The sequence below is a fragment of the Streptomyces sp. NPDC093598 genome, assembly GCF_044764825.1.
Taxonomy (GTDB): domain Bacteria; phylum Actinomycetota; class Actinomycetes; order Streptomycetales; family Streptomycetaceae; genus Streptomyces.
The window spans coordinates 1,075,381-1,131,615 of record NZ_JBIWIV010000001.1; the positions used below are offsets into that span (position 1 = coordinate 1,075,381).

Genomic DNA, 56,235 nt, shown 5'->3' on the forward strand with positions numbered 1-56,235 from the left:
GGTCCTCTTCGCCCTCTCCATGGCCTTCACGGCACTCCTGATGCGCCGCAGGGGCGGCCTGATCCAGGCAGGTGAACGATGACGCAGGTACTCGACCAGCCCCTGGAGCTGAAGACACCCCCTTCGCCGGCGGAACGCACGGCCCACCGCAGGGCCTTGCTGGAATGGATCGCGGTCCACTCGCTCGGCGTCGCGGCGGCCCTCTTCTTCGTCCTCCCGTTCGTCTTCGTCTTCCTCACCTCCCTCATGAGCGACAGCCAGGCGCTCAGCCGCGACCTGATCCCGCACACCTGGGAGTGGGGCAACTACGCGAAGGTCTTCGACACCCCCGGCTTCCTCACCTGGTGGAAGAACACCCTGATCTACGCGGGCCTGGGCACGGTCCTCACGGTCGTCTCCTCGATCCCCGTGGCCTACGCCCTGGCCAAGTTCCGCTTCCGCGGCCGCAACCTGGCCCTGATGCTGGTCATCTCGATGATGATGCTGCCGCCGCAGGTGGTCATCATCCCGATGTACCTGTTCTGGGCGAAGCAGCTGGACCTGTCCGGTTCGCTCTGGCCGCTGATCATCCCGATGGCGTTCGGCGACGCGTTCTCGATCTTCCTGCTCCGCCAGTTCCTCACCACGATCCCCGACGAGTACGTGGACGCGGCCAAGGTGGACGGCTGCGGCGACCTGCGCACCCTGATCAAGGTCGTCCTCCCGATGGCCAGACCGGGCGTGGCCGCGGTGGCCCTCTTCCAGTTCTTCTACGCGTGGAACGACTACTTCGGTCCCCAGATCTACGCCTCGGAGAACCCGGGCGCCTGGACGCTCTCCTACGGCCTGGAGTCGTTCAAGGGCGCCCATCACACCGACTGGAACCTCACCATGGCCGCCACGGTGCTGGTCATGGCCCCCGTGATCCTCGTGTTCTTCTTCGCCCAGAAGGCGTTCGTCGAGGGCGTCACGCTCACCGGAGTAAAGGGTTAGACACACATGAAACTCACCGTGGTCGGCGGAGGCTCGACCTACACCCCCGAACTCGTGGACGGCTTCGCCCGCCTGAGGGACACCCTGCCCGTCGAGGAACTGGTCCTGATGGACCCCGCCCAGGACCGCCTCGATCTGGTGGGCGGCCTGGCCCGCCGCATCTTCACCCGCCAGGACCACGCGGGCCGCATCACCACGACGAGCGACCTCGACGAGGCCGTGGACGGCGCGGACGCGGTCCTCCTCCAACTCCGCGTCGGCGGTCAGGCGGCCCGCGAGCAGGACGAGACGTGGCCCCTGGAGTGCGGCTGCGTGGGCCAGGAGACCACCGGCGCCGGCGGCCTCGCGAAGGCCCTGCGCACGGTCCCGGTCGTCCTGGACATCGCGGACCGCGTACGCCGCCGGAACCCGCACGCCTGGATCATCGACTTCACGAACCCGGTGGGGATCGTGACCCGCGCCCTGCTCCAGGCCGGCCACAAGGCGGTGGGCCTGTGCAACGTGGCGATCGGCCTCCAGCGCAAGTTCGCGGCCCTGCTGTCCGTGGAGCCTTCCGTCATCCACCTGGACCACGTGGGCCTGAACCACCTCACCTGGGAGACGGCCGTACGCCTGGGCGGGCCGGAGGGCGAGGACGTCCTGCCCAACCTGCTGGGCGAGTACGGCGACACGATCGCGGCCGACCTCCGCCTGCCCCGCCCCCTGCTCGACACCCTGGGCGTGGTCCCCTCCTACTACCTGCGCTACTACTACGCGCACGACGAGGCCGTACGGGAACTCGGGACCAAGCCGTCCCGCGCCGCCGAAGTGGCCGAGATGGAACGCCGGTTGCTGGCCCTGTACGCCGACCCGGCGCTGGACGAGAAGCCGGAGCTGCTCGCCGAGCGGGGCGGCGCCTTCTACTCGGAGGCGGCGGTGGACCTGGCGGCGGCCCTGCTGGGCGGCGGCGGTTCGCCGTACCAGGTGGTGAACACGTACAACCGGGGCACGCTCCCCTTCCTCCCCGACGACGCGGTGATCGAGGTCCAGGCCGCCGTGGGTGCCAAGGGCGCGTCCCCCCTGCCCGTACAGCCCGTGAACCCCCTCTACGCCGGTTTGATGACCAACGTCACCGCCTACGAGGACCTGGCCCTCCGGGCCGCCCTGCGCGGCGGAAGGGACCGCGTCTTCCGCGCCCTCCTCGCCCACCCCCTCATCGGCCAGTACGCGTACGCCGAGACGCTCACCGACCGGCTGATCGCTCACAACCGGGAGCACCTCGCGTGGGCCTGACCGCACGTGTCCTCGCCATCGACGCGGGCAACAGCAAGACGGACGTCGCGGTCGTCACGGCGGACGGGGACGTCCTCGCCACGGCTCGCGGGGGCGGCTTCCGCCCCCCGGCCGTGGGCGTGGACACGGCCATGGACGACTTGGCCGCGACGGTGGCGCAGGCTCTGGCCACCGCCGGGCTCACCTCGGTCACCCACGTCTCGGCGTGCCTGGCGAACGCCGACTTCCCCATCGAGGAGGAACAGTTGGCGGCGGCGCTGCGGGCACGCGCGTGGGGCACGACGGTGACGGTCCGCAACGACACCTTCGCGATCCTGCGGGCCGGTGCCGGCGAACCCCGCGGCGTGGCGGTCGTCTGCGGCGCGGGCATCAACTGCGTGGGCATGCGCCCCGACGGCCGCACCGCCCGCTTCCCGGCACTCGGCCGGGTCTCGGGCGACTGGGGCGGCGGCTGGGGCCTGTCCGAGGAGGCCCTCTGGCACGCCTCCCGCGCGGAGGACGGCCGCGGCGCCCCCACCGCCCTGTCCCGCACCCTCCCCGCCCACTTCGGCCTGCCCTCCGTGTACGCCCTCGTCGCGGCGCTGCACCTGGAGCGCATCCCGGCGCCCCGGCGCCACGAACTGACCCCGGTCCTCTTCGCCACGGCCGCCGACGGTGACGCGATCGCCAGGACGATCGTGGAACGCCAGGCCGAGGAGGTGGTCTCCATGGCCGTCGTCGCCCTGACCCGCCTGGACCTCCTGTCCGAGGAGACCCCCGTCCTCCTGGGCGGCGGCGTCCTGGCGGCCGGGCACCCCCAACTCAACGACCGCATCGAGCACTTGCTGATCGCCCGCGCACCGAAGGCCGTACCCCGAGTGGTGACGGCCAGCCCGGTCCTCGGCGCGGCACTGCTGGGACTGGACCACGTCGGAGCGAAGGAAGGGGCACAGGAGAAGCTGCGGACGTACTACGACGCCTAGGGTCTGTCGTTTGGATCAGGTCGCAGACGCGGGGCGCGCCACAAGTCCGGGAACCGAACCAACTCCCCGTACGTGTTCCTGGACGAGGGGTGCTGCAAGGGGTGGTGCATGGGGTGGTGCTCCACGCTGCGATCCGATCAAGATCCAGGCAAGGCCGGTGCGGATGTCAGTCCCGGCAGCGATACTTGCGGCGACGGATGACCATGGGGGAGGTCACAGTGACGTACACGCCGAAGAGCAGCCCGCCACCACCGGGCCGGGGCCTGCCCGTCCTGCCGGCGGTACCGGCACAGCCCGCGCCCCCGGCCCGACCCCCCGAAAACACCCCTGCGCCCTCGGCACCCCCGGCGGGCCCTCGCCGCACCGCCTTCGCCGAGGGCCTCGACCAGCTCCGCTCCGCCGCCACCACCGAACCCGGCCGCCTCCGCATCATCGGCGCCCTCCTGGCCCTCCTCGTCATCGCCTTCGGCGCTGTCGCCGCCTGGCAGATGACCGACCGCGCGGCCGCCGCCGACGACGTCCTCACGCGCAGCCAGCCGCTCAGCTCGGACGCCGCCGACATCTACCGCTCCCTCGCGGACGCCAACACCGCCGCCTCCAGCGGCTTCCTCGCCGGCGGCCAGGAGTCGGCGACCACCCGCGACCGCTACGAGCGGGACATCAGCACGGCCGCCGAGAAGCTGGTCAACGCCGCGGCCAACGCCGAACCGGGCTCCCCGTCCACGGCGACGATCGCCAAGCTCAACCGGCTCCTCCCGGAGTACAAGGGCCTGGTGGAGCGCGCCCGCACGTACAACCGCCAGGGCTTCCCCGTCGGCGGCGCCTACCTGCGCTACGCCAACGAGAAGATGCAGCAGCAGATGCTCCCGGCGGCGGAGGACCTGTACAAGAGGGAGAACCAGCGCCTCAGCGCGGACTACGCGGACGCCACGCCGTACCCCTGGGCGGCCATCGCCCTCGGCGTCGCCGCCCTGGCCGCCCTCGCCTGGGCCCAGCACCGCAACTACCAGCGGACGAACAGGGTTTTGAACCAGGGCCTGGTGGCCGCCACGGCCACGGCCACGGTCGTCCTCCTCTGGCTGGTCGTCGGCCACAGCTTCGCCCGCGCGGGCCTGAACGACTCCTACGACCACGGCGTCCGTTCCCTGAACGTCCTGCACGACGCGCGCATCGCCTCCCTCAAGGCCCGGGGCAACGAGAACCTGACTCTGGTGGCCCGCGGCGCGGAGACGAAGAAGGTCGGCGAAGACACCTACGACGCCTACGACTACGACTTCGGCACGGACATCAAGGCCCTCGCCGCCCACCTGGCGGCAGCGCAGAAGCTCGCCGACGACACCTCGGGCGAACGGCCCGTCAGCGCCGCCGTGGGCAACATGACGGAGTGGAAGAAGCGCCACACCGCGGCCCGCGAGCAGGACGAGAACGGCAACTACCAGCAGGCGCTGGACAGGGTCATCGGCGCCAAGGGCGCGACGGGCGAGTGCTTCGACAGCGTCGACGACAACCTGCGCACGGCACTGGCGCACGAGGAGACGGAGTTCAAGCGCGCGGCGGGCGACGGCCGCGACGCACTGACGGGCCTGCCGGCCGGCGCGGCCGTACTCGCGGTGCTGGGCGCCGCGGGCGCGGTCCTGGGCATCGGCCGCAGGCTGTCGGAGTACCGGTGAACGGGCCGGGGGCGAAGGGAGGAACGACCGTGCGAAACGCGCTCAGGGGCTGGGGCGGAGTGACCGCGATGGCCGTCGTGTGCGCCCTGGTGGCGCTGGTGGCCCTCTGCCTGCCGCTCACCACGGCCACGACGGCCACCCAGAACACCACCGCGACCACGCGAACCGCCGGAACGACCGCGGAGGAGGACTGCGAGGCCCCCGAGAAGCAGACCCTCTCCCCCTCCTCCGCCGACGGCGACACCATCCGGGCGATCAAGAACCGCAAGGGCGAGAAGCGCAAACTGATCGTCGGCGTCGACCAGAACAGCTACCGCTGGGGCTACCGCAACCCCAACAGCGGCAAGACCGCGGAGCTCGAGGGCTTCGACATCGACCTGGTCCACCGCATCGCCGAGGACATCCTGGGCGACCCGGAAGCCGTCCAGTTCAAGGCGATCCCCACCGACCAGCGCATTCCGGCGATCCAGGACGGCCGCGTGGACATGGTCGTCCGCACGATGACGATCAACTGCGCCCGCATCGCCGACGTCGCCTTCTCCGCGCCCTACTTCAAGACGGGCCAGCAGCTCCTGGCCCCGAAGTCCTCACCGGTCAAGGGCTACGACGACACCCTCGCCGACCGCAGGATCTGCACGGCGGCCGGCTCGACGGCGTACGCGAAACTGGAGGCGGACCAGAAGGCCGGCGAACTGCCCGCCAGCACCGACATCTCCACCACCGTCCCGAACCAACTCGACTGCCTGGTGCGGCTCCAGCTCGGCGAGGTCGACGCCGTGGTCACCGACGGCGCGCTCGCGGCGAGCCAGGCGGCACAGGATCCGACGGTCCAGCTCAAGGGTGACGCCTTCACTGCCGAGTACTACGGCGTGGCGATGAAGAAGGACGCGGACGATCTGGTACGCCGGGTCAACCAGATCCTGGTGGACTACCGCAAGGACACCGCGAACGGCTGGCAGGCGTCGTACGACCAATGGCTGTCGGCAACACTGGGCAAGGATGCGAAGAAGTCGGAGCCACCGGCACCGCAGTACCTCCGCACCACCTGACACCCTGCTGACCCGCGAACCCCCCACACCAGAAGACGACGACCCACACCAGAAGACGACAGCCGACACGCGACACACAACCGCAGCGAGAGGTGATCGATGGGCGTCACGGGATCCACCGGGCCGGTGATGGACCGGGACGAGGTGGACCGTGCGCTGGCGCGGCTCGGCGCGGAGCACGAGGCGATCGAGACCTCGCTCCTCGCCCTCCAGGACCACGCGGGCCGCAGACTCCTGGAGGGCGCCGAGCTCACCGGCGTCACCCAGGAGCGCTGGACGTCCACGGAGGCGTCGATCACGCTGCTGTGGACGTACTTCGACGCGTACACCGACGCGCTGCGCACCGCCCGCGACATCCGCGCCCGCCGCCGCTGGTCCAGCCGCGAGGACCTGGTGGAGCTGACGGAGCTGCTGAACGGCGACTCGGTCACCGTCGCGGGCAGCGCCGCGGCGACGGCCAATGCCCCGACCCTGCACGGCGGTCCGACCAAGCTCAGCGAACGCTACTCGCTCAGCACCCTCGTCGACCGGATGAACGAGCTGTACGCGACGAGCCTGGACATGGTCGTCGCCGCGGACGCGGTCTGGTCGGCCCTGCCGGCCCGGATCGATCTGCTCGCGGCGGAACTCCAGCGCACCCGCCGGCTCGCGCACTCGGTCGGTGTGCGCCCCGGCGAGCACCCGGCCGGCGACGACCTGGAACGCATCACGCGGATACTGACGAAGCTGCGCGAGCAGGTGATCTCGGACCCGCTGGCGTTCTGGCTGGCCGCGGAAGGCAGTTCGGCGCCGGGCGGCGGCAGGCCGGACACGACGGTGTACGACCGCGAGGCGCGCGCCCTGGAGGACGTCCGCCGCGAGATCGACGCCGTACTGACGGTTCGGCAGGACGCCGAGAAGCGGATCGTGAGGCTGCGGGACATCCTCAGCCGCGCGGACCGCACGCTCGCCGAGGCGCGCACCGCACGCGGAGAAGTCCTCGCGAAGATCGCGGCGACGGAGGTGCCGGTCGTCAGCGGCCCGCCGACCGTGCTCCAGGAGCAGCTGGCGGCGGCCGCCGAGTACCGCAGGCAGGCGCAGTGGCACCGGTTGTCGCCGCTGCTGGAGTCGCTGGAGCAGAAGGCGGAGGACGAACTCCTGCGCGCCCGGGAGTCGTTGACGGCGGTCACCGCCCCGCTGGCGGTCCGCGCCGAGCTGCGCGGCCGGCTGGACGCGTACAAGGCGAAGGTCGCCCGGCACGGCTTCGCGGAGGACACGCTGCTGGTGGAGCGGTACGAGAAGGCACGCCGCATGCTGTGGAGCGCCCCCTGCGACCTGCGCGCCGCCGAGCAGGCGGTGCTGCGCTACCAGCACGCGGCCGCCGAGCTGCTGGGCGGCGGCCCGCGGGTGCCGGGGCAGGGCGTGCCCGAGGACGACCGGAGGGGGCCGGGGGCATGAGTGACGAGGGGGAGTCCATGAGTCAGGCACCGCAGGAGCCACCGGGCGTGTCCGGGCGCACCTGCCAGCGCCCCGCCTGCGGCGGCAGCTACGAGGACGTGGGCGGCGGGGAACTGTACTGCGACACCTGCGGTCTCGCCCCGGTCGTCGCGACTGGAGGTCCCCCCTCCGAGGGAGGCATGGTCGGTTCGCCTCCCACCGGCATCACCGCCGGGGGCAGGGGCGGCTCCCGCGGGTCCGCCGGCAGCGGCAGTTCCCGCTCCAGCCGCAGTGCGCGGACGTCGTCCCAGTCGTCGAAGTCCCGTCGCTCGGTGTCGGGGCGCCTCTCGCGGTCCCTGTCGGGCAAGTCGACGGGCCGCTCGGTGTCGGTGCGCAGCTCCGGCTCGACCGCCGGTTCCGCGTCCCGGGGCCGGCTGGGCGCCGGGCTGGTGCAGGTGCCGCCGATCCCGCGGCCCGACCCGCGCGAGATGGTCCTGGACAACCCCGAGGTGCCCGAGCGGAAGCGGTTCTGCTCGCGCTCCGACTGCGGCGCCCCGGTGGGCCGGGCGCGCGGCGACCGGCCGGGCCGTACGGAAGGCTTCTGCACGAAGTGCGGCCATCCGTACTCCTTCGTGCCGAAGCTGAAGGCCGGGGACGTGGTGCACGGCCAGTACGAGGTGGTCGGCTGTCTGGCGCACGGCGGCCTGGGCTGGATCTACCTCGCCGTCGACCGGGCGGTCTCGGACCGCTGGGTGGTCCTCAAGGGCCTGCTGGACACCGGCGACCAGGACGCGATGGCCGCGGCGATCTCCGAGCGGCGCTTCCTCGCGGAGATCGAGCACGCCAACATCGTGCGGATCTACAACTTCGTGGAGCATCTGGACCAGCGCACGGGTTCGCTCGACGGCTACATCGTCATGGAGTACGTCGGCGGCAAGTCCCTGAAGGAGATCGCCAACGCCCGCCGCACCGCGCAGGGCAGGCGCGACCCGCTGCCGGTGGAGCAGGCCTGCGCGTACGGCATCGAGGCGCTGGAGGCGCTCGGGCACCTCCACAGCCGGAACCTGCTGTACTGCGACTTCAAGGTCGACAACGCGATCCAGACCGAGGACCAGCTCAAGCTGATCGACATGGGCGCGGTGCGCCGGATGGACGACGAGGAGTCGGCCATCTACGGCACGGTCGGCTACCAGGCCCCGGAGGTGGCCGAGGCGGGCCCGTCGGTGGCGAGCGACCTGTACACGGTCGCCCGCACCCTCGCCGTCATGACCTTCGACTTCCAGGGCTACACGAACGTCTACGCCGACTCCCTGCCCGACCCGGACCACATCGAGGTGTTCCGGCAGTACGAGTCGTTCTACCGGCTCCTGGTCCGTGCCACGGATCCCGACCCGGCCCGCCGCTTCGCCTCCGCGCAGGAGATGACCGAGCAGCTGACCGGCGTCCTGCGGGAGGTCGTCTCCCTCCAGACGGGCCGCGCCCGCCCCGCCCTGTCCACGCTGTTCGGACCGGAACTGCGGGTGACGGACACGGAGTTGTTCCCGAGACTCGACGGCGAGGTGTCCCGCCTGGGGGCCCGGGTGGTGCGGGCCCGGGGTGGCGCCGGCGCTCGTGCCGCCCTGCCGCTCCCGCAGCGGCCCGAGGGCCCGCACAGCCTCGTCAAGCCCGTCGACACCCCCGCCGCCGCCTTCGCCCTGCCCGTCCCCCGCGTCGACCCGAGCGACCCCAACGCCGGTTTCCTGGCGGGCCTGATGACCTCGGCGCCCGCGGAACTGCTCGGTGCCCTGGCAGCCGCTCCGGCCCCGTCGATCGAGACGCGCCTCAGGCAGATCCGGGCCCGGCTGGAGACCGGCGACCCGGCCGCGGCACTCCAGACGCTGGTCACGCTGGAGGGCGAGCGGCCCGACGACTGGCGGGTGGTCTGGTACCGGGGTGTGGCCGCGCTGGTGACGGGCGACGATGAGGGCGCCGCGCTCGCCTTCGACGCCATCTACGACGCATTCCCGGGCGAGATCGCGCCGAAGCTCGCGCTGGGCCTGTGCGCGGAGGTGCTGGGGCAGCTCGACAACGCCGCCGAGTACTACCGGCTGGTGTGGTCCACCGACCCGAGCTATGTGAGCGCCGCGTTCGGCCTGGCCCGCGTACAACTGGCGACCGGCGACCGGCGCGGTGCCGTGCGGACGCTGGAGTCGGTACCGGAGTCCTCCATCCACTACACGGCCGCGCGGGTGGCGGCCGTCCGGGCGCGGCTGCGCCGGCGCACGGCGACCGCGTCCGACGCGGCGTTCCTGGAGGATCTGACGGCCGCCGCGGCGCAGGTGGAGGCGTTGGAGGCGTACGGTCTGGATCCGGCGCGGCGCGAGCAGTTGTCGGCCGAAGTCCTCGGTTGCGCGCTGGACTGGGTACTCTCCGGGGGCCAGGGTTCCGCCCCTCCCGCCGCCGGGGGACGGACGCTGCTCGGCAGCGGCCTGGACGAGCGGGGCCTGCGCTTCGGTCTGGAACGCTCGTACCGCACGCTGGCCCGGCTGGCGCGGGGCGGCGAGGAGAGGATCGACCTGGTGGAACGTGCCAATCGTTACCGCCCCCGGACGTGGGTGTAGTTGATGTCGCAGATGCCCCAGTTGTCCGCCTGCCCGAGTTGCGAGGAACCCCTCGAGTCGGGTGACCGTTTCTGCGGCGCGTGCGGATACGACCTGTCCGCCGTGCCGGCACGGCCTCAGGACAACCCGACCATCACCATGAACGGCTCGGTGCCCGCCCAGGGCGCTCCGGCCGGGGTGTATCCCGGTCCCCCGTCGGCGCCACCCGCCGGGGCGGCCTGGCCCGCCCCCGGGCCGGACGGCGCGGGTGGTGCCCCGCAGGCGGTGCACCTGCCGACGGACCTGCCGGGCACGGACTCGGGCGGCTCCCCCCTGCCGCCGGAGACACCCCCGCCCCCGAGCGCCCCGTCGGCCCCGGCCGCGGGCGTGCGGTTCGACCGGCCGCCGCAGCCCGACGGGCCCGCCGCGTCACCGGAGATCTACCAGACACAGCCCGACGAGTACCTCCTCCAGGCGCCGGACCCACGGGTGTCCGCCGAGCCGGCGGCCCAGGCCGCGGGCGCCGGCGGCAAGGTCTGCGTCGCCTGCCGGGCCGGCCGCGTGGACGACGACGGCTACTGCGAGAACTGCGGCCACGCCCAGCCGCGCGAACGGGACCACATGGAGCAGGAGTCCGGCCCGGTGGCCGCGGTCAGCGACCGCGGTCTGCGCCACCACCGCAACGAGGACGCGTTCGCCATCGGCACCACCGCGCTGCCCGACGGCTCCCCCGCCTGCGTCGCGATCGTCTGCGACGGCGTCTCCTCGGCGACCCGCCCCGACGACGCCTCCGCTGCGGCCTCGAAGGCGGCGGGCGAGACGCTGCTGGCGGCCCTGCCGCGCGGCACGCACCCGCAGCAGGCGATGCACGACGCGATCCTTGCCGCGTCGCGCGCCGTCAACTCGCTCGCCGGGGAACCCGCCACGACCCGCGAGCAGGCTCCCCACCAGAACGCCCCCGCGTGCACCATCGTCGGTGCCGTGGTGACGTCGGGCCTGCTGATCGTCGGCTGGGTCGGCGACAGCCGCGCCTACTGGGTCCCGGTCGACCGCAGCGCTCCCCCCGCCCGGCTCACCGAGGACGACTCGTGGGCCGCGCAGATGGTCGCCGCGGGCCTGATGAACGAGGCCGAGGCCTACGCCGACGAGCGCGCCCACGCGATCACCGGCTGGCTCGGCGCGGACGCCTACGAGCTGGAACCGCACACCGCCGCGTTCAAGCCGGACCGGCCCGGCGTGGTGGTGGTCTGCACGGACGGCCTGTGGAACTACGCCGAGGCCGCCGACGACATGGCCCGGGTCGTCCCGCTCGACGCCGCCGCGCATCCGCTGCACAGCGCCCGGGTGCTCGTCGGCCACGCCCTGGACGGCGGGGGCCACGACAACGTAACAGTGGCGCTCGTGCCGTTCCCGGCCGTGCCCCACGGGGCAGGATCGGCCTGAGGCCACGTACGGGGACGCCTCGGCGGGCCGGAGGGGACCGGTCCGCCTACCGTCATCACCCCGCCGCGGCGGGGGCTTTGGAGGGGGATCGAAGCAGGCATGGCCAATTTCTCGAAGTCGAACGTGCCCCAGTTCTCGGTGGACGTGTACCAGAACGAGTACCTGCCGGAGGGCGCCGGCGAGGTCAACGCCATCGTCACGGTGACGGCGACCGGCGGCGGCACGATCGGCAGCGCGGTCGCGGCGCCCCACCTCTACTCGCCCGGCCAGGGCCCGTCCGCGGCCGTGGCGATCATGGTCGACTGTTCCGGGTCGATGGACTACCCGCCGACCAAGATGCGCAACGCCCGCGACGCCACGGCCGCGGCGATCGACACCCTGCGCGACGGCGTGCACTTCGCGGTGATCGGCGGGACGCACGTGGCGAAGGAGGTCTACCCGGGCGGCGGGCGCGTCGCGGTCGCCGACGCCACCACCCGCGAGCAGGCCAAGCAGGCGCTGCGCTCGCTCAGCGCGGGCGGCGGCACCGCCATCGGCACCTGGCTGAAGCTGGCCGACCGCCTGCTGTCCTCCGCGGACGTCGCGATCCGGCACGGCATCCTGCTCACCGACGGCCGCAACGAGCACGAGTCGCCCCAGGACCTGCAGGCCGCGCTCGACGCGTGCGCCGGGCGCTTCACGTGTGACGCGCGCGGTGTGGGCACCGACTGGGAAGTGAAAGAAGTCACAGGGATCGCCTCCGCCCTGCTCGGCACCGCCGACATCGTCGCCGATCCGGCCGGGCTCGCCGCCGACTTCACGCGGATGATGGAGACGGCGATGGGCAAGGAGGTCGCGGACGTCTCGCTGCGGCTGTGGACCCCGGTCGGCACGACCGTGAAGTTCGTCAAGCAGGTCGCGCCGACGGTCGAGGAGCTGACCGGCCGGCGCACCGAGGCGGGCCCGCGCGCCGGCGACTATCCCCTTGGTTCCTGGGGGGACGAGTCCCGCGACTACCACGTCTGCGTGGAGGTCCCGGCCGCGAACATCGGGCAGGAGATGCTGGCGGCCCGGATCTCGCTGGTCATTCCGCAGCCCGACGGCAGCGCCCAGAACCTCGGCGCGCAGGGTCTGGTGCGGGCGGTGTGGACGGACGACATGGCCGCCTCGACGTCGATCAACCCTCAGGTCGCCCACTACACCGGCCAGGCCGAACTGGCGCAAGTCATCCAGCAAGGGCTGGATCTTCGTAAGTCGGGAGATATGGACGGAGCAACGGCCAAACTGGGCCGGGCCGTTCAGCTCGCGAGCGCCTCCGGGAACGCCGATACTGCGAAACTGCTTGCGAAGGTGGTGGACGTGGTCGACGCCGCGACCGGTACTGTGCGACTGAAGGCGAAGGTCGCGGAGGCTGACGAGATGACGCTCGAAACCCGGTCCACCAAGACTGTTCGCGTGAAGAAGTGACCTGGAAGAGATCGAAGGAGGGACGCGCCGACATGCCGACCTGCCCGAACGGACACCAGTCGGGTTCCGACGACTGGTGCGAGGTCTGCGGTCACCGCATGGCGGGTGCCGTGCCTCCGCCTCCTCCCCCGCCGCCCCCGCCCGGCGGCTACGGCTTCCCGCCCCCCGTCGGCCAGGGTGGCCCCCAGGGCCCCGGCGGCCAGCCCGGTGGGCGCCCGCCGCACCTGTCCGCCGTACCGAACGCCGAGCCGGAGCTCTGCCCGCAGTGCCGTACGCCCCGTGAGGGCGGCGCCCCGTTCTGCGAGGAGTGCCGGTGGAACTTCCTGACCAACACGGCGACGTCGTACACCCCCGCGGCCCCGCCGCCCGGCCCGGGTGCGCGTTTCCAGCCACCGGGCCGGCAGGGCCCGCCCGCACCGTCGTACGGCGGCGGTGACTCCTACGAGTACCAGGGCTCCCGTCCCTCGCAGATGAACCGTCCGGCCGAGCCGATCCCGCCGTTCGGCGGCGACCCGTCCGGCCGCCCCGGCCCGGGCGGTCCCGGCGGCTACCCCGGCCCCGGCGGTCCTGGTGGCCCCGGCGGTCCTGGTGGCCATGGGGGCCCCGGTGGCCATGGGGGCCCTCCCGGCCCGCCCGGATTCGGTGCCGACCCCTCCCGGCCGGTCCCGCCCCCGCCCGGACCCGGCGGCCCCGGTGGTCCCGGAGGCCCGGGTGGAGCTCCGCAGGCCTTCCACCAGCCCGGCCCGCCGGCCCCGCCCGGCTTCCCGCAGGAGACCCAGCGGCCTCCGCAGCAGGGCGGTCCGTCCTTCGGCGGCGGTGACGACGACTGGGTGATCTCCCCGCCGTCGTCCACCGGCCCGGGCGGCCACGGCGGCCCCGGCCAGGGCGGTGGCTACGGCTACCCGCAGCCCGGCGCGACCCAGGCCCCGCCCGGCCCCGGTGGCTTCCCGCAGCAGCCCCAGGCGCCGCAGGGACCCGCGACGTGGACCGCGACCATCGGCCCGGACCGCGACTACTTCATGGCGATGATGCAGCGCTCCGGCCCCGAGGCCGCGGGCCTGAACCTGCCCGCGTACTCGCCCGAGCAGCAGCGCCGGCTCACCGGCAACCAGCTCACGATCGGCCGCCGCCGGCACTCCACCGGCGACACCCCCGACATCGACCTGTCGACGCCGCCGGAGGACCCGGGCGTCTCGCACCAGCACGCGGTGCTGGTCCAGCAGCCGGACGGCAGCTGGGCGGTCGTCGACCAGAACTCGACGAACGGCACGACGGTCAACGGCTCGGAGGAGCCGATCCAGCCGTTCGTCCCCGTACCGCTCCAGGACGGCGACCGGGTGCACGTGGGCGCCTGGACGACGATCACGATCCGGCGCGGCTGAGCCCTGTCAGGACGGGAGGGGCCAGGCGTACGGCCCCTCCGGGTCGTCCAGCCAGGCCCACTCCCTCTCCCCCCTGACCGTGATGCCGTAGCGCTCGCGCTGCGGCCTGCCCTCCTGCTCCCACAGCGCGTGCGCTTCCTGCGGATCGAGGCTGCCGCGGGTCAGGGCCAGCAGGAAGCGGAACAGGTCGTCCTCCCGGGCCCGGCGCGGCACCCCGCCCAGCGGGACCGGCTCGCCCCAGGGCCGGCCGGCGCCGCGCAACGGCACGAAGTAGGCGGGCGTGTGCAGGAAGCGTCCCTCGGCGTGCCCGGCGCCGGTCACCGTGAGCAGGATCAGGCCGGTGGCCAGCGGCATGAGGATCCGGCCGCCGGGGCGGCTCTGGGCGGTCCAGGCCCGTGGGACGGTGCTCAGCGCGCAGGTGGCGATGATCCGGTCGAACGGCGCGCGCTCCGGCACGCCCCGGGTGCCGTCGCCGGTGACGACGACGGGGTGGTACCCGGCCGCGGCCAGGTGCCTGCGGGCGGACTCAGTGATCTCCGGGTCGAGGTCGACGGTCGTGACGTTGTCGTCGCCCAGCCGGTGGGCCAGCAGCGCCGCGTTGTAGCCGGTGCCGGCGCCGATCTCCAGGACCGTGTGGCCCTCCGCGACGCCCAGCGCGGTCAGCATGTCCGCCATCAGGGACGGCTGGCTGCTGGAGGACAGCAGCTCACCGTCGCGCAGCCGGGTGGCCAGCGGGGTGTCCTCGTAGGCGCCCCGCAGCCACCGCTCCCGCGCCTCCGGGGTGGCGCTCTCGCCCCAGCGGCGTTCGTAGCCGCCGGCGACACCGACGTAGTAGTACGGCACGAAGAGGTGCCGCGGGACCGCCGCGAACGCCTCCCGCCAGCCCGGATCGGCCGCCCAGGCCCCGCTCGCCTCGATCCGCCGCACCAGCGCCGCCCGCGCGGCGGCGGCGAGACCGTCGAGTTCCCTGCCGGGTGCGTAGCCGCCCATGTCTCCACAGTAGGGGCAGGGTCCTAGGGGGTGTCCGCAAAGTCGCGTCGTTCGCCCGGAGGGCGGGCCCCGCAGCGTTCGGTGCGTGCTCTCGGCGTGCCGGGCGGGCACCCGCGTACTGGTTGTACTCGGGTGTTCGCCCGGTGCGGCGAGAGTGCGTGCCGGGCGTCGCGGGGCAGGCGGGACTTTGCGGACACCCCCTAGGTCTTGAGTCCTATGCCGGGGCGTCTGAGACCATGGATCGCGTGAATGAGATTCGGCGCGGCACGCTTCAGGAGCAGACCTTCTACGAGCAGGTCGGCGGGGAGGAGACCTTCCGTCGGCTCGTCCACCGTTTCTACGAGGGAGTCGCCGAGGACCCGCTGCTGCGGCCCATGTACCCCGAGGAGGACCTGGGCCCCGCCGAGGAGCGGCTCGTGCTGTTCCTCATCCAGTACTGGGGCGGCCCCACGACGTACAGCGAGAACCGCGGCCACCCGCGGCTGCGGATGCGGCACGCGCCCTTCGCGGTCGACCGTGCGGCGCACGACGCGTGGCTGAAGCACATGCGGGTCGCCGTCGAGGAGCTCGGCCTGTCCGAGGAGCACGAGCACACGCTGTGGAACTACCTGACGTACGCGGCGGCCTCGATGGTCAACACCGCGGGCTGACGCCCGCCGGAGAGGCGGTCAGCGGACGCTGACGTCCAGCGCCCCGAGCCCGGCACGCCGTACGGCGATGGACCCGTACGGCGTGCGCAGCCTCAGCCACGCACCCGACGAGAACAGCGCCGGCGGCACTCCGGGCCGCAGGAACCCCAGGGACTGCGCCGCGTGCACGGCCCGGACGGGGAGCGGGGTGTCCCCGACCGTACGGGACCAGACGTCCCGCCCGATCCGGTCCAGCTCGGCCCGCGTCCGCCGCTCGGCGGGCAACTCCTGCGTACGGGACCGGAACTCGGCGACCACCCCGGCGACCAGGGACCGCAGGGCGTCCGGCGCCGGCAGCCCCGGCTCGGCCCGCCAGCCCCCGCGGGGCGGCAGCACACCGGCCCACGGCGGCCCGGTCACCGCAGCCGGCACGACGACGGTCCCGGCCTTCTCGTCCACCGTCTCCAGGAACTCTCCGGCGGAGACGGTCACGTCCAGCGTGACCTCGAGCCCCTTCTCGTACGGCTTCGCCAGCCGCACCGCCCGCACGGCCAGCACCTCGAAGGACGGCGGCCGTCCGAACACGGCCAGCGCGGTGCCCGCGCCCTGCAGCCGCACCGCGGCCCCGCGGTCGTAGTGGAGCAGCCGGGAGAGGAAGGCCGCGAGATCCGCCGCCTCCCCCTCGTCGGCGAGGTGGAGGACCGTCATGCCGCGACGGCCTCCTCCCCGGCGTCATCCATGTACTCGCGCAGGAACTCCCGTTCCTCCGCGGTGATCCGGCGCGGGCGCTGCGCCTCGAAGTCGAACGGCACGATCACCGTCGAGGCCCGCACGTAGACCTGGTCGTCGTCCTTCACCTCGTAGGTGAGGGTGAAGGACGCGGCCCTGATCTCGGTGACCCACAGCTCGATGTCCACCGGGTGGTGCCGGTGGACGAGCTGCCGCTTGTAGTCGATCTCATGGCGAGCCACCACGGACCCCTGCTTGAAGTCCTTCTCCGGGCGGAACAGGAAGTCGATACGGGCTTCCTCCAGGTAGCGGAGGAAGACCACGTTGTTGACGTGGCCGTACGCGTCCATGTCCGCCCAGCGCAGCGGGCAGCGGTAGATGTGCCGCAAGATCGATCAGCCCCGGGTCAGCTTCTTGTAGGTGGCGCGGTGCGGACGCGCGGCGTCCGCACCGAGCCGCTCGATCTTGTTCTTCTCGTACGACTCGAAGTTGCCCTCGAACCAGAACCACTTGGACTCGCCCTCGTAGGCGAGGATGTGCGTGGCCACCCGGTCGAGGAACCAGCGGTCGTGGGAGACGACCACGGCCGCACCCGGGAACTCCAGCAGCGCGTTCTCCAGGCTGCTGAGGGTCTCGACGTCGAGGTCGTTGGTCGGCTCGTCGAGGAGCAGCAGGTTGCCGCCCTGCTTGAGGGTGAGCGCGAGGTTCAGCCGGTTGCGCTCACCGCCGGAGAGGACGCCGGCCGGCTTCTGCTGGTCCGGCCCCTTGAACCCGAACGCGGAGACGTAGGCCCGCGACGGCATCTCGACCTGGCCCACGTTGATGTAGTCCAGCTCGTCCGAGACGACGGCCCACAGCGACTTCTTCGGGTCGATGTTCTCGCGGCTCTGGTCGACGTAGGAGATCTTGACGGTGTCGCCGACCTTGATGGCGCCGGAGTCCGGCTCCTCGATGCCCTGGATCATCTTGAACAGGGTGGTCTTGCCGGCACCGTTCGGGCCGATGATCCCGACGATCCCGTTACGCGGCAGCGTGAAGCTGAGGTCGTCGATGAGCAGCTTCTCGCCGAAGCCCTTGCTGAGGTTGCTGACCTCGACGACGACGTTGCCCAGGCGCGGGCCCGGCGGGATCTGGATCTCCTCGAAGTCCAGCTTCCGCATCTTGTCGGCCTCGGCGGCCATCTCCTCGTAGCGGGCCAGACGCGCCTTGGACTTGGCCTGGCGCCCCTTGGCGTTGGAGCGCACCCACTCCAGCTCTTCCTTGAGCCGCTTCTGCCGCTTGGCGTCCTTCTGGCCCTCGACCTTGAGGCGGGCGGCCTTGGTCTCCAGGTACTTGGAGTAGTTGCCCTCGTAGGGGTAGAGGCGACCGCGGTCGACCTCGCAGATCCACTGGGCGACGTTGTCGAGGAAGTACCGGTCGTGGGTGACCGCGACGACGGTGCCCGGGTACTTGGCCAGGTGCTGCTCCAGCCAGTTCACCGACTCGGCGTCGAGGTGGTTGGTGGGCTCGTCGAGCAGCAGCAGGTCGGGCTGCTCCAGCAGCAGCTTGCACAGCGCGACGCGGCGGCGCTCACCACCGGACAGGTTGGTGACGGGCCAGTCGCCGGGCGGGCAGCCCAGTGCGTCCATGGCCTGCTCCAGCTGGGCGTCCAGGTCCCACGCGTTGGCGTGGTCGAGGTCCTCCTGGAGCTTGCCCATCTCCTCCATGAGCTCGTCGGTGTAGTCGGTCGCCATCTGCTCGGCGATCTCGTTGAACCGGTCGAGCTTGCCCTTGATCCCGGCGACACCCTCCTGGACGTTCTCCAGGACGGTCTTGTCCTCGGTCAGCGGGGGCTCCTGCAGCAGGATGCCGACCGTGTAACCGGGAGTGAGGAAGGCGTCACCATTGGACGGCTGCTCGATGCCGGCCATGATCTTCAGGATCGTCGACTTGCCGGCGCCGTTCGGGCCGACGACGCCGATCTTCGCCCCCGGCAGGAAGCTGGTCGTCACGTCGTCGAGGATCACCTTGTCGCCGTGCGCTTTGCGCGCCTTGCGCATGGTGTAAATGAACTCAGCCAAGAGAAACCGTCCGGCAGCTTGAATCTGACAGTGGGCAGATACACCCCATCTTGCCGTACCGCTACCCCTGGGCGGAAACGCGTCTGGGCGGGGGGCTGTGACCTGGGGTTTCGCGGTTGGCAGCGGGGACTCGCCTGTCAGCGCCGGCCGCCGCGCCGGGTTATCGTGCCGCCGTGATCGGCGCAGCGGGGCGTCCCGTCCTCTTCCTCGACGTCGACGGCCCACTCATCCCGTTCGGGCCGGCGTCCGGTCACCCCGCGGTCCGCTGCTGCCGACGCCGCGGCGACCGTCGATCAGGGGAACCCAAGACGAGATCAGTGCCATGGACCGCCTTTGGGTTGCTGCCGACCATCCCGGGCCGTCGCTGCTTCATCACGTTGACCCGGCCAAAGGCCTCGATGAGGCCGACTTCTGCGCACTCACCGCTTGGCTTCGTGCCGTCGTGGTCACGTGAGGCTCAGCAGCCGTGAGAGGGCCCTGAACCTCACCACGCGCGCGTGGCGACTGGTCGTGATGCACTGGATTCATGGGAGGTGCGTCATGTCAGGTCGCGCTGGAAAAACCCGCAACATATTCCTTGTGTGGCTGATCTGGCCGCTGATCACGCTGGGCATTTACCACCTCGTCTGGTACTACAAAGTGAATCGCGAAGCTCGGGACTTCGATCAGCGGATCGAGGTCAATCCGGTGATGGCTCTCCTGGCTCTCACTGTCGGCTGGCTGCTGATCGTTCCCCCCTTCGTCTCGGTCTACAACACCGGTCTTCGCATCGCCCGCATGCAGCGGGCGGCCGGGATGCAGCGGAGCTGCAACCCCTGGATCGGCCTCATCCTCTTCATCGTGGCTGCCCTGTACCCGCTCTACTACCAGCACGAGTTGAACCAGATCTGGGACCACTACCAGGTCGCGGAAGAGGGCGAGCAGGTACCGCTTGCGGCCTGACCGAATCGCCCGAGCGGCCAGTGCACGCCGCCGAGACGGACGCGGCATGACCGCGCACCCGGACGAGGACAACTGCGCATGCCACTGGTCTCAGCGACCGACGTCTGGCCGAGTCGGACGCCATGGCGAAGGAAGACGCCCAGGCACACGGGCGGGGCGGCGCCTGCCCGCAGGCCAGGGCATGACCGGCGGATCTGCCGGGCTCTTCCCGAGTACAGCCGGCGCTGTGGCACTTGACGGTGCTTCCGATCAATTGGGTCGACACCCTGCCGAGCTGCGGGAAACTCCTCGCGATGATTCGACGAACCGACACGCCTCCTACATGGGACGAGCGTACGCAGCTGGTCACCTTCCTGGACTACGCCCGTGACACCGCGCGCGCCAAGTGTGAGGGCGTGTCCGCCGAAGACGCTCGCAAGGCCCCGCTCCCGAGTTCACCCCTGATGACGTTGTGCGGGCTGATCAACCATCTGCGGTGGGTCGAGTACTACTGGTTCCAGGTGATGTTCCTTGGCGAGGAGCTCGCGGGGCCGCTCACCGAGGCGACCGACGATGACCCCGATCCTGAGATGCGGACAGCAGTCGACATCCCGTTGCCCCAGCTTCTTGCCGAGTACGAGGAGCAGAGTGCCCGCTACCGTCGCCTGGTGTCCGACCACGACCTGAACTCGACGGCCAAGCGTCCCATCGGCGACGGCCGACACGTCGACCTCCGTTGGGTGATCCTCCACCTGATTGAGGAGACGTCCCGCCACAACGGCCACCTCGATGTCGTGCGTGAGCTCGTCGACGGACAGACCGGCGCCTGAGACCTGTCAGGCGGATTGCGCGCGGAGCCACAGTCGGATCGCTGCCGCCTTGTCACCGCCGCAACGTTCCGGCCGGGTGCGAGGGCGGCCTCCGCCGAGCCGACCGACACGGACGCATGCCATGACCGGGATGAGCTGCGGGGCGTCGCCCCACTGGCCCGGAGTCACAAGTCCCCGGCACCGCGGAGGTCTTCTCGGGGTCCGGGGCCGAAGCGGCGTTTGCCGGGCTGCGACTCAGTCCCCCGCCGTCGCCTCCTTGCGACGCAGCACGATCAGTGTCGCCCCGCCGATCAGGACCAGGCCGATGGCGACGCCCGCGATCAGGGGTGTGATGTCCGAGCCGCCCGTCTCGGCGAGGTTGGTGTCGGAGGCCGTGCCGCCTATCGTCGCCGGGCTCGGTTCGCTGAGGGTCTGGGTGGTGGTGCCGGTGTCGCTGCCACGGGTCTGGCAGTCAAGCATGCCGGTGAAGCGCTTCTCGAAGCCGCCGGGGCCGTGGATCGTGAAGTCGTAGGCCTGGTCCTCCTGGAGCGGGACCGTCACCGTGCGGGACTCGCCCGCGGCGATGGTGTGCTCCAGACCGGCCAGTTCGAAGGTGAACGGCTCGTCGCCCTTGTTGGACGCGAGGATGTCGACCCCGCCCCCGGCACAGTTCTTCGCCGCCGACAGCGCCGGGACCGGCCCCTGCTTCGCCCACGTCGCCCCGGCCGTCGCGGACACCGTCGACTCGCTGGAGCCGGCCAGGATCTGCGTCTGGCTGCGGCTCTCGGAGGCGAAGGCCCGGCCGACCGGCACCGTGGTCGAGGCCTGCACGGTGAGTTCCGCCGTGCCCGCCGCCGCGTCCTCGGGGATGTCGAAGAACACCTGCCCGCCGTCGGACGTGGCGGTGACGGCCTTGCCCTGCTTGTCGACGATGCGCACCCCGCTCGTCGCCGCGTCCGCGGGCGGGGTGACCGTCGCGCTGCCGGCGTTGGTACGCACTGTCACCGGTCCCAGCCGCTCCCCCGGCCGCCCGGAGACCGCGGGCGGCTCCAGGGTGAGCGAGGCCCGGGGCTCGGGCAGATTGCGGGCGCTCTTCTCCAGGTAGTCCGCGAGCTGCTCGGCCTGCGGGTCCAGGGCGTCGACGGACACGTCGTCCGAGTAGCGCCAGATCGCCACCTGTGTGCCGGCCGCCGCGTCCTGCTCGGTCAGCGCACCGCGCACATCTGCCTTCCGCGCCAGCGCCGCGAGGTCGTTCACCTGCGGATAGGAGTTCTGCAGGATCCAACGGATCTTGCCGGCGTCCTTGTTGGCGCCCAGAGACGTGCCGCTCCAGGGCGTCTCGTGGTACTTGGCGTCCCGCTGGGTGGGGTTGTGGAGGTCGACGCAGTACGTCTGCAACATGCCGCCGCCGTCGACGGACATCTCGAACAGGCCCGCCGAGATCTCCTGGTCACCGGTGCCGGCGTGTATCACGGCCGCGCCGTACGTCTTGAGGCCGCCTATCGTCGCGGCCGCTCCGCCCTGACTCTGCGTCGTCTCGTCGGCGGCGGCCCGGCCGGCACCCGCCAGCCCGCCCGCGGCGACGAGCCCGGACACCACCGTCGCGGTGGCGAGGCGGGCCGCCCCTCGCCTGCGTACGAACAGTTCAGAGAACGAAGCAAACACCGAATTCCCCTTCGAGCAGGACCGTTGATGTGGGGGGACGGTCCCACCAGCAGAATCAGAAGCCTCACCGGACACAAGAGTCCCGAGAGCCATGTCCGGCATCCTAGGGACGCAGTGGACGCCGCCCGCCGGTCAGATGGTCGGACGAGTGATCCGACTCGGAATCGTTATCACCAAGACCCCAGGTGAACAGGGCCTATCGACAAATCCACCTCTGGCGTTCGGTGCGCACTTGTCGATAAGCCACAGTTCGGGCGGTCCGGGTCGGTGACTGACGTCACGTCAACGCGGCTGCCTCCGCGTGGCGTTGCGTCTGCGCCTCCGCAGGGCTTCCGGAATCCCCGGGCGTTGTCTCCCAGTTGGGCTCCGGTTGCGCCGGCCCCGGCGCGGCCTCCGTCTTGCCCGCACGCCTGAAGGCCGAGGTGCCCCAGGCCAGATCATGGCCGATCGCCACCGCGTCGATGTCCGCCGACGTCCAGCTCTGCCCCTCGCGCACGTCGGTCCGCACCTTCAGCCTGCCCTGCACGATCACGGGCTCGCCGACCGTCAGCGACGCGGCCGTGTTCGTGGCCAGCTGGCGGTTGGCCCACACCGTGAAGAAGTTGGTGTGCCCGTCCGTCCACGTGTTCTTCTCGCGGTCCCAGTAGCGCGCGGTCACCGCCAGCCGGAACCTCGCCGACGGGCCGGACGCCACCTCCCGGTACACCGGCTGCGTAGCCACCCTGCCGACCGCGCACACCATCGTCTCGTTCATCGCGAACCCCTCCCTCACCCGGACCACGGCACCCGCCCCGGGACGACACGCGTACGGGCCCGTCCCGTACGGCTGTGTCTGCCAGACTGCCGCCGCCGGGCCGAGCCCGCTGAGCGCTGTGGACCACCCCGACCCTGTGGACAACGCCGCCACCCACAGGGGTGACGCCGGGTGCACCGAGACCCTCGGGGGCGACGCCGGGTGGCCCGGAGCCGCGACAACGGCAACCCCTGCGGCCCGTCACAGCCGCCTCCTCCGAAGTCACCGCCCCACCCGGCACCTCACCGCCGTAGCCTCACCGCACCCGGACGCCTCACCGCCCCACCCCCACCACCCTCCCGTACTGCTCCCGAACCTCCCGGTACCGCAACAGCTCCGCCGCCACCGGATCCAGTACCCGGGCCCTCCCGCACCCGGCCGCCGCGTCCCGCAACCGGCGTTCCGCCTCCAGGCCGTAGCGCCGGGCCGGGCCGCGGGCCGCCATCCGGCAGCTCCACTCGATGAGCGGGCCGCCGACGATGCCGATCACCATCAGCAGCACCGGCACGCCCAGGTTCGGCGACATGACCCCCACGATCTGCCCCAGCAGCCACAGCCCGCCCAGGAACTGCAGGATCGTCATGGATGCCTGGATCAGTACGGCCACCGGCCACCACCCCGGCCGCGGCGGCCGCCCCGTCGGCACGCCCGCCCGCGCGGTCAGCTCGTCCAGCGCCTCCGGGAGCCCCTGGGACCCGCGGACGGCCGCCTCGCGCACCGCCTGCGCCCAGGGCGCGGGAAGCCCGGCCGAGGCCCGGTCGGCGACGGTCCGCACCGCCTGCTCGACCCGCTGACGGGCGGTGGCCTCCTCGTCGGCCTGCGTGCGTGAGGGGAGCCGGCCCGTGGTGGGCTCGCCGCGGTCCTGGTACCAGCGCCACAGCCGCAGCCAGGGCGTACCGCAGGCGCGGTTGGCGTTGCGCAGCCACGCGCGCTCGGCCGCCTCCCCCGCCGCCGTGGCGCCCACCGCGTCCGCGAGCCGGTCGGAGAACTCCTCCCGGGCCTGTTCGCTCAGCCCGGTCCGCCGCTGGGTGGCGTAGACGGGCCACAGCCGCGCCGCCGCGATGTCGACGTCGGCCGAGATGCGCCGGGCAGGCGCCCCCCGCTCCGACACGAACTGGCCGAGCGCCTCGCGCAGTTCTCCGACGCCGTCTCCGGTGAGCGCGGACAACGCGAGCACGGTCGTGCCCGGTTCGCCGTACTCGCCGAGGGCGATGCCGTCCTCGTCGAGGAGCCGCCGCAGATCGTCGAGGACCTGCTCGGCGGCCTCCCCGGGCAGCCGGTCGATCTGGTTGAGGACCACGAACATGACCTCGGCGTGGGCCGCCATCGGCCGCAGATAGCGCTCGTGGAGGACGGCGTCGGCGTACTTCTCCGGATCGACGACCCAGATGACCGCGTCGACGAGCGCCAGGATGCGGTCCACGTGTTCGCGGTGCTGTACGGCCGCGGAGTCGTGGTCGGGCAGGTCGATCAGGACGAGTCCGCGCAGCGGTGACTCCCCGTCCCCGGTCGGCAGCGGCCGGCGGCGCAGCCGGGGCGGAATCCCGAGCCGTTCGATGAGACCGGCCGCCCCGTCGCTCCAACTGCACGCGATGGGCGCGGCGGTGGTGGGACGGCGTACGCCCGTCTCCGAGATCGTCACCCCCGCGAGGGCGTTGAACAGCTGCGACTTGCCGCTGCCGGTGGCGCCCGCGATGGCGACGACGGTGTGCTGCCCGGACAGCCTGCGCCGCGCGGACGCCTCGTCGAGCACCCGGCCGGCCTCCGACAACGTCCGGCTGTCGAGCCGGGTGCGGGACAGCCCCACCAGTTCGCGCAGCGACTCGAGCCGGGAGCGCAACGACCCCTCGTACACCAGGGGGGTCACCGTCGGCGGGGCGGCAGAGCGGTTGTCCGTCATGGGGAACCGGTCTCCTTCGGCTGTCTCGTTGACCCGGCGCGCGATGAGCCCGTCGTCCCAGGCCTCCGCGGAGTCGCTGCGCGCCGCGCGCTCGCCGTCCGAGGCACCCCGGGAGGGGCCCCCGGCGGTCCCCGCCTTGCCGGTGCGGTCGTCCGGCTGATCGGCGTGCTCGGTGGGGTCCTGGTCAGTGACGGCGGTCACCGGTCACCTCTCCTTCTGCAGTACGGACAGCGCGGCGATGAGTTCGGCCTGGGGCTCGGGGTGGACGTCGAGCGCGTCGAGCGGGGCGAGGCGGCGCTCGCGTTCGGCGTGCAGGACCCGGTCCACGTGCCGGGTGAGCAGCCGTCCGGCTCGGTCGCGCAGCCGCAGCGCGCCGTGGGCGCCGATCCGCTCGGCGAGCCCCTCCCCGGCCATCCGGCCTCGGCGGCCGCCCAGCAGGGAGGTGGCGACCAGGGCGGCGACCACCTCGGAATCCGGTGCGAGGTTGCGGTCGAGTTCGCGCACCTCCTCCTCGGCGTGCTCCTCGAGCTCCCGCCGCCAGCGCCGTACGGCGAGCCCGATGCGGTGCTCCGCGCTGTCCGCACCCCAATCGCGTGCGGCGAGTTCCGGGGCGGCGGACGCCGGTTCGCGCCGCCAGGCGTCCTCGACGCGCTCGTCGGCGGCGGTGACGGCGCACAGCAGCAGCGCGCTGAGGCTCTCCACGAGCGCGTCCAGGAGTTCACCGGCGGTGCAGTCCAGAGGGAAGGCGCGCCACCGCTTGAGAGCGTCCCCGGCGAGGACCGCCCCGTTCTGCAACCGGCCCCGCACGCGCGTGTACTCGCTGTCGTACGCTCCCTCGACGGCTGAGGTGAGCCGCAGCGCGGCGGCGTACTGCGCGGCGGCGGCACCGGCCAGCTCGGGCATCCGGGACTTGAGGGAGTCGAGGACGCCGTACGCCGTGCGGGCGAGGACGTGCTGGCGGGCCGCGGGGTCCTGGGCCTGGTGGATCAGCCAGGTGCGCAGTTGCGCTACGGCGGAGGCGGGCAGGAGTCCGCCGCCCCAGGCGGACTCGGGCAGTTCGGGCACGGTGAAGCGCGGCACTTCGCCGAGTCCGGCCTTGGTGAGCAGGGCCCCGTACTGCCGCGAGACCTCGTTGACGACCTGGTGGGGCACGCGGTCGAGGACCGTCACGAGGGTGACGTCGTACTCCTTGGCGGTGCGCAGCATGTGCCAGGGGACGGCGTCGGCGTAGCGGGCGGCCGTGGTGACCATGACCCAGATGTCGGCGGCGCAGATGAGTTCGGCGGCCAGGACGCGGTTGTCGGAGACCAGGGAGTCGATGTCGGGCGCGTCGAGGAGGGCGAGGCCGGGTGGGAGCGTCTCGGTGGTCTCGACGCGCAGCACGCGCGCAGGGTCCTCGCCGGGGAGCAGCAGGTCGTCCGTGGAGTCCTGCTGGGCCACCCAGATGCGGGTGAGATCGGGCAGCACCCTCATCCCGCTGAACCAGTGGTGGTCCTCCGGATGGCAGACCAGCACGGGGGTGCGTGTCGTCGGCCGCAGCACACCCGCCTCGCTGACCCGCCGTCCCACGAGGGAGTTCACCAGCGTCGATTTCCCCGCTCCGGTCGACCCGCCCACGACGGCCAGAAGCGGTGCTTCGGGATCCCGCAACCGGGGCACCAAGTAGTCGTCGAGCTGCGCGAGGAGTTCGTCGCGGTTGGCACGCGCGCGTGGGGCCCCCGCCAGGGGCAGCGGGAAGCGTGCGGCGGCGACACGGTCGCGCAGGGCGGAGAGTGCGTCGAGCAGCTGAGGCCGTACGTCCAAGGTCACCACATGTGAAGAATGCCCAATTTTAGGGGAATTCTGAAGCATATGAGCATGTCTGCGCGCCGACGGAACACAGGGACGGAAGGGACTACTGGGACACGGTCACACTCCAGGCATAACGAGTGCACAACACCCGATGCCTCTGACGCCAAAAGCGATGCACGATTCGTACCTGCCTGCGATTATCAGGACCGCTTCACTGAACCTCCACATCGAGCCACGGAGGCGAAGCAACAGGGACAAGGACGCGGGAGCCCTATCCTTGTCCCCGGCAACGTCACGGATCGGCCCACACCAGGGCACCACGACAGAGGCCACCACACCCGGCCCCCGTAGCTCAGTGGATAGAGCAGGCGCCTTCTAAGCGCTTGGCCGCAGGTTCGAGTCCTGCCGGGGGCGCAAGTCTCCGCCCTCCCTTTGGGGAGGGCTTTTTGCTGGTCAGGGTGGGTGCGGGGCGGCGCGGCGAAGCCCCGGGCGTCCCCTTGATGATCAAGGGCGTGCTCCGGGGCTGTCCGGCTGTTACCGGGTTTTTGCGGGTGGCCGTGTCGAATACGTGTCGAAGTTCCTGCGGGCCGCGAGGTCAGTCGGCGGACGGCCGCTCAGGAAGATCTCCGGCAGCTTCGAGCCGCCTCTTCAGGTCGGGCAGCTGGCCCTCGACGCAGCGGGCGTAGGTCGCCAGGAGCACGGCAACACTGTTTCCGGCCCACTCGGCCACCTGGGCGGGTGGAATCCCGTCGTTCAGCCACTTCGTCAGGCGGGTGTTCCGGTTGTCGTAGACACGCCGTCCGGTGGGTGACTCGAAGACGTGCGGGGGCAGTACGGCCTTTCGGGCGGTGCGCCACGCTCGACGGATGACGGAACCGGCGAGGATGCCGCCCGACTCGCCTTGAAACAGCAGATCACCGGGCTTGAGCTCTTCGTCCTCGATGTGCTGCCGAAGGATGCGCGTGAGGGCGGGATGCCCCGGGACAGTGCGGGTCTCACCCTCCGCACGGCCTTTCAGGTCGCGTTGTTCGTGGATCTCCCCCGTGTCTGTCCACTGCTTTCCGACCTCGGGGGTCGCGGTGTGGATCAGCAGCTCACACCACTGGTCGGCAGCGTCTGGCTCGGGCAGGGTCACGTCCTCCACTCGCATCGCTACGGCTTCCTCGGGCCGGGGACCGCAGTAGTACAGCGTGGCGAAGAAGGCGTGAAGTCGCTCGCCACCGCGTGGCCGGCGCCGTATCCAGTCGAGGATTGCCGCCGCCTGCTCCGGGTTCAGCAGGGACCGTTTGTCCACGGCGTTCGTGGTCTTTACGGCGGCCGTCGACTCCTTGCCCTTGGGAAGCGGGTTGGTCCGCAGGATGCGCCGCCGGATCGCGTACTTCATGGCGACGTTGAGGATGCGACGGTTGCGCTTGCGGGACCAGGCTGCCGCTTGCCTGCCGTCGAGGCGCGTGTCGATGGCGCGCAGGACTTGGTCGACCTTCTCCGGGTCCTCCCAGGCCGAGACGGGCAGGGAGTTCCGCTCGACCCATCGGAGGATGGCCACGACGTCTCGGGGTGCGTCGGGGCGTCGGTTGGTGTTGAACGCCCACTCACGCAGGGCGGTGCGCACAGCCGCAGGTGCGAACTGGGTGGGCTTGGCCCGCAGCAGTGCGATGGTGGTCGCCGTCAGGGTCTTGGCGATGTTCTTGCGGCTGTTGCCGCCGAGTTGTGCCCAGCGGGCATCCACGTACTCGACGGCGAACTTGTACCAGGTCATGGCAGCCGACTTGGAACGATGCGACACCGGGAGTCCGGTGGCGATGACGAACGCCTCGCCCTTGCCAGTGGCCCGGATGAGTTCGGAGCGGAAGCCCTCGGCGAGGGCGACGGTGTCGAAGGGCTCACGCCAGCGCTTCCCCGCGACCACCCAGCGCACGGTGTAGGTGGTCTTCCGGGCGCCCTTGTAGGTGAGGATCTTGTAGACCTTCACGTCGTACGTCGTCTCCATCAGGCGGCGTCCTCACGGTCGTCGAGCCAGTGTTCGAGGTCGCTCCGCCGGATTCTGAGGTCGCCGTTCGGGAGCTTGATGCAGCGCGGTGCGCGACGCTTGGCGCGCCAGTCGTAGAAGGTCGAGCGCGAGACGGCCAGCTCCTCGCAGACCTCCGCGAGGGTGAGCATGGTGCGCGATCTGGTGGCCGTGGTCATGTACTGCTCCCTTCGCTGAGCAAGGCTTCGCGGGCGGTTTCGCGGTTGAGCTGGAGGTCGCGGGCGATGGTGGTCGCGAGGGCGGATTCGCCGGGGGTGTGGCCGTGTCCGGCGTATTGCCAGTCGGCCAGGACCAGGACGGTGTCCGGCTCGCGGTCGTCCAGGCCGAGGGCGGCGTGTTCCTGGGCGGCTCGGTAGTCGGCGCGGGCCTGGCGGAGGGCGCCGAGGGTGGTGGAGTAGCGGCGGGACTTGGAGGAGAAGTGGCCGCGGAAGCCGAGCATGTGTGCCCAGGCCCATAGGCGCCGGTCGGGGTAAAGCGGGTCGAGCTGCTTGCAGGCCTGGATGAGGCGGCGGGTGTGGTCGGGGACCTGGTGGCGGTCGAGTTCGGCGAGTTCGCCGATGCGGCGGTCCAGGGTGCCGGTGGTCTCGGCGGCTTTGGTGGCGTACTTGGCGACGTAGGAGGCGACGGCCTGTTCGGTGATGTCGGAGCCGTCACCGAAGGCCTTCACCGGCCGGACGTCGAGCTGGGTGCCCCAGCGGAAGGTGCGGGAGGGCTGGTCCTCGGCGGCCGGTACCGAGACCGAGGTGTAGGAGTGCGCGGCAGCTGCTCGGATTGCGTCGGCGAGGAGGTCGACGGTGGCCCAGGACGGCGGGGCGGTCTCGGGTCCGTCGGGGCCGTCGATGCGGATGACGGCGTGGAAGTGCAGGGCACCGCGTTTCTGGAACTCGGCGACCTTGCCGTACGAAAGGCGGACGCACTCCTTCAGGTCCCGCTGGGTGATGCCGGCGCGGGCGGCGATCTCGCGGCGGAGCCGGTTGGTGAAGCGCTGCCAGAGCTGTCCGGCGTGGTTGTTGAACAGCACGGCGCCCGCGTAGTCGTACGTCGCCGGGTCCAGGGCGGTGCCCAGTTCCGGGGCGTTCGGGGCGTGGCGGGTGCCGCAGCGGCATGCGCCGTGGTCGGGCCGGTTGTGCACGCGACCGAACGAGGGGGCGGTGAGCGTGGCGAAGACGCGCGCGTGGTCGCGGACGGTGGCGGGGATGTCGCGTCGGTCGTCTCCGGCCAGGCCCGCGCGGATGAGGTGGTAGGTGTCGCCCGCGTAGGTCCAGGCGCAGGAGGGGCAGCGCGAAGCGCGTCGGTTGCCGCAGGCGACGCGAAGGCGTCCGCCCGGCTCGTTGGCGCTGGTGTAGTGGTGCAGGGTTTCGCCGGTGGTCTTGTCCTTAGTGAGGGTCCAGCCGGTGAGGTGGATGGGGTCGGCGCAGCCGCCGGTGCGGCGGATCTGCTCGTGCCAGCGGTGGTAGTCAGGGGCCGAAGCCACCCTCAGCAGGTCCCGGAGGGTGGTCGGGTCGAGCAGCTCAGACACGTGCACCCTCCTGGACGCGGCGGGCGGGGACGGTGCCCTGGCCGTTGCAGGCCCGGCAGGCGATGGTGAGCGTGGGCAGGTGGCCGCGCTGGTCGCGGCTGCCGGTGGTGATGGCGGCGATGGCGAAGCCGTCGCAGTTCGGGCAGATGCGGGGCGTCGGTGTGGTGGGGTGCGTCATGCTGGGTGTTCCTTCCGGTTGCGAGATCGGACAGGGACGGCGCCCGGAGCGGACGAGACTTGGCGGTTGAGGCCGCTCCGGGGGCCGGTCAGCGTCGCTTCGTCTCCGAGGCGAGGAGCGAGCGCAGGACGACGGCGCAGACGGCGACCGCGGCGCCGGTGATGGCGACGGCGAGCAGCATGGAGACCAGGACGGCGCCGAGGACCAGGACCACGGCGGTGCCGCCGCCGACCAGGGCGAGCGCGGTCCCGGGGGTGAGCTGGACCGTCGACCGGGACGGCGCGGGCGCCGGAGCCGCCGGGGAGGGCTGCGAGACCTGAGCGGCCGGGACGATGGTGGTCGGCTCGACCACAGCGGGCGGCGTGACGTGGCCAGTCGGCGTGGGCATGGTCGGGATCTTCGGGCGGAACATCAGCGGTCTCCTTTGGCTACTTGACGACGGTGTCGATGGCGGGGGCCAGGACGCTGTCGGCGAGAAGGAAGCCGCCGAGCAGCAGGACGGCGATGAGCCAGGCGGGCGGGCGGATGAGCTTGACGCCGAGGTAGCCGACGACGAGCAGCGCGAGCCAGAGCGGAACCTGCATGGCGGCCTCCTAGCGGACGCGGCAGCGGTGGGTGCGGGCGGCGAGCTGGGCGGCGGACTGGCTGGAGTAGTCGGCGGACCAGCCGCAGCGGTCGGCGGTGCACACGGCGGCGTACTTGGTCTGGCCGTTGCGGTCGCGGTGGGTGCCAATCTGCACGGGTCCGATCCGCATCACGGAGTGGAAGTGGTCGCGGGCGGGCATGTCAGTCGGTCTCCTCTCGGGTCAGGGCCGGGTCGGGGAAGGCGGCGCGGATGCCGGCGGCGGTGGCTGGGTCGGTGGTGCGGCGGGCGGCTTCCTCGGCGAGCAGGTGCGCGAGGTAGGGCCGGTTCGCGGCGGCCACGTCGCGGGCGGCGTCGAGGTGGTCGGCGGCCGTCAGGTCGGCCGGGTCACTGGTCATGGCGTGTCTCCCGTCGGTGTCAGGCGAGTTGGGCGGCGATGGCTTCGGCCAGCTGGGGCGGGACGCCGAGTCGCGCGCGCAGGGTGTCGGTGTCGATCGGCGTACCTGTACGGGCGTGGTGGTCGTCGGCGACCTTGCGGGCGTGGTCGACCAGCGCGGCCGGGACCGGCACAGCAGTAGCGGGCACGGGCGGGGCGGGCTCGGCAGCCGGAAGTGCCGGAGTGCCGTCGACCGCCGGGGCCAGCTCGGGCTCACGCTCTGGTTCGGTCTCGGTAACCGGCTCAGGGTGCGGCTCGGTGACCGGGCCTGCGGGTGCCGGCGGATCCGGCACCGGGTCTGTGGCGGAGTGGGCCAGCAGGGTGCCGCCCATGAAGGCCAGGGCGGGCCAGGCGGCGACGAGGATGCGCAGCCAGGCCGGGACGTGGTCGAGGTCGAGGAGTCCGGCGGTGGCGACGTTGGCGCCGAGCGAGGCGACCAGGGCGATCACGAACCAGCACCAGGCCAGCCGGGACGGCCCGTCGGAGCGCAGCCGCCGCCAGGCAGCGACCAGGAGCAGGTCCACCGAGATCGGGTAGGCCCAGGCCTTCCAGCCGTCCTGTCCGGCAGCGGCGGCAAGGTCGTGGAGGTGGGCGAAGGACAGCGCCCCGGCGATGACGGCCTGGACCAGGACGGCGTCGACGCGGAGAGCGGGGCGAGTCATCACGGCTCCTTCCTGTCGTGAGGCATGGGAGGGGTAGGGACCTGGCGCGAAGCGGTCGCGCCGACCGGTGGAGCAGGGGGGGTCAGGCGGTGGCGGGGGCTGTCTTGGACAGCGGCACCCGGGCCGAGGGCAGCGCGGCGGCCGCGGGCCGGAACGGCGCCAGGGCGGGCACGTCGGGGGTGCGGTCGGCGTACTTGTTGCAGAGGTTCACGGCGTGGCGCAGCGAGGTGTGCGGGGCGCGGATGCGGTGCCAGCCGCCGGTGGAGTCACCGGCGATCGCGATGCCGCGTGTCTCGGCGGGGATCTGGATGGCGGCCAGGACGGCGTCCGGGGAGATGTCGCCGAAGGCCATGTTGGCGGAGGTCTCGTCGTTGACGCGGTGGGCGGTGCGGCCGGTGAGCTGGGCGCGGAGCATGGTGATGCCCTTGCCGAGTTCGGAGCCGAAGCGCTGCCCGCAGATCTCCAGGTAGATGCCGGCCGCGCGGCCGAGCTGGGCGAGACGGACCAGGGCGGTGATGATCCGGTCCCGGCGCTTCTCCTCCTCCTTGCTGGCGAACAGGGCGAGTTCGGCGACCTCGTCGACCAGGACCACGACCGGGACGGGGCGAATGTCGTCGGGCAGGTCCCAGATGTCGGCGGCGATCTCCGCATCCGGCACCGTGACACTGATGCGCTGCTCGGCCCGGATCAGTTGATAGACCTCCTCCATGTGGGACACCAGGGCTTCCAGCAATTCCAGGGCAGTGTCGGGGTTGTCGGCGAGGGCAGAGAACCGGTGCGCGAGCGGGAACAGCTCGACGCCTTGCTTGCAGTCGATGCCGACCAGGGCGACGTCCATCGGGGCGAGCCCGGCGACCAGGTTGCGCTGGTAGACGGACTTGCCGGACTCCGTCGCCCCGAGGGTCAGGCCGTGGGGGACGGCGCGGTAGTCGCGGTAGTGCACCGAGCCATCCTCCCGCAGCGCGACCGGAACCCGCATCGGGCGTGTGTCGGTCTTCGCGGGCATCTGCACCTGCTTGAGCACGTCGTAGCCGGTCATCCGCACCTCAACGACACCGGAGCGCACCTCACGGGAGGTCACGCCGTACATCCCGAAGGAATGCCGCAACCGGTCCGTCGCGGCAGAGACGTCGAAGGCGTCCTGTCCCGGTCGGAGCTTGAGACGCAGGACCAAGCCGGTGCGGGTGGGCCGCAGCCGCAGGATGCGCGGGATACGGGAGTCCGGTACCGGCCGGTTGGCCACCCGGGCCAGAGCCAGCCGCCAGCGCGAGGGCGGAACCGTCAGGCCGCAGGCGTCCATGACCGAGGCGTAGCGGACCAGGACCCGCACCGTGGCGACGAAGACCCCGAAGGTCAGCCAGTACCAGGCGGGGCGCCGCCACCGCAGGAGACCCGCAGCGGCGACGACCACAACCACAGCGACCATGAACCAGGTCATGATCATGCCGCCTCAGAGGCCGAGCCGGTGGCGGCCAGGGAGGTGACGGCGACCGCGCGGAAGGCGATCCCGTGGCGCTTCTGGCCGTTGAACTCGTTCTCCCACGGCCGGGCGATCAGACCCGTCAGGGCCACCGGCGTGCCCATGGCCAGGTCGCTGGAGATACCGGGCTCCGGGACGGTGACGGACAGGATCTCGACTTCGTCGTTGGCCGCGAACATCACGTCCACGGTCATCAGCTTGACGCCGTCGGCGTCGAGCGCGATCTCGCCGGTCCGGCGGTCACGGACCTTGGGCTGCGGGGCCTTGGCGACCATCACGGTGGCGCCGGACGTCTCAACGGGAATCTGACGCATGATGGAACTCCCTTGCGAGGGGCGGGAGCGGCGTACTTGCTTGGCGGTGGGTCGCCGCTCTCGTGCATTGACAGATGGATGCAGCAAAGCTGCGGGGAGTGCGCCCCAACTGGTGCGCACCAGCAGGCTGCATCTGGTGCGCACCAGATGTCAAGCGCTGTCGCTGCTTCGGCATCTCAACTCGCCTTGCTGCGATGGTTCTAGGGAACCGTCTCCGCCAACGCCCCGGTAGCCAACAGGGGTTAACACCTGACGCGTTAACCCCTGCCGACCTGCGGTGATCTCAGGCATGCTGCAATGAGGTCTCTGTAACCCAGGCAGGGCGGCGCCACGTGACGAACGGACTCAAGACAGCAAGGAGCGCACGGGAGTGGTCGCAAGAGCGGCTTGTTCGGGAGATCGAGCGCTATGCGCGACAACACATGCTCGACGTCGCATCAACAGCCAGCCTGCGCGTGTACGTCTCGGAGTGGGAGAACGGCCGGCGCTCCATCTCAGCCCGCTACGCGAAGATACTGCGAGCGCTGCTCGGCATCACGGACGACGAGCTGGCGGGCAGGACAGAGTTGCTGGTGCCTGCCGCCACGACCGACGGGTACGACGAACTGATGGGCCGTATCGACGCGGCTCGCAGCATCAGCGTGACCATGGTGAGCACGTTCATGGATCAAACGGAACTGCTCAGGACCGTAGACCGGCAGATGGGTGCAGCAAGCCTGGTCGACCAGATGACGGCCCACCTTGCGACGCTTGAGGACGCTCTCACCTTCGCCGTCCTGCCCGAGACACGGCGTCCCGTCGCACGCGCCTTGGCTGGAGCAGCGACGCTGGCCGCCTGGCAAGCACTTGACGTCGGAGCCATCGAGCGAGCCTGGCAGCACTACGAGTTGGGCAAGCGAGCCGCCCAAGAAGCCGAAGAGCCGATGTACCTGGCACACGCCACAGCCGAGCAGGCCTACGTCCTCTGCGACGCCGGACGCGCACCCATGGCAGTGCAGCTCATCCACGAGGCCCAGCGACTCGGCGGAAAGGCCATGTCCCCCCGCCTTACAGCCTGGCTGTACGCCGCAGAAGCCGAGATATGCGCCCGAGCGGGTATGCCCGACGACTGCAAGCGCGCACTGAAGAGCGCGGCGCGCTCCCTGCCCTCGGGTGACGAAGCCCGTGACCCCGACATGCTGAGCATCTTTCTCAACGGCGGGCACCTCGCCAGATGGCGGGGTAACGCGCTGGCCCTGATCGGGGACGAAGAAGCGGTAGAAAGCCTCTACACCGCTCTGGACACCGCCGACCCGACGTTCATACGGGCCTCCGCAGGTATGCGCTGCGACCTGGCCCAGGCACACATAGCCCGCGGCGAGTACGACCAGGCGCACAAGCACCTTCGCCAGGCCCGCCTGATAGCGAACCGCACCGGGTCCGTGCGCCAACGGCGTCGAGTCGAACAGCTCACGCAGCGTTTGTAGGCGGAGCTCCAGCACCTCGTGCGGAGAGGACATGGAGCAGGGCCACGAGCGTGCCGGAGCCCATTAGTTCACCCCGCGCCATGAGACCAGGAATGTCGGCGAGCGGCACCCAGGCGATGTGCCCGGCCTCCTCCAAATCGGACGGCTCACCAACGAGCTTGGCGCCCTTGCCCACAAATATGTCGTGCGGTGAGTCGACCATGCCCACCATGGGTTGATACGTGACCACGTGCTCCAAGGAGCCCGGCCGCCAACCAGTCTCCTCCTCGACCTCACGCAGCGCCGTCTGCAACGAGTCTTCCCCCTCGCCGACGATGCCGCCCGGGAGCTCCCACCCGAACGAGTCGGGCACGAAGCGGTAGCGCCACATCATCAGGACACGGTCTTGGTCGTCGATGACGGCCGCGATGGCCACGTGATGAAGTTTCACAACGTGATGCTCGAAGCGCTCGACCCCTGGCGGTTCGACGTCGACGAGGCTGAGCTTCACCCAGCGGTTGTCATACAGAGTCCGCTCGCCATGGATCTGCCACGGTTCGACATCAGCCGGCGCCTGCGTCGTCACAGACCGATCGGGCACCCGGTAGGAGCTGCGGCCGTGCACCTCGATCACACTCTCCGCAACGAGCTTGGCGAGCACCTGCCGTAGTGCAGTCCGGCCGATGGCCAGCTCTTCCGACAAGGTCCGCTCAGAGGGAAGCTTGGAACCTGGCGGGTACTGTCCCGTCGCGATCCACTCGCGAATCGTGCGGTAGACCCGCTCCGACTTGGGTCCCATCCGGTCAGCACGCTCCCTGTCGTCCTCTTATGTCGGCCGGCACAAGCGTAGCCCGGAGCCCACTCTCAAGAGTAGGCACTGACCACGTCGACGATCAGCAGCCAAGCCGAGGCAAGCGGCGTCAAGCATCTCCCGGGACCGGACAAGATCAGCAGCCAAGAGTGCGGTAGAACTTTCCCTACTTCATCAAGGCGGCTCGCTTCGCTCACCGCGCGCGGCCCGGCCCCCGGCCGGGCCTGCGCTCCTGTCTCCGCCCCGCTCCAGCCCGGCCGGCGCCCGTGCCGCGCGCACAGCAATCAGCCGCCTGATGCCAGAGAAGGGGTACGTCGTGGCTGGGGCGGTCGGCTCCACGGCTTTACGGAGCCACTTTGGCGCGAGCCTCGAAGATCATGGCCCCAACGTCGTGCTTAACCGGGCAGGTCCACAGACTGCCCGACGCGCCGGAAGCTTACGGGGCCATGATCACTCGCGCCAAAGCAGCGCCACCCCAAAGCCGCTCCACCGACCTCGCGCTCGTGTCGCAGAACCCTCTCGCTAGAGGCAGGATGGCAGCTAGATTACTGACGTCACGTCAGGGGTCCATGGAGAGCAGAAGCGCAAATGAGAATATCGCACCACACTTTGAGCCAGCTAAATTTCGAGCAGGCACTCAAGGAAGAAATCGAATGGCAGCCCGATCTCACCCCCAAGCAAGTAATTGATCTGGCCCTGTCAAGCGAGGGCACAGATCTGGCGAAGTATGCGGATTACCTAGAGGGGCTGACGAAATCTGGGACGATAACACCCCGCGCAGACCTGATCACCGCCATTAAGTGGCGAAATGGGCGTCGCCCTGTACACATCATGCCGATTCATGAGCGCACGTTCTACCGGTCCGTCGTTAATCTGCTCAAGGAGGACCTACCACCTACGGACAGATCACCAGAAGCGTATGAGGAATTCGAACTGGGCCCCACGGAAGACACTTCAGCCAGATTCGTGATCAAAACGGATATAGCAAACTACTATTCTTCCATCGATCACGAGTTGATGAGAGATGAAATTGTGGCACGCACTGGGCGTAGCGAAATTGCGTCCATTCTTTGTGACTTCTGGCGTGCAATTCAGAATCGCAGCGTCGGGATTCCGCAGATGAGCGAGCCCAGTAAGGTTCTGTCTGAGATTCTCGTCGATAACCTGCATCGCAGTCTAAACAGAAAGGGCCTCAAAGTATGGAGGTATGCGGATGACTTCCGCATAACTGCCAGATCAAGACAGGAAAGCATCGCGGCACTCGACATCATCCACGAGGAGTCGCGGCATATGGGCCTTTGCCTCAACGACTGGAAGACTCACCTCCTCTCGATCGAACGCTATAAGCAGCTGGCAAACGAAGACAAAGAGAAGGAGGAAGAAGCAAGAACATCGGCCCAGAATAGCCTTATGTACTGGAGTCCTTATGAGGAATATCAGCGTGAGCCAGGAATTGACGAGGTCTACGTAGAAGCTGCCGAGACCCTGCTCCGTGAGTGGCGGGATGAAATCCCGGATGCGGTGATTGAGCACAGCGGCCTCCTGCAGCGCCATAAGCTCATTCGCACTTCGCTCAACGTGTTGGAGACTTTCGAAGAAGCCTCCGGCCTCCCATATCTGTATGACGTCCTGCTTCGCGAACCCCAGCTAACACCTGCAGTATTTCGATATATCCACAACCTAGGGGTGGCCTCGCCAGATGCTGCGGCGAGTGCCTGTGTGCAGATCTTGGAATCCGGCATACTAAATCGATGGCAACAGCTCTGGTTGGCTTGGTCTCTGCAGTCGACGGAATGGTCCATTAGCCGAGTCGTAGCTGACTCGATCGAGTTGCGCAACTTCCTCAAAGGCCTTCTGCACGATCGCTCAGAGGTAGTCCGAGGTCAAGCGTGCCTCTCCCTTGCCGTGAACACCTCCCTTAGCCAATCCGAATGGGCATCAGTACAGGAGTCGAGCGGGTATCTAGCAGCGCCCTACGCTGCGGCTGCGTTGGCCGGCGTGCAGGGTATTGACGAAAAGCAGCGAGCCCGACTCAGGCCCACCTCAAAACTAGACAAGCTCGCAGGGGAATGGGGTGCCACGTGTATTCCCTCGAAATAAGCGAATCCGCCGAAAGGGCCTGTCGGTCCGTAATGCACGTTTGTGCCGATTGGGAATCAGTAGCTCGCGCTATAGATGAGAGGGATCGCGTTTCCTCGGCGAACATAAGTGCTGAAGACCACCTCTCCACGCCTGAAAGCTCACAGTGTCTCTCGTATCTGGCCAGGATGGTCACACAAGCGGAGAGCTTTACCTTCGGCAGGATTCGAGAGAGAGTGGAATCCCACGTCAAGAGCACTGATAGCCCAATGCTGTCCCAGCTCTATGAGAAAAACAAGAATGCGTTGGACTCAACTTGGGAGAACGCATTGAATGCATTTCGAGATTGGTGCTCTATTGATTTGCGCGAGGCGGCCGGCTGGCCGCGAATGCAAACACTGATTGAGGTAAGGAACGCCTCTGCGCACGGTGGAGGTTACTTCACTGAGCGCCAGAAAAAGAATAGGCAGCAATTCGACAAAACTAGGAGGGTGCTGCAAGAGATAGGGTACGGGGTAGAGGGCAATCAGATTGTGGCTGCTCGAGGAGCAGTCAGAAAGGAGGCGCGATCGATATGCGCCTTCATTCAGGAAATAGATGCGCTTACCCGAGTGTAGGGTCATGCGGGACAGTGATAATTTGACGGCCCTGCGTGGGCGACAGCCGCCGAGGTATGCGGCTCTGAGGAGCCCTTCCTCTGCCCAGTGCATACATACGCGCGGGTAGTCGCTCAAACACCCGGCATCTTGGCTTACTAGATCCCACGCCGCGAAATACCATCATGCTGGCCTTGCCGCTCTTCTTCCTGCGGTAAACCCACCGCTTCGCGACATGTGTTGCGGCGAGGGCGATAGCGCCAGGACGGTATCCAGGCGACGCCGGCACTCGGGGGTGCAGGGGAGCGACACCCCCGCCGCGAGGGTCACCCGCCCTACCCTGCTTCCGACCGTGGCGCGCCAGTCGACCCGTTGTTGGCGATCCAGTAAACCCAACCCCTGGTTACGTACTGGCCCACGTTCAGGGCAGACGAAGCGGTCGCAATTGGGTGCTGCGGCACAGCAGCGAGGTACAGCAACCACCGTGACCGCAGGCGACCATCAGCGGCCTTCAACGGCTGACTGACGGACGTAGAGGTCATGCCATTTCAATTCTAGTTGATTAGGAAATCATGCGAAGCGCCAGGGTGACTGAGCCGAAGCGCGATAGTTGTCACATAGGCGCGCTATCTGTCGCCAGACTTTCCATAGCTGCCCCGGCTCATGCTGACCTTCGAGACCTGACGCACACTGTGGAATGACGGCCGATGGGAGGAGCAGGATGACGCTGAACATCACCGTCGCCGCTCGCTGGCTCATGACGCAGAGCTCGGACTTCCGCCTCACGAGCTCGGGGACCGCGGTGAGCGAGACGACGCAGAAGCAAGTCGTGTTGCAGTACATGGGCTGGTCGGGGCTGGTCTGTTACACGGGCGTGGCGCGATACGGCCCCCACGACACGGCTGCGTGGTTGGCAGACGTCTTGACACACAACCCCGGTCAGCGCAGTCCAGACCAGGTTGTCGATCGGCTGGTTGAGGAAGCGACCGTTTGGCTGCGTCAAGTTCCCATACGGCATAGGTGTCACACCTTCACCATGATCACCTACGAGAGGGGAAAGCCCAACGTCTATGTGATCTCGAATTTTGAACGCCCAAACGGACCACAGTTGGCAAGCCCAGCTGACAGGCTCTTCTGGACCCGCGTGCGGCCCCGAGGACCGCGGTGCATTGTGACGGGGTACAGCCCGGCAGTTCTGGATTCTCAACGCGAGGCATTGAGGGCCTGCTGGCGTCGGTTCCGTCGCCAGAGCGTCTCCGGGAGGCAGTTGCCACGACCAGCCGCGAGTCATCGGCCAGGGCAGAAGGGACCGTCGGTGAATCGTGTGTGGTAGCCCATCTCTGCCCAGACGGCTCGGGGGAGGCGCAGGTCTTCGGGAACCTGAGCGAGGAATTTCTGCCGACCATGATTACGAATGGCCACAACGTCGCCTCTCTCGTTCCGACCGTGATGGACCAGGCCGGCCGAGCGGGTCCTCATCGCCTCGTCGGTGCAACCTGGTCGGCCAATGGCGCAGCCACCGCGATGGTGGGTGCCTATCGGGCGCTCTCACAGCAGGCGGGAAGCGGGTGGCCTTCGGGTGCCCCTTCTGTCAGTGGTGACAAGTAGGCCGCCTCTCAAGTGACAACCCGCCTGCTTCACTCAACGAAAGTGGCCAGGTCAATCGGCTGTACCGGTGACAACTATCGTGCTTCGGCACAGTGACCATGAGTACCATCACAGCATGGGGACAGCAGCAAACGAAGATCTCAAAGTCTTTTGCCGCCAGATTCGGGAGCGTTCGCGCGAACACCAGGAAGCTATGGCAGTAGCCGCAGAGCGAGGCTGGGCGTCAATCGCAATCGGCATCTTGCGGCAAGAACTCGACTCAATGGTCCGAGTCATCTATCTACTCAGGCAGCCGAGCGCACTCCGTGCTGACCTTATAGCTTCATCCATCTCTGGCAACCGTTGGAGAATCCCGACCGACAACGGAAAGATGAAGCCGGTCACAGACCGCGACATGGTTGACCTAGCTCAATCCCTCAGCGGTTGGACCCGAAACGTCTACGAGTTCGGCTGTAGATTCATCCACCTGTCAAGCGCTCACGACTATCTAGCTCGTGACCCGTTTCGGGCCCTCCCTAATGAAGAGCGAGAGATCGTCGCCAAGTACATCAATCATTATCACGGTGGCCTAGGCGAGAGGATCTCCACCGACTCCGCGTTCAGTGAAATCGTCGCCTATTCACCTTCCATCCTAAAGAAGATTTCTTCGAACCTCGAGCGCGAGTTAGCGGCCCTTGAAGGAGATGGCTGCGCCTAGGGAACTTCTTGCAACTCGCGGTACTGGTTCAGATCATAAAGAAACGCACTCGCCCTGACCGTTCTGCGCCCTTGCCGTCGCGCCTGACCACCCCGACCGCATCTAGGTCCCTGGTCTTAAAAAGGTGCAGACCAAGGGTCGTCAGAATTTCTCCTCTCGAGAAATGGCAGAGTGCGCTGAACCCCTTCGAAACTGACATGACTGGCGCACTGCGTCCAGTCGCCTGGCAATCGACCCTGTTTTATATCAATACCGTACACCATTGCAGGGACAGGCCCCATTGAGCTAGACCAAAACTCTTCAAACTCATCCGACAAAAGCGCATTCAAATGCCAAATCGACGCCTCAGGGCCGGTCGCAGCCGGATCGCTGGAGGCGACAAATCTCAGTTTCGTCGAGCCCGCAGAGTGAGCTGGAGTCGCAAATCGCAAGTATTCCATTTCAGTGTCCAGAGCAGACAAGAAGGTGCTGACTGTTAGATTCGGACTTTCGATCAGGCTCTTCAAGATGATCGTTGAGCCGGCACTGTCATTCCTTCGATGCTCTCCGGTACTGGGCCATCCGATATCGTCGAGCGCCTTGCCAACCCACGCTCGCAGCTTCCTCCGTGTCTCGACTTCTAGAGCAGCTGGGTCTGTCCACTCAACTCGCATGGCAAGGATGGAGATCCTGGATTGTTCTGCTGAAACCAGGGAAGTCTCGCGAGAATCACGCGTAGGCTGCTTTCCGGACTCCTGAGAGGTTGTGGAACCCGACGCAGCCAGCCAAAACTGATAAATGCGACCCTCTTCAGCAGCCGCGTCCGAACCAGGGACCGTCTGCGCTAGCGCCAACACCAGCACTTGCAGCAGCCCCCAGGCGGGTAGGCGGCCGCTCGAAAATGCGTCATGGATCCGGCTCCTACCAGCGATGCCTCGGCCGCCGATCCGAACCTCTAGGTCGCGCACCGACGGTAGCCCTGCTCGCAAGTGGAGGTCATGCAGCGCAGCGTTGAGATCCTTCTTCGGTCCCTCTGGCAGATCTGGCCGCTTCAAGATCGCCAAGGCTGCCCGCCCCCAGTCCTATTCCGTCCGATGTTGTCCGACGATACCGCCTCCCGTCCACCCGTGTCCGTGCTGTCCAGGGCCAACGCAGGCTGAAGGTCATGGACTTGGCTTCGGAAGGACGGCAGGAATGTGGGTAAACACGCTTCCCTGGGAAACCATCGGCCAGAGCGCTGCGAGTGAAGCGGTTGGGTCACTCGTAGCTACCGGCCTTGTGGCTGCTGGAGGTTGGGTGCGCCGCCGCAGTCGTCAGCGCCGACAGACCAGGCAGTCCGAACACGCCGCTGGCGGTCTGCCGCGGCCCTCGGAGGGTAGTGACCAGGTCGGTACTTGAGCTGCGACCGTTGGCCCATGCCTAGGTGCACGGGTGACCAGCCTGCGTAAGGTGCGGCCTGCTCGTCACCGTCCTCGTAGGTCATTGCTGTACAGCGATGAAGTACTGCAGCCACAGCGGCCACTCCACTCGTGGCTTCTAGCGCAACCCGTACGGCCCTCGCTGATCAACCCTGCATCTGACATCCACGGCTGACATCAACGAGGCCGGACGGAGGTGTACACCAGCAGCCCCGTCCGGCCGTCCCAGTAGTCGACAGCAGCAGTGGGATCAGACGCGGATCGAACTCCTAGTGCGGTGGTCAGGACTTGCGCGAACTGGACCTCGGCCGTTGCTCCGCAGGGAGTTGGAGCTAAAGTCCGCGTCATCTGACGCCCGTCGGCAGTAGGGTCAAGCATGCTTGAGACATCAGAAGAAGAGGGACTGCTTGCGCTCTTGCCCTCCCAGGAAGAGTATTTGCAGCGCCTGTCTCTGATCTTCCCTGCCACCGCTGCCGGCGCACCACACGGCGCCAGTCCGGGAGCCGCGGCTTTGGTCTTCGTTGCCCTTTATGTCGGTTCGGTCGATGGAGTGCGGCCGATCAACATCGTGGCAGTCACAACGATGAGCGACTCGATTGCGGCTCGACGCAGCGAGACGGACCGCCTGGCCTACTACGAGGCAGTGACAGGGGCAGGGGGCGAGACCGCAGTCAGACGGCTGTGTGACCAAGCTGGCTTCCCACGTGGCACACCCTGGTACAAGCCCAACTCACGCGAGTACCTGCGCGCGGAGCCAGTTAAAGCACTACTAACGACCGGGGCTTTGTTAACCGCGGCTTTACCCCCGACCTCACCGCGCCCCAGGTATTCTCTAGATTCTTCCTTCGCGGCTCTCTTCGCGCCAGAGTTGTCGGGCGATTCCCTAACTCTGGCCATTAAGCGTTGGCGGGCTAAGCTCGCCCCAACTGCACCTTCGCCCGCAGCAGACAATCGATTTGCTTTGTCTCACGCATACTCGGCAATTGTCTGCGGCAATCCCGAAGCACTGCTAGGACGCAAAGAGTGCAAGTGGCTTGACGTCAAGAGTCAGCCATACAAGCTGGGGAACTACGCAGCTGATGAGGAGTTGTGTAAAGATGTGGCTTCGTTCGCCAATCTGCAAGGGGGCCTGCTAGTCATTGGTTTTTCAACAGTAGCTAAGCAGGATGGCGAGATCATCGAAACCATCACCCCACTCCTGGTTACAGAGACCAATAGAGATCAATATCGAAAAATCCTACGCAGTCGAATCAAGCCGTACATCCGCGGCCTCGAAATTGAATGGTGCTCTATTGATTCCGAAACAGGCGTGCTGGGCATTTACATCCCGCAACAGCCTGACGCGCTCAAACCATTCATTCTGTCCAGCAAGCGAGATCCGACAGCCGTCAAATGCCCGATCAGGGACGCTGACGGAACTCACTGGCTGAGCGCCGACGAGCTGGCAAGGTACCTATCCCTCGGCTGGAACACGACACACTAAGAAACACGTTGGCGCGCGCGGCGACTGGACAGGAGGTCGTGCGCTTCCCGAGAACGACAGGACCAGAGGCACCGTCCTGGAGCCAAGGCGGAGCCGTGTGTGGCCAAGAGAATCACCGAGGTCACGGTACCAGCTCGGCAGACTGCGCGCCCTTGTCGCCGTCCCAGCCAGTTTGCGTTCTCCATACAACACGTATCCCTAGCTCGCCCAGCAGGGAAACATGCGCTCTCCCTATCTCTTCACTGAATAGCGCCAGCATGCCGGGCTTATTTCCTGCGGGATAGAAGAAGTGGCGGTACTCAAGAAGTTGAGCGAGTGCCGCCCTAGCGGCTTCAGTCCCATTCCCTTTATATACCACTTTGACTTCAACCAGCCAAGTATGCGCGTCGCGGACGAGTTCTAGATCTCGTGGATGAACCCTGGTCGAGGGTCGCCAACGCATCCTCGCCATTTCTTGCCCATAGGAACGCAATAGATCTTCATGTTCTCGCTTTTTGATCAGCTCTCGACCCGCCAGCCTTGCAATATATTCACCTGAATCTTTGGGGCGAAAATCGTTTAGCAGCTTCGCCTGGTCCACAGGATCGAGTTGCGATGCAGCAACTATTGATCCTTGCGGTGATATCCGCCATCTCTCTCCCCGAGATGATGGCATCATGAGCCCTTGTCTTTTCAACAGGTGATACAGGGAGTCAAGGTTGTTCCTCCACGCCTCCTCTCCGTGTCTCCCCACCCGAGGCAAGTGGTCTTCGGCAGTGAACTGGTGGCCGAACTTGTCCGCTACATGTCGATGCACCTCTGCACGTGGGGCAGAGCCTCCGAGGTCCGCTACGGCTATGAGCAACCAGTTCTTAAGGGTGGCGCGTGAGGTTTCAGGCATGCTGGGCAGTCTGCCATCGGGCCTAGCGATAGATGATTGCTTCGTAAGATCGCTGTGCTTGTATCAGGATTGGTTAGCCCTGGGCACCTCAGTGACCGCTCCGCTGACCCAGACGAAGGGACCCGTGCCAGAACCGTGCCAGGTCGTGCGGGGAACCACGGGGAATGGCAGGGCCCAGGTCGCCGGTCAGTCAGATGTCGCAGCCGCTCCGCCACAGGTCAGCCCAGCAATCGCCCGTAGAAGACCCAAGCTTCCCAAGCTGAGAGCGCTGGCACATGGACACACGGCCGGTGGCCTCGCCACCCGGGCTGATGCGCAACTAGCCAGGGTGCGCGAAGTCCCGCAGGTCGCCGTACTCGTCTAGCCGCCACCGGACGCCGGCGTTGTCTGTGAAGTGAAGGGCCGGACGGTGGCGATCGACCTCGGCAAGCATGGGGCCGGACATGAAAAGGTAGATACGCCCGGCTCCGACTAGTGGGACGGGCACGTTCAGCCGTGGCCCGTCTGAGACGACGGTCAAGCCCCTGCGAAGCAATTCGACCTCTACAGCTGCCGAGGCCTCCTCTGCTTCCTGGTCCCCGAATCGGACTGTGACCTCGTGAATGGGTTCGGCACTTAGGTTGCGCACCTCGATCTTGAAGGTGTCGGGGATGGGCTCACCGTTTGCGTCTGCCGGGGCTCCGCTCTGTACCGTAAGCTCGACTTTCATCTCTACTTGGCGAGCTTGCGCAATCTTGCGGTCGCGAGCAGCAGCCCGAAGCTCGGCACGTTCCAGTGCCAGCGTGGCCGACTGCTCAGCAATGAACCGACGCTGCTCGTCGATCTGGTCCCGCTGGCTCTTCAACGTCCAGATCGTGGCCCCAGCCGCTATGGCGGCGAAGGAGGAACCCACCCACGTAGCGAGATCTCCAGCATCCACGAAGCCTCCTCAGCCGTAGTTGCGCTGGATCATGCCTCACACGGAGCCCAATAGGTGGCGACAGCTGTACGACAGGCAAGAACCTCACCCCCAGCAACCTTTCACGTCCGGTTCCGTCCTTTTGGTGCCATCGCGCGACCGGTATGCCCCCTGGCCGATCCGCGTGGAGCCATCGAGCAGAACGCTTCTGACATCCACGGCTGACATCAACAGCGCCGGACAAGGGCATACCTCAGCGACTTCGTTCGGCCGTCGCACCAGTCGACGGCTGTAGCCGGAACAGGCACGGATCGAACTCCTAAGGCGGTGCTCATATGAGGAGTTCCGACGGTTTGGCAGTAGCGGCCCCCGCCGAACACACCACAGCCCAGATCTCTGCAGGTGAGGTAACCCGCAGAGAGACCGTCTCCGTGTAGCCGTCATAGGCAAGGCCGTTATCCAATACCGGAGGCCAACCACGAGCACGCCACGACTCGACCGTGATGCGCTCAACAGCCCGAGCATCACGCCCAAGCCGGAAGCTCATCGTGTTCAGCACAGTCCACCCATTGCGGCCGTGCTCGTAGAGCCGGCTGTTCATGGGTGAGTGCTCACAGATACCGACCTTGGCGGCCGCGAGAGTCGACTTGATCACCAAGTAGAGCAGCGCCGACCGGTCAGGTTTGAACCCATGGTTGGCACATGCCGCACATGGACCGCCACTGAAACGGGCGTTCAGGGACGGGTCGCAGTAGTGACCCATAGCCGAGCACCGGCCCGGCCACCTGGTCGTATCGTTCGTGTACGGGATCCCCGGGTCAGGCTCATAGCCCCATGCACGCGCTGTCTGGCGCGCCTTCTCGTCGGGGAATCGAGCCTTACCGCCGCAGTGCTCGCAACTTCCCTGGCCTGAACGTATGTTGTCCAAGCGTGGACTGACGACGTTCCAGCAGCGGAGGCACCAAGCGCGGACGGGCTGCCTCACCTCGTGGATTATCTCCGTTGGCAGCACACGGCCGCGGGTGATCATGTCCGCACGGCGCTCATTCGCTCGCCGATTGTTGCGGCAGTGACCGCATCCAGCGCCCCCATACACCGGATTACGGATATAGCTAAGGTACACGTGAAACGGTGTCTCATGGCCGGGGCATCGCTTGTTGAGACACCGGACCCGCCATGGCAACGACGTGCGGCCCGGGTAGGGCTCGATCGGTTCGCAGCCGGCCTCCTTAAGTTCCGCTGTCGCTCCGACGTGATCGGTCTTAGATCTCTTCGTCACAGGCACATCGTGGCAACGAGCACTGACATACGGTCGACTGTGCATCCGCATCGAGGCGTTAGGGGAACGAAGAGCTGTGCCAGAACCGTGCCAGATCGTGCGGGGACCACGGGGAAGGGCGGGGACCAGGTCGCCGACCAGTCAGGTCCCCTAGCCACTCCGCCGCAGGTCAGTCCAGCAACCACCCGTGAGTAACCCAAGCTTCCTAAGCCGATGTTCGTCCAGGGCCCTCTTTCCGGGCGCAACGCTCCTGAATCGCCCGGTCAGAGGGCACGAGGCCACGGGAAATATCGCCCGTGGCCTCTCGTGTGCCCGCCAGACCCGGTGCCCCGGGGCGGGGCCTCGTGCGCTCCGATACCCCACGGAAGCCCGCAAGGCCTATGCGGCGGCAGGCGGCTGCTCCTCCTGGTGCACTGAGGGTGGGAGGGCGGGCGGTTCCTCGCGTTGTGCCTCCTCACTGCGAGCTTGCTTCAGGGCACGCCAAGCGTCTCTGGCACGTCCTGCAGAGGCGAACACATCGGGGAGCTGATCGAGGAAGCCACGAAGGGCGAAGAGGAAGATCGACAGCACGCCGAAGAAGGCGAGGATGGCGAGCGTCACGGCCGCGTCCAACGGTTCGGTACCTTTCGGGGGCAGGTGACCGAGCCGTGGCTCATGCGCAGGGCATTCGTCAGCTCGGCCACGGTGAAGTGGCTCGAACTGAGAAGCCCCGCGGCCGACGTATCGCCGGGTGTCTCAGTCGGCCAGGCTTTCGCCCAGCCGTCGATCAAGTCGTATCTGTAAAACAAGATCAACTAAGGTCATGGCAACCCGACGTCGGATGAGCTGAGGTGATGCAGCCTTGCTGACACAAGGCGCTCAGCCCTGACGGACTGCCGCCCTCTGGAACGCCCCGCATATCCGATGCGGATCACAGAGGTTGACCATAAAGATGATCTTGCGTAGCGCCCACGAGAGTTCGCAGCTCCACTGCGGGCACTTCAGCGAGAATAGCGCACTAGCCCGAACTGCGCCCCAGTGCAAGGATTTTGCCAGCTGTGCTGCTGAAATTGCCTTGCCCCGCCTCCTGGAGTGAGGCGGGGCAAGATGACGGCCTACGCGGCAGTGGGCGGCTGTTCCTCCTTGTCCGCCGGGAGCGCCGGGGGTTGCGCATCGGCCCTCCTGAAGGTGTCCCACGCATCCCGCGCCCTGGTGGCGGAATGCAGAACGTCCGGGACCTGGTCCAGCAGACCCTTCAGGGCGAAGAGCAGCACGGAAGCCACGCCAGCGATGGCGAGAATGATGATGATGGCGGTGCCGTCCACCGATCCTTACCTTCCCTGTCATGGGTCGGATCGGGTGCGCAGGCAGCCTCGATCCGAACCCTACGGTTCGGACCGAGACACCTGCGCTGACGCACGAACGCGCAAATGTTCTCGGGCAGGCCGACAAGTGTCAGCCCTGTTGTAGCCGTGGTGCCCTGCCGTCGTCTTCTCGTTGCGGCTTGGCGTGCGTCGAGCCGTGAGAGAGGCTCCGCAAACCTACGAGTGCGTCAGCAGGGGGAGTCAGCATCGCGCTGAACATCCCCCATGGGAATCAAAGGCCATCGCGGCCCTTGAACTCTTTCAGTTTAGCGCAGGCGCGTAGGCGATGGGGAAGATACAACTAGGCCCCAATCCTGGCGGGTTGGACGCGTGTGGTGGTCAGGTCAACGTGCGGTCGGGGGGGGGCCGTTCCCTTGGCGGCGGTGGCACTCTCAGAGCGGCCACCGGTCGTCGATCAGTGATTGGTTCGGCATCTGGCCGACCGACCACTCGCGCGCTCTGACCTTGCGCATCTCCTTGGTGGTGGCGTCGTACGTGTACACCCGAACGCTAACCCGGGCATTGGACCCCTCGGCATCCTGACCAGCAGGTGTCCCGGCGTCAGGTGGCCGAGGTCATCAGCAAGCGGATCGCCGACGGGACCTATCCGCCGGGCAGCCGCGTTTCGGGCATTGTCGATCTGAGCGCAGAGTTCGGCATCGCGGCCAGCACCGCCCAGAAGGCGTTGGCGCACCTGCTCGACACGGGTGAGGTGCGCACCGAGCAGGTCTTGGGTACGTTCGTCGCCGACTCGAAGTCGGCCGGCTCAAACCTCAAGGTGCCGGCCGGGGGCACATGGATAGCCGGGAAGGTGCATCTGGCTCAGATCAGCCACGCCCCTCAGGAGGGCAGGCTTCAGGGGCTCGTGGAGCGCTACGACACCGTCTCCGCAGCACGCCATCCGGCGCGCATCCCGGCTCAAGAAGATGACCTGACAACCTTCATCCGGGCTGTGTCGGAGGACTGGATCGAGGAATAGGAGTGCGGACTATACGTGGACGGGAGACACGTCCACGCCCATATACGGCCCTCTGACCAGCAGAGAAGCCAAAGTTGCAAGAGGCCTCCTGTGCCGTGTGCCCAGCTCGAACCTGCCTGCCCCCCCTCGCCTCAACAAGCGAGGCCCCTCGGTGACCAGCGCGGCACCTAACGCCGAAAGTCGGGAGTCAGCTCAATCTGGCCCTCGTCGTCACTTATCACGCATGAGTGGCGCATTAGACACAGTCCAACAAACTCATGTACGGACGACCTGGGCTCCGTCAGCCTGGCCGAGTGCTGCTACGTCTTCAAACCCCACGACGCCCTCTTCCCTCCTGGCTGCGCGAAGCCGTGCTGTCGGCTGGCGGTGGATATTGCACCTACTGCGGAAGCATGGGAGTTCGCGCTGAGGTAGTCGACCACGTCGAGCCTCTTGACCTGGGAGGCGCCGACGACATCACCAATCTTGTTCCTGCTTGCCGCTCCTGCAATGCAAGCAAGAAGGACCGCACTCCTGAGCAATGGAAGAAGAGCTTGGAGCGTCGGCACTACGGTCCTCCCAGAGGGTGGGACGATCCGCCGTACCCCGACATCATGCACTACACGGACGCCGGACTGACGAAGCTAGTTAGCGATGCGCAAAGTGAGGTGCTGGCAGCGGCACTCCCCCATCAGGAGCGGGCCGCTGCCAAGATGAAGGCTCTTGTCGATCGGTTTGAAGCGAATCTGCGCAACCTTACTCCTTCCCAGAGGAAGGAGGTTTTGGGGGCGCTGCGTGCTCTGGTTGATCACTACAGCTGATGGGTCCCGCCGAGGTGAAATCCGCACCACAAGCGCACCAGATCGAGCGGGGAATCACGGTGAAGGCGGCTGCACCGGACGATGCCTCCGCGAGGTGACACGAACCGGGTAAAACGTCGCCCGTCTCGACCCCGACGCTCGTATCATCCTCGAATGACCGACACGTTCGGGGCATTCGCTGTCGCCGCTCTCAGCTTGGCCGTGTCTACGGTGTCACTCAGTTGGCAAGTTGCTAGCCACTTCTTGAGCGGCGCCCGGGTGCGCTGCGAACTGTCGATCGCGATCCATGACGATGGGGATCCTGTCCCCTCCATCGTCTCGGAGGTTGTCGATCGCACTACAACGGACCTTCAGCGCGTCCAGGGCGCAGAGTTCGAATCGTACGTGCACGACGCATTCAGTGTGGTCGTACGCAACACGGGGCGTGGACCTGTGAGCGTACGCGTGCCATGCATATCCGACAGACGTCGCTCCTACTGGGGCGGTGCGCCATCTCGCGTTCGAGCAGTCGACTTCACGATGCAGGGGAGCGTCTGCCGTCTGGAGCCTGGCGAGGCGAAGACATGGCTCTTGCCAATGTGGCAGATCATCGACACGATCCGCGCCTCCCGTCCCGGTGAGCCTCTGACCTGCCGGGCCGCAGTTCTCCTAGGTACCGGACGGTGGGTGAAGGGCAGCCGCGCCAACTCATGGCATGTCCCGGCAGGGTTGACAAGCCTAAGACGCTAGTTGTGTGTTTGCGCTCGGGATCCTGCCCGGTGCCGGAGCTGTTCCGCTGACATCCAACGCTGAGATCAACGACCCCGGACGGCGGCGACACACACCAGCCACGTGTGGCACCGATGCACAAGGCAGGCGCCATCTGGGCCAGGGGTAGATCGAACTCCTAAAGCGGTGGTCACCAAGTTCAGCCCCAATGCGAGCCTGCCAAGGGCCCGCCCGATGAAACAGGGGGCCCCGGACCGTCTCCGAGGCCCCCTGCCGCACTACACACGGCTGCAGCTCAGCCCCCTCAACGATGCCCAGGCGCGACCGGCCTGCGTCCGCGGCTGGTCGCTACGCGCAGCACGTCCCGCAATGCGCTGGTCAACTGGGCGGCGAGAAGGTTCAACTCCTCCAGGTCTTCGGTGTCGTCGTCGAGTACCTGACGTGCATGCTCAAGCAGTTGGGACGCCATCCCAAGCTGGTACGCCTCGATGTGGTCCGCCAGGCGGGACACGTAGCCCCCTTGGTCACCCGTGCTCAGATAGCACGGCTTGCCGTCCGGCCCCACCCATGGGAGGAGCCTCAGTTCGTCCTCTGCCGTCATCCCTATGCTCGCCCCTCGGTAGCCTCGATGCTGGGCGTCGGCGTGCCGCTGGATGTCGAGCTCCCCGCTGCGTCGCCTCCGGGCTGACATTGGTCAGCCGCGTGGCACAGGCAGCCGCAAGCCTCGTAGATCAAGGGGAGGTCGACCGGCGCCAAATCCGGAGTGGACTCCGCGCAGGCCTGGTGCGTGCCGATCTGGCAAGCAGCCGAGCGGTACGAGGTAGCTGAGATGTCGGGGCCGAGAGTCTGCCGCCGCGAGGACGTCACTGAACCCCCAGGGGATTCGACCAGACGTCGGTCGACAGGTAAGGAGCAATGACGACCGTCGGGCGCCGTCGGGTGCGGTCTTCTCGCGCCAGCACGTACGGACGGACGAGTTCGCTGTCCTCGCCCCTGAGCAAGTGCCGATGGCTCGGCTCGTCGACGGCCTGCGCGAGGGCGACTGTCGGCTCGTCAACGGATGCCGGGGACACCGGGTCGATCGGTGGCCGCGAGGGCCTTAAAGTGCGGCGGTGCCTGCCCTTGGGTGCATGTCGCGCTCTGGCGAGAGCAACGGCGCGACGGATACGGTTGAGCATGCTGGTCAGCTCCTATCGCTGATGGCTCGGTCCCCCGACATCGCCCGTCGCGGGGACCGCTTTGCGTACGACCGCCCAGAGGGTGCGGTCGTTCAGGCTGGTGGCGAGCAGCCCAAATCGATCGGCCTCGGCCACGGCTTCCAGGACCTCCCGCCATAAGTCGGCGGAGAGAGATTCCGGCACTGCCGCTTCGACCGACGTGTGCCGGTCGTGTTCCTCCACGCGCGCGGGAAGTCCGAGGTCGGACAGCCGGGCAGCGATGGCTGCCGCGCGAACTCCCGAAGCGGGCACAGGGCAGCCTCCGTCACCGACGATCACTTTGAGTGAAGCTAGTTAACTAGATTAGAGCTAGTGGACTAGATTTTCCATATGCCTGAGCAGCCGCCCTACCTCCGCATCGCCGACGAACTCCGGCGGCGGATCGCGGAACACGCATGGGAGCCCGGGGACCGCCTGCCCTCCCGCGCCCAGATCGGCCAGGAGTGCGGTGTGGGCGAGAACGTGGTCCGCCGCGCGCAGGAGCTGCTGATTTCCCAAGGTGTGCTTGAGGGACGGGCAGGTTCGGGCACGTACGTCGCCGAGCCCCGACAGCGGGTCCGGGTCGTCCGGTCATCAGCCCGGGAGCAGCCCAGCGGATCGCCCTTCCGGGCAGACATGAAGGCCCTGGGCAGACAAGGGGATTGGGAAAGCCGGACCGAGGCCAAGGTGCCGGCACCGGCAGACATCGCAGCGCGGCTCGGCCTCACCGAGGGCGACCTCTGCGTCCGAACCACGTACGAGTTCCTTGCCGACGGCAGGCCGGTGCAGTTGTCGACGAGTTGGGAGCCGTACGACCTCACCGCCGGAACACTCGTCGTCCTCCCCGAGGGAGGGCCCCACGCCGGGGCGGGAGTCGTGAACCGCATGGCAGCGATCGGCGTCAACGTCAGCCACGCCGTAGAGCAACCGGAGCCGAGGCAGGCGACCGCCGAAGAGGCGTCACTGCTCGGCATCCAGAAGGCAGCTCTCGTGACGCACATCCGGCGGACGTACTACAGCGACGACGGGCGGCCCGTGGAGACGGCGGACATCGTGGTGCCCGCCGCGCATTGCGAGATCGTCTACGAGATCCCGATCAACCGTTAGCCAACAGTCGAGACCGAGCCGGAGTCACTGGAGTACGCCGCATGCCCAACGAGGTCCCGGCCTGCCCCGAGTGCGGCCAGCCCATGACGTCCGGCGGACTCGTGCTCTCCGAACGGGTGGACGACGGTCGGCGGGCGTGCCGCTCCCTGTGGAGGTGTAGCGATCGGCATCTGTGGTGGGGCTGGGCAGACAGGCCGGACGAACCTCTCGAGGCCTGCACGGTGCCGAACCTCTTCCACTGAGATCAAACAGCACAAGACCGCGTGTCGAATGCGTGTCGAGTTCACGGGCGAACGCGCTGCGGGCCGCACAAGTATGCAGGTCAACAGTGGCGAGTCACTCGATACACAAGGCGCCTTCTAAGCGCTTGGCCGCAGGTTCGAGTCCTGCCGGGGGCGCCTATCCTCACCAGCAAAAACGCCCCAGAGGGGTCATCCCCTCCAGGGCGTTTCGCGTCTCTGACGGCAACGCTGACGGCAACGGCCGCGTCACTCGCCGGACAGCAGGTCTCCCAGCTTGTCCAGAGCGGCCCGCTTCTCCGTCATGTCGGCGTGCGCGTAGATGTTCATGGTCACGTCCAGCGCGCTGTGCCCGACGATGTCACGGACGATGTGAGGCGGGATCCCGAGACCGAGCAGCAAGGTCACGCAGGTGTGCCGGAGGTCATGAAAGCGCACCTCCAGGCCCAGCTGCTCGCGGACGGGGTAGAAGTGCCGATTCAGGTTCCGGGGCTCGATCGGCGTCCCCCGCCCGGTGGTGAAGACCAGGCCGGTTTCCTGCCGCTGCTCCCCCGCCGCCTCTCGCTCTTCGGCCTGGCGCGCGCGGTGCCGGCGGAGAGCGTCCCCGCACACGGCCGGGAGCGGTACGGGCCGCTCCGAGCAACGCGTCTTGGGTGCGGTCAGGGTCGGCTCTCCATTGACCCGCTGGAACAACCGGATCGAGCTGGATCGGCTCTCGGTCATCAAATCGCTTGCCGATGCACTCGACGTGACCCTGGGCGACCTGCTCGCCGAACCCACCCTGTTGGAGTGGACGGCTGACAGCGGTACCCGCACGGTGCCGGCGCTTCGTTCGGCCCTGATGAACTACCGTCAGCTCACACCGCTGACTCGGCACAACCTCGAAATGGCCCGAGCCCTCAGCGCCCATAACCGCATGGACGACGCACTGACGAAGATCCTCGAAGCGGAGAGCTGGGCACCCGAGCAGGTGCGAAGCCACTACCTCGCGCGCGAGCTGGTGCTCACGTGGGTCCGGAACCAGCGATGCCGGCCGAGCCGCAGTCTGGCGGACCTGGCCAACAGGCTGCATGTCATCTGAGCTGGGTACCCTCGGCTGCATGGCGCCGACTGAACAGGAAGCGAGGATGGCGCATCCTCGGATGGCAGCGGGTGCGCTTTTCTTTGATGCCGCTGGGCGGGTCCTCATGGTGGAGCCCACGTACAAGGACTACTGGGAGATCCCCGGCGGATACGTCGAGACCGGCGAGTCCCCTCTGCACGCTGCCGTGCGCGAGGTCCAGGAGGAGCTGGGCATCACACCACCTGTTGGACGCCTGCTCGCGGTCGACTGGGCGCCGAACGAGGCCGAGGGCGACAAGGTGCTGTACCTGTTCGACGGCGGCCAGCTCAGCCAGGACGACCTGGCCAGCATCTCCTTGCAGCCCGACGAGCTCAAGAGCCTCGCCTTCTTCACCCCCGAGCAGATCTCGGAGCACACCATCCCCCGCTTGGCCCGACGCGTCATTGCAGCGGCTGAGGCCAAGACAGGCTCTGCACCGGTGTACTTGGAACACGGCCAGAAGCCGGAGAACCGAGCTGCTTGATACCCAGGACATGGTCCGACCGCTGCCGAGTCGCGAGAAGTCCTCACACTGACTCGTGGCTCAGAAGCATGAGCTCCTCGATGGAATCCAAGCAGGCCTGCAATGTGGGGTCGGGGCCCCACGTGGTGGTCAGCACGAGGACTTGGACCGCCGGGTGCTCTAGGTCGTAGAGATCCTCTTCCCCGTCGTCCCCGGGGATCTTGTTGGGCTGAATCTCGATCCGCACACCACCGCCGTCGGCGAGGTGGTAGACCCCCCGGTAGTCACTCTCGCGCTCAGCGAAGGTCAGCCCCAGGCAGGCAGTGACGAGCTCGACCACGTCGCTAACAGTGTGTGTGCTGGTGCCGTAGACGCGGTGATAACTCATGGGACACCAGACTCTATGAGACTGGCGGCATGGCGCGGTAAGACTTTCCCTACTGGTTCAAGTGCCCGCGCACGGCGCGGGCGCGCGCCGCCTCTGCGGCGCGGCCTGCCTCCTGTCTCCGCCCCGGCTGGCCGCGCCCGGCGGCGCGCTCGCGCTGCGGGTATGAAAGCGGGCAACACCCTCTGTGGCTGGGGCGGTCGGCTTCACGGCTTCAGGCAGCCACCATGGGGCGAGCCTCTAAGATCATGGCCCCAACGTCGTGCTGCAACGGGCAGGTCCACAGGCTGCCCGACTCGCCGGAAGCATAAGGGGCCATGATCACTCGCCCCATGGCATCACGTGGAGCGTAGTAATTGTTGCGGACGGTGATCAACGAAGTGAACTGAGCTGGATGCACCGGATCCCAGCGAGCGCGGACGGAACCACGCAGGTCGCGGTGCGCTAGGAGAGCGTGCGATGCGGATGATGATGAAGGCCCGCATGGACACCCAGATGTCGAATCAGGTGACGAAGGGCGGAGTGATGCCCGACTCGGTGAAGTCAGCCATCGAGCGGCTGAAGCCGGAGGCCGCCTACTTCACTCCTGAGGGCGGGCGTTCCATGATTCTCGTATTCGACATGCAGGACAGCTCAGAGCTGCCCTCCATCGCCGACCCGTTCTTCCAGGAGATGGGCGCGGAAGTCACATTTGAGCCGGTCATGAACCTCGACGAATTGCAGAGGGGCCTTGCTGCCCTTAAGTAGCTTCGGGACGAAGAGTCCGTCCCTTCCAGACTGGCGGCGGCCGGGCGCAGAGTCTGGGCCGCCTCTGGGCCGTCCGAGGACACCCGACGCCAATCAACAACGACAGAAGCCCACGGCATCCGACCTGGTGGGAGCCGTGGGCTTCGTCAGCGCCGCTGGTCAGCGGAAGGGCCGATCAGTACACCGGCCTGTGAGTAACCTCCCGGGCCGTCCTCGGGCCGTGGAAGGGCGCTCAACGATGACCAACGTCGACAGCTACCGACAGCTCAGCAGCAGGTCAGGGCGTTGATCGATAAGGCGGCCGCAGGTCACGG

The 56,235-nt window shown here is 68.0% G+C and carries 53 protein-coding genes, 1 tRNA gene and 3 pseudogenes (1 of these 57 only partly in view); 29 read left to right on the forward strand and 28 right to left on the reverse strand.

All coding sequences use genetic code 11. The features are described from left to right. From ACIRDU_RS04945 to ACIRDU_RS04995, 11 genes are all read left to right on the forward strand, one after another. Positions 1-82 carry the final stretch of a carbohydrate ABC transporter permease gene (locus ACIRDU_RS04945; protein ID WP_403574499.1) on the forward strand. It extends 863 nt beyond the left edge of the window, so only the last 82 of its 945 coding nucleotides appear in the window; its start codon lies beyond the left edge, outside the window; it ends in the stop codon at positions 80-82. Next, positions 79-972, forward strand: a complete 894-nt coding sequence (locus tag ACIRDU_RS04950; protein WP_403574502.1) for a carbohydrate ABC transporter permease — start codon at positions 79-81, stop codon at positions 970-972. The genes ACIRDU_RS04945 and ACIRDU_RS04950 overlap by 4 nt, the downstream gene beginning before the upstream one ends. Before the next feature lie 6 nt (positions 973-978). Beyond that, positions 979-2,244, forward strand: coding sequence for a 6-phospho-beta-glucosidase (locus tag ACIRDU_RS04955; RefSeq protein ID WP_403574505.1), 1,266 nt, complete (start codon positions 979-981; stop codon positions 2,242-2,244). Continuing rightward, complete coding sequence (locus ACIRDU_RS04960; protein ID WP_403574508.1) at positions 2,235-3,206, forward strand: N-acetylglucosamine kinase; 972 nt, start codon at positions 2,235-2,237, stop codon at positions 3,204-3,206. Before ACIRDU_RS04955 ends, ACIRDU_RS04960 begins: the two co-directional genes overlap by 10 nt. Positions 3,207-3,409: 203 nt before the next feature. Further along, the gene (locus tag ACIRDU_RS04965; protein ID WP_403574511.1) at positions 3,410-4,876 is read left to right on the forward strand and encodes a hypothetical protein; all 1,467 of its coding nucleotides are present in this window, start codon (positions 3,410-3,412) and stop codon (positions 4,874-4,876) included. 68 nt (positions 4,877-4,944) lie between these two features. Next, positions 4,945-5,925 carry a glutamate ABC transporter substrate-binding protein gene (locus ACIRDU_RS04970; protein ID WP_403575166.1) on the forward strand — a complete coding sequence of 327 codons (981 nt, stop codon included), beginning with the start codon at positions 4,945-4,947 and terminating at the stop codon, positions 5,923-5,925. A 99-nt stretch (positions 5,926-6,024) separates the two neighbouring features. Next, complete coding sequence (locus ACIRDU_RS04975) at positions 6,025-7,362, forward strand: hypothetical protein (protein WP_403574514.1); 1,338 nt, start codon at positions 6,025-6,027, stop codon at positions 7,360-7,362. Between the two features lie 17 nt (positions 7,363-7,379). After that, positions 7,380-9,941 (forward strand): tetratricopeptide repeat protein, encoded by a 2,562-nt coding sequence (locus ACIRDU_RS04980; RefSeq protein ID WP_403574517.1) that lies wholly within the window; start codon positions 7,380-7,382, stop codon positions 9,939-9,941. Between the two features lie 3 nt (positions 9,942-9,944). Continuing rightward, a complete protein-coding gene (locus ACIRDU_RS04985) occupies positions 9,945-11,363 on the forward strand; it encodes a PP2C family serine/threonine-protein phosphatase (protein ID WP_403574520.1) in 1,419 nt (472 codons plus the stop codon). 99 nt (positions 11,364-11,462) lie between these two features. After that, entirely contained in the window at positions 11,463-12,809 is a 1,347-nt protein-coding gene (locus ACIRDU_RS04990; protein ID WP_403574523.1) for a VWA domain-containing protein, read from the forward strand. A gap of 32 nt (positions 12,810-12,841) precedes the next feature. Then, the gene (locus ACIRDU_RS04995; protein ID WP_403574526.1) at positions 12,842-14,191 is read left to right on the forward strand and encodes an FHA domain-containing protein; all 1,350 of its coding nucleotides are present in this window, start codon (positions 12,842-12,844) and stop codon (positions 14,189-14,191) included. 6 nt (positions 14,192-14,197) lie between these two features. Here ACIRDU_RS04995 and ACIRDU_RS05000 read toward each other — a convergent pair whose 3' ends face one another. Beyond that, entirely contained in the window at positions 14,198-15,181 is a 984-nt protein-coding gene (locus tag ACIRDU_RS05000; RefSeq protein WP_403574529.1) for a methyltransferase domain-containing protein, read from the reverse strand. Between the two features lie 236 nt (positions 15,182-15,417). Here ACIRDU_RS05000 and ACIRDU_RS05005 point away from each other — a divergent pair, with 236 nt between their 5' ends. Further along, positions 15,418-15,831 (forward strand): globin, encoded by a 414-nt coding sequence (locus ACIRDU_RS05005; protein WP_053671759.1) that lies wholly within the window; start codon positions 15,418-15,420, stop codon positions 15,829-15,831. Positions 15,832-15,849: 18 nt separating this feature from the next. Here the strand turns inward: ACIRDU_RS05005 and ACIRDU_RS05010 are convergent, their stop codons facing one another. The 3 genes from ACIRDU_RS05010 to ettA are packed head-to-tail and all read right to left on the reverse strand — an operon-like array spanning position 15,850 to position 18,599. Continuing rightward, positions 15,850-16,518, reverse strand: coding sequence for a hypothetical protein (locus ACIRDU_RS05010; RefSeq protein ID WP_403574532.1), 669 nt, complete (start codon positions 16,516-16,518; stop codon positions 15,850-15,852). Beyond that, positions 16,515-16,928: an acyl-CoA thioesterase gene (locus ACIRDU_RS05015; protein ID WP_403574535.1), complete on the reverse strand. Its 414-nt coding sequence runs from the start codon at positions 16,926-16,928 to the stop codon at positions 16,515-16,517. The genes ACIRDU_RS05010 and ACIRDU_RS05015 overlap by 4 nt, the downstream gene beginning before the upstream one ends. A 6-nt stretch (positions 16,929-16,934) precedes the next feature. Then, complete coding sequence (ettA, locus tag ACIRDU_RS05020) at positions 16,935-18,599, reverse strand: energy-dependent translational throttle protein EttA (RefSeq protein ID WP_403574538.1); 1,665 nt, start codon at positions 18,597-18,599, stop codon at positions 16,935-16,937. A 173-nt stretch (positions 18,600-18,772) separates the two neighbouring features. On the opposite strand from ettA, the pseudogene ACIRDU_RS05025 reads away from it, so the two are divergent. The 3 genes and pseudogenes from ACIRDU_RS05025 (at position 18,773) to ACIRDU_RS05035 (ending at position 20,350) form a co-directional block, all read left to right on the forward strand. Beyond that, positions 18,773-19,053: pseudogene (locus tag ACIRDU_RS05025) on the forward strand (hypothetical protein). A gap of 125 nt (positions 19,054-19,178) precedes the next feature. Next, positions 19,179-19,541, forward strand: a complete 363-nt coding sequence (locus ACIRDU_RS05030; protein ID WP_403574540.1) for a DUF4234 domain-containing protein — start codon at positions 19,179-19,181, stop codon at positions 19,539-19,541. A gap of 293 nt (positions 19,542-19,834) precedes the next feature. Beyond that, a complete protein-coding gene (locus tag ACIRDU_RS05035; RefSeq protein ID WP_403574543.1) occupies positions 19,835-20,350 on the forward strand; it encodes a DinB family protein in 516 nt (171 codons plus the stop codon). Positions 20,351-20,371: 21 nt separating this feature from the next. Here ACIRDU_RS05035 and ACIRDU_RS05040 read toward each other — a convergent pair. From ACIRDU_RS05040 to ACIRDU_RS05060, 5 genes and pseudogenes are all read right to left on the reverse strand, one after another. After that, positions 20,372-20,521 (reverse strand): annotated as a pseudogene (locus tag ACIRDU_RS05040) (IS5/IS1182 family transposase); the annotation flags it as partial. Positions 20,522-20,584: 63 nt separating this feature from the next. Further along, a complete protein-coding gene (locus ACIRDU_RS05045) occupies positions 20,585-21,994 on the reverse strand; it encodes a Cys-Gln thioester bond-forming surface protein (RefSeq protein WP_403574545.1) in 1,410 nt (469 codons plus the stop codon). A gap of 277 nt (positions 21,995-22,271) precedes the next feature. Continuing rightward, positions 22,272-22,748: a single-stranded DNA-binding protein gene (locus tag ACIRDU_RS05050; protein ID WP_403574548.1), complete on the reverse strand. Its 477-nt coding sequence runs from the start codon at positions 22,746-22,748 to the stop codon at positions 22,272-22,274. Positions 22,749-23,061: 313 nt separating this feature from the next. After that, entirely contained in the window at positions 23,062-24,888 is a 1,827-nt protein-coding gene (locus ACIRDU_RS05055; RefSeq protein WP_403574551.1) for a GTP-binding protein, read from the reverse strand. Between the two features lie 3 nt (positions 24,889-24,891). After that, positions 24,892-26,499 (reverse strand): dynamin family protein, encoded by a 1,608-nt coding sequence (locus ACIRDU_RS05060; RefSeq protein WP_403574554.1) that lies wholly within the window; start codon positions 26,497-26,499, stop codon positions 24,892-24,894. Between the two features lie 320 nt (positions 26,500-26,819). Here ACIRDU_RS05060 and ACIRDU_RS05065 point away from each other — a divergent pair. After that, positions 26,820-26,892: transfer RNA gene (locus tag ACIRDU_RS05065), tRNA-Arg, on the forward strand. 181 nt (positions 26,893-27,073) lie between these two features. Here the strand turns inward: ACIRDU_RS05065 and ACIRDU_RS05070 are convergent. From ACIRDU_RS05070 to ACIRDU_RS05120, 11 genes are all read right to left on the reverse strand, one after another. Then, on the reverse strand, positions 27,074-28,468 hold the full coding sequence (locus tag ACIRDU_RS05070; protein WP_403574557.1) for a tyrosine-type recombinase/integrase: 1,395 nt from the start codon (positions 28,466-28,468) through the stop codon (positions 27,074-27,076). Further along, entirely contained in the window at positions 28,468-28,665 is a 198-nt protein-coding gene (locus ACIRDU_RS05075; RefSeq protein WP_030835967.1) for an AlpA family transcriptional regulator, read from the reverse strand. The genes ACIRDU_RS05070 and ACIRDU_RS05075 overlap by 1 nt, the downstream gene beginning before the upstream one ends. After that, entirely contained in the window at positions 28,662-30,026 is a 1,365-nt protein-coding gene (gene repSA / locus ACIRDU_RS05080) for a replication initiator protein RepSA (protein ID WP_403574560.1), read from the reverse strand. The genes ACIRDU_RS05075 and repSA overlap by 4 nt, the downstream gene beginning before the upstream one ends. Further along, positions 30,019-30,204 (reverse strand): hypothetical protein, encoded by a 186-nt coding sequence (locus tag ACIRDU_RS05085; RefSeq protein ID WP_402360595.1) that lies wholly within the window; start codon positions 30,202-30,204, stop codon positions 30,019-30,021. The genes repSA and ACIRDU_RS05085 overlap by 8 nt, the downstream gene beginning before the upstream one ends. A gap of 88 nt (positions 30,205-30,292) precedes the next feature. After that, complete coding sequence (locus ACIRDU_RS05090; protein ID WP_403574563.1) at positions 30,293-30,616, reverse strand: SpdD-like protein; 324 nt, start codon at positions 30,614-30,616, stop codon at positions 30,293-30,295. Between the two features lie 16 nt (positions 30,617-30,632). Continuing rightward, the gene (locus ACIRDU_RS05095; protein WP_261681695.1) at positions 30,633-30,788 is read right to left on the reverse strand and encodes a hypothetical protein; all 156 of its coding nucleotides are present in this window, start codon (positions 30,786-30,788) and stop codon (positions 30,633-30,635) included. Positions 30,789-30,797: 9 nt separating this feature from the next. Continuing rightward, positions 30,798-30,989 (reverse strand): mobile element transfer protein, encoded by a 192-nt coding sequence (locus ACIRDU_RS05100; protein ID WP_403574566.1) that lies wholly within the window; start codon positions 30,987-30,989, stop codon positions 30,798-30,800. A gap of 1 nt (position 30,990) precedes the next feature. Then, complete coding sequence (locus ACIRDU_RS05105; RefSeq protein WP_403574569.1) at positions 30,991-31,185, reverse strand: hypothetical protein; 195 nt, start codon at positions 31,183-31,185, stop codon at positions 30,991-30,993. Between the two features lie 19 nt (positions 31,186-31,204). Beyond that, complete coding sequence (locus ACIRDU_RS05110) at positions 31,205-31,885, reverse strand: DUF2637 domain-containing protein (protein WP_403574572.1); 681 nt, start codon at positions 31,883-31,885, stop codon at positions 31,205-31,207. 82 nt (positions 31,886-31,967) lie between these two features. Further along, positions 31,968-33,323: an FtsK/SpoIIIE domain-containing protein gene (locus ACIRDU_RS05115; RefSeq protein ID WP_403574575.1), complete on the reverse strand. Its 1,356-nt coding sequence runs from the start codon at positions 33,321-33,323 to the stop codon at positions 31,968-31,970. A gap of 2 nt (positions 33,324-33,325) precedes the next feature. Then, positions 33,326-33,679 (reverse strand): hypothetical protein, encoded by a 354-nt coding sequence (locus tag ACIRDU_RS05120; protein ID WP_356656522.1) that lies wholly within the window; start codon positions 33,677-33,679, stop codon positions 33,326-33,328. 422 nt (positions 33,680-34,101) lie between these two features. On the opposite strand from ACIRDU_RS05120, the gene ACIRDU_RS05125 reads away from it, so the two are divergent. Then, positions 34,102-35,145, forward strand: coding sequence for an XRE family transcriptional regulator (locus tag ACIRDU_RS05125; RefSeq protein WP_403575168.1), 1,044 nt, complete (start codon positions 34,102-34,104; stop codon positions 35,143-35,145). Here the strand turns inward: ACIRDU_RS05125 and ACIRDU_RS05130 are convergent. Next, entirely contained in the window at positions 35,129-35,923 is a 795-nt protein-coding gene (locus ACIRDU_RS05130) for a GntR family transcriptional regulator (RefSeq protein WP_403574579.1), read from the reverse strand. The genes ACIRDU_RS05125 and ACIRDU_RS05130 overlap by 17 nt on opposite strands. A gap of 600 nt (positions 35,924-36,523) precedes the next feature. On the opposite strand from ACIRDU_RS05130, the gene ACIRDU_RS05135 reads away from it, so the two are divergent. The 4 genes from ACIRDU_RS05135 to ACIRDU_RS05150 all read left to right on the forward strand — a co-directional run bounded on the left by ACIRDU_RS05135 (position 36,524) and on the right by ACIRDU_RS05150 (position 43,795). Further along, entirely contained in the window at positions 36,524-38,035 is a 1,512-nt protein-coding gene (locus ACIRDU_RS05135; RefSeq protein ID WP_403574581.1) for an RNA-directed DNA polymerase, read from the forward strand. Then, the gene (locus ACIRDU_RS05140; protein ID WP_403574584.1) at positions 38,017-38,631 is read left to right on the forward strand and encodes a hypothetical protein; all 615 of its coding nucleotides are present in this window, start codon (positions 38,017-38,019) and stop codon (positions 38,629-38,631) included. The genes ACIRDU_RS05135 and ACIRDU_RS05140 overlap by 19 nt, the downstream gene beginning before the upstream one ends. A gap of 1,702 nt (positions 38,632-40,333) precedes the next feature. Then, complete coding sequence (locus ACIRDU_RS05145) at positions 40,334-40,915, forward strand: hypothetical protein (RefSeq protein ID WP_403574586.1); 582 nt, start codon at positions 40,334-40,336, stop codon at positions 40,913-40,915. Positions 40,916-42,688: 1,773 nt separating this feature from the next. Then, positions 42,689-43,795 (forward strand): RNA-binding domain-containing protein, encoded by a 1,107-nt coding sequence (locus tag ACIRDU_RS05150; protein ID WP_403574588.1) that lies wholly within the window; start codon positions 42,689-42,691, stop codon positions 43,793-43,795. A 121-nt stretch (positions 43,796-43,916) separates the two neighbouring features. Here ACIRDU_RS05150 and ACIRDU_RS05155 read toward each other — a convergent pair whose 3' ends face one another. Next, positions 43,917-44,375 carry a hypothetical protein gene (locus ACIRDU_RS05155; protein WP_403574590.1) on the reverse strand — a complete coding sequence of 153 codons (459 nt, stop codon included), beginning with the start codon at positions 44,373-44,375 and terminating at the stop codon, positions 43,917-43,919. Positions 44,376-44,994: 619 nt separating this feature from the next. Then, positions 44,995-45,594, reverse strand: coding sequence for a hypothetical protein (locus tag ACIRDU_RS05160; protein WP_403574592.1), 600 nt, complete (start codon positions 45,592-45,594; stop codon positions 44,995-44,997). A 1,723-nt stretch (positions 45,595-47,317) separates the two neighbouring features. Here ACIRDU_RS05160 and ACIRDU_RS05165 point away from each other — a divergent pair. Continuing rightward, on the forward strand, positions 47,318-47,635 hold the full coding sequence (locus ACIRDU_RS05165) for a hypothetical protein (RefSeq protein WP_403574595.1): 318 nt from the start codon (positions 47,318-47,320) through the stop codon (positions 47,633-47,635). Between the two features lie 311 nt (positions 47,636-47,946). Here the strand turns inward: ACIRDU_RS05165 and ACIRDU_RS05170 are convergent, their stop codons facing one another. Further along, the gene (locus ACIRDU_RS05170) at positions 47,947-48,156 is read right to left on the reverse strand and encodes a hypothetical protein (RefSeq protein ID WP_403574597.1); all 210 of its coding nucleotides are present in this window, start codon (positions 48,154-48,156) and stop codon (positions 47,947-47,949) included. A 604-nt stretch (positions 48,157-48,760) separates the two neighbouring features. Here ACIRDU_RS05170 and ACIRDU_RS05175 point away from each other — a divergent pair. The 3 genes and pseudogenes from ACIRDU_RS05175 (at position 48,761) to ACIRDU_RS05185 (ending at position 49,974) form a co-directional block, all read left to right on the forward strand. Next, positions 48,761-49,174, forward strand: coding sequence for a hypothetical protein (locus ACIRDU_RS05175; RefSeq protein WP_403574600.1), 414 nt, complete (start codon positions 48,761-48,763; stop codon positions 49,172-49,174). Positions 49,175-49,431: 257 nt separating this feature from the next. Then, a pseudogene (locus ACIRDU_RS05180) lies at positions 49,432-49,698 on the forward strand (HNH endonuclease); the annotation flags it as partial. 69 nt (positions 49,699-49,767) lie between these two features. Beyond that, on the forward strand, positions 49,768-49,974 hold the full coding sequence (locus tag ACIRDU_RS05185) for a hypothetical protein (RefSeq protein WP_403575180.1): 207 nt from the start codon (positions 49,768-49,770) through the stop codon (positions 49,972-49,974). A gap of 1,012 nt (positions 49,975-50,986) precedes the next feature. Here ACIRDU_RS05185 and ACIRDU_RS05190 read toward each other — a convergent pair. Together ACIRDU_RS05190 and ACIRDU_RS05195 are read right to left on the reverse strand one after the other, a co-directional pair. Further along, the gene (locus ACIRDU_RS05190; protein WP_403574602.1) at positions 50,987-51,283 is read right to left on the reverse strand and encodes a hypothetical protein; all 297 of its coding nucleotides are present in this window, start codon (positions 51,281-51,283) and stop codon (positions 50,987-50,989) included. 589 nt (positions 51,284-51,872) lie between these two features. Next, positions 51,873-52,151: a hypothetical protein gene (locus ACIRDU_RS05195; RefSeq protein ID WP_030901140.1), complete on the reverse strand. Its 279-nt coding sequence runs from the start codon at positions 52,149-52,151 to the stop codon at positions 51,873-51,875. A 78-nt stretch (positions 52,152-52,229) separates the two neighbouring features. Here ACIRDU_RS05195 and ACIRDU_RS05200 point away from each other — a divergent pair, with 78 nt between their 5' ends. Then, positions 52,230-52,985 carry a GntR family transcriptional regulator gene (locus ACIRDU_RS05200; protein WP_403574605.1) on the forward strand — a complete coding sequence of 252 codons (756 nt, stop codon included), beginning with the start codon at positions 52,230-52,232 and terminating at the stop codon, positions 52,983-52,985. Positions 52,986-53,473: 488 nt separating this feature from the next. Here the strand turns inward: ACIRDU_RS05200 and ACIRDU_RS05205 are convergent, their stop codons facing one another. Continuing rightward, a complete protein-coding gene (locus tag ACIRDU_RS05205; RefSeq protein WP_403574608.1) occupies positions 53,474-53,947 on the reverse strand; it encodes a tyrosine-type recombinase/integrase in 474 nt (157 codons plus the stop codon). Here ACIRDU_RS05205 and ACIRDU_RS05210 point away from each other — a divergent pair. Together ACIRDU_RS05210 and ACIRDU_RS05215 are read left to right on the forward strand one after the other, a co-directional pair. Further along, positions 53,901-54,305, forward strand: coding sequence for a hypothetical protein (locus ACIRDU_RS05210; protein ID WP_403574610.1), 405 nt, complete (start codon positions 53,901-53,903; stop codon positions 54,303-54,305). The genes ACIRDU_RS05205 and ACIRDU_RS05210 overlap by 47 nt on opposite strands. A gap of 19 nt (positions 54,306-54,324) precedes the next feature. Next, positions 54,325-54,810, forward strand: a complete 486-nt coding sequence (locus ACIRDU_RS05215; RefSeq protein WP_403574613.1) for an NUDIX domain-containing protein — start codon at positions 54,325-54,327, stop codon at positions 54,808-54,810. A gap of 43 nt (positions 54,811-54,853) precedes the next feature. Here ACIRDU_RS05215 and ACIRDU_RS05220 read toward each other — a convergent pair whose 3' ends face one another. After that, positions 54,854-55,177, reverse strand: a complete 324-nt coding sequence (locus tag ACIRDU_RS05220; RefSeq protein WP_403574615.1) for a hypothetical protein — start codon at positions 55,175-55,177, stop codon at positions 54,854-54,856. A 456-nt stretch (positions 55,178-55,633) separates the two neighbouring features. On the opposite strand from ACIRDU_RS05220, the gene ACIRDU_RS05225 reads away from it, so the two are divergent. Next, a complete protein-coding gene (locus ACIRDU_RS05225) occupies positions 55,634-55,921 on the forward strand; it encodes a DUF3303 family protein (RefSeq protein WP_403574618.1) in 288 nt (95 codons plus the stop codon). Positions 55,922-56,235 lie beyond the last annotated feature (314 nt).

Bases quoted from the DNA above. Each gene is read 5' to 3' on its own strand.
- ACIRDU_RS05050 (WP_403574548.1), bottom strand. From the start codon at position 22,748: ATGAACGAGACGATGGTGTGCGCGGTCGGCAGGGTGGCTACGCAGCCG.
- ACIRDU_RS05215 (WP_403574613.1), top strand. From the start codon at position 54,325: ATGGCGCCGACTGAACAGGAAGCGAGGATGGCGCATCCTCGGATGGCA.
- ACIRDU_RS05145 (WP_403574586.1), top strand. From the start codon at position 40,334: ATGGGGACAGCAGCAAACGAAGATCTCAAAGTCTTTTGCCGCCAGATT.
- ACIRDU_RS04970 (WP_403575166.1), top strand. From the start codon at position 4,945: ATGGCCGTCGTGTGCGCCCTGGTGGCGCTGGTGGCCCTCTGCCTGCCG.
- ACIRDU_RS05095 (WP_261681695.1), bottom strand. From the start codon at position 30,788: ATGCAGGTTCCGCTCTGGCTCGCGCTGCTCGTCGTCGGCTACCTCGGC.
- ACIRDU_RS05200 (WP_403574605.1), top strand. From the start codon at position 52,230: ATGCCTGAGCAGCCGCCCTACCTCCGCATCGCCGACGAACTCCGGCGG.
- ACIRDU_RS05150 (WP_403574588.1), top strand. From the start codon at position 42,689: ATGCTTGAGACATCAGAAGAAGAGGGACTGCTTGCGCTCTTGCCCTCC.
- ACIRDU_RS04955 (WP_403574505.1), top strand. From the start codon at position 979: ATGAAACTCACCGTGGTCGGCGGAGGCTCGACCTACACCCCCGAACTC.
- ACIRDU_RS05090 (WP_403574563.1), bottom strand. From the start codon at position 30,616: ATGTTCCGCCCGAAGATCCCGACCATGCCCACGCCGACTGGCCACGTC.
- ACIRDU_RS05085 (WP_402360595.1), bottom strand. From the start codon at position 30,204: ATGACGCACCCCACCACACCGACGCCCCGCATCTGCCCGAACTGCGAC.
- ACIRDU_RS04975 (WP_403574514.1), top strand. From the start codon at position 6,025: ATGGGCGTCACGGGATCCACCGGGCCGGTGATGGACCGGGACGAGGTG.
- ACIRDU_RS05010 (WP_403574532.1), bottom strand. From the start codon at position 16,518: ATGACGGTCCTCCACCTCGCCGACGAGGGGGAGGCGGCGGATCTCGCG.
- ACIRDU_RS05035 (WP_403574543.1), top strand. From the start codon at position 19,835: ATGATTCGACGAACCGACACGCCTCCTACATGGGACGAGCGTACGCAG.
- ACIRDU_RS05000 (WP_403574529.1), bottom strand. From the start codon at position 15,181: ATGGGCGGCTACGCACCCGGCAGGGAACTCGACGGTCTCGCCGCCGCC.
- ACIRDU_RS04980 (WP_403574517.1), top strand. From the start codon at position 7,380: ATGAGTCAGGCACCGCAGGAGCCACCGGGCGTGTCCGGGCGCACCTGC.
- ACIRDU_RS05115 (WP_403574575.1), bottom strand. From the start codon at position 33,323: ATGACCTGGTTCATGGTCGCTGTGGTTGTGGTCGTCGCCGCTGCGGGT.
- ACIRDU_RS05070 (WP_403574557.1), bottom strand. From the start codon at position 28,468: ATGGAGACGACGTACGACGTGAAGGTCTACAAGATCCTCACCTACAAG.
- ACIRDU_RS05120 (WP_356656522.1), bottom strand. From the start codon at position 33,679: ATGCGTCAGATTCCCGTTGAGACGTCCGGCGCCACCGTGATGGTCGCC.
- ACIRDU_RS05075 (WP_030835967.1), bottom strand. From the start codon at position 28,665: ATGACCACGGCCACCAGATCGCGCACCATGCTCACCCTCGCGGAGGTC.
- ACIRDU_RS05205 (WP_403574608.1), bottom strand. From the start codon at position 53,947: ATGACCGAGAGCCGATCCAGCTCGATCCGGTTGTTCCAGCGGGTCAAT.
- ACIRDU_RS05105 (WP_403574569.1), bottom strand. From the start codon at position 31,185: ATGACCAGTGACCCGGCCGACCTGACGGCCGCCGACCACCTCGACGCC.
- ACIRDU_RS05185 (WP_403575180.1), top strand. From the start codon at position 49,768: ATGCACTACACGGACGCCGGACTGACGAAGCTAGTTAGCGATGCGCAA.
- ACIRDU_RS04950 (WP_403574502.1), top strand. From the start codon at position 79: ATGACGCAGGTACTCGACCAGCCCCTGGAGCTGAAGACACCCCCTTCG.
- ACIRDU_RS05220 (WP_403574615.1), bottom strand. From the start codon at position 55,177: ATGAGTTATCACCGCGTCTACGGCACCAGCACACACACTGTTAGCGAC.
- ACIRDU_RS05100 (WP_403574566.1), bottom strand. From the start codon at position 30,989: ATGCCCGCCCGCGACCACTTCCACTCCGTGATGCGGATCGGACCCGTG.
- ACIRDU_RS04995 (WP_403574526.1), top strand. From the start codon at position 12,842: ATGCCGACCTGCCCGAACGGACACCAGTCGGGTTCCGACGACTGGTGC.
- ACIRDU_RS05125 (WP_403575168.1), top strand. From the start codon at position 34,102: ATGCTCGACGTCGCATCAACAGCCAGCCTGCGCGTGTACGTCTCGGAG.
- ACIRDU_RS05225 (WP_403574618.1), top strand. From the start codon at position 55,634: ATGCGGATGATGATGAAGGCCCGCATGGACACCCAGATGTCGAATCAG.
- ACIRDU_RS05130 (WP_403574579.1), bottom strand. From the start codon at position 35,923: ATGGGACCCAAGTCGGAGCGGGTCTACCGCACGATTCGCGAGTGGATC.
- ACIRDU_RS05110 (WP_403574572.1), bottom strand. From the start codon at position 31,885: ATGACTCGCCCCGCTCTCCGCGTCGACGCCGTCCTGGTCCAGGCCGTC.
- ACIRDU_RS05135 (WP_403574581.1), top strand. From the start codon at position 36,524: ATGAGAATATCGCACCACACTTTGAGCCAGCTAAATTTCGAGCAGGCA.
- ACIRDU_RS04965 (WP_403574511.1), top strand. From the start codon at position 3,410: ATGGGGGAGGTCACAGTGACGTACACGCCGAAGAGCAGCCCGCCACCA.
- ACIRDU_RS05190 (WP_403574602.1), bottom strand. From the start codon at position 51,283: ATGACGGCAGAGGACGAACTGAGGCTCCTCCCATGGGTGGGGCCGGAC.
- ACIRDU_RS04990 (WP_403574523.1), top strand. From the start codon at position 11,463: ATGGCCAATTTCTCGAAGTCGAACGTGCCCCAGTTCTCGGTGGACGTG.
- ACIRDU_RS04985 (WP_403574520.1), top strand. From the start codon at position 9,945: ATGTCGCAGATGCCCCAGTTGTCCGCCTGCCCGAGTTGCGAGGAACCC.
- ACIRDU_RS05005 (WP_053671759.1), top strand. From the start codon at position 15,418: ATGGATCGCGTGAATGAGATTCGGCGCGGCACGCTTCAGGAGCAGACC.